This window comes from Streptococcus gwangjuense (assembly GCF_003627155.1).
Lineage (GTDB): Bacteria > Bacillota > Bacilli > Lactobacillales > Streptococcaceae > Streptococcus > Streptococcus gwangjuensis.
In genome coordinates this window covers 57,672-115,342 of the sequence record NZ_CP032621.1, presented here as the reverse complement: position 1 = coordinate 115,342, position 57,671 = coordinate 57,672, and the positions used below count along the sequence as shown (strand labels likewise).

At 40.0% G+C, this 57,671-nt stretch carries 52 protein-coding genes (2 of these 52 cut by a window edge); 5 read left to right on the top strand and 47 right to left on the bottom strand.

Annotated features, from left to right (window positions below; genetic code table 11):
* A protein-coding gene (locus tag D7D53_RS00560) for a DUF1846 domain-containing protein (RefSeq protein WP_120769785.1) crosses the window boundary here: on the top strand, positions 1-167 show its 3' end. The gene continues 1,318 nt to the left of window position 1, outside the view; the window shows 167 of its 1,485 coding nt (coding positions 1,319-1,485); its start codon lies off the left edge, out of view; it ends in the stop codon at positions 165-167.
* A gap of 135 nt (positions 168-302) precedes the next feature.
* On the opposite strand, the gene D7D53_RS00555 is transcribed toward D7D53_RS00560, so the two are convergent.
* The 5 genes from D7D53_RS00555 to D7D53_RS00535 are packed head-to-tail and all read right to left on the bottom strand — an operon-like array spanning position 303 to position 4,231.
* Positions 303-1,334, bottom strand: a complete 1,032-nt coding sequence (locus D7D53_RS00555) for a sensor histidine kinase (RefSeq protein WP_084945099.1) — start codon at positions 1,332-1,334, stop codon at positions 303-305.
* On the bottom strand, positions 1,301-1,999 hold the full coding sequence (locus D7D53_RS00550) for a response regulator transcription factor (protein WP_084945098.1): 699 nt from the start codon (positions 1,997-1,999) through the stop codon (positions 1,301-1,303). Before D7D53_RS00550 ends, D7D53_RS00555 begins: the two co-directional genes overlap by 34 nt.
* Before the next feature lie 12 nt (positions 2,000-2,011).
* A complete protein-coding gene (locus tag D7D53_RS00545; protein WP_000588278.1) occupies positions 2,012-2,734 on the bottom strand; it encodes an ABC transporter permease in 723 nt (240 codons plus the stop codon).
* On the bottom strand, positions 2,734-3,522 hold the full coding sequence (locus tag D7D53_RS00540) for an ABC transporter permease (RefSeq protein ID WP_000665377.1): 789 nt from the start codon (positions 3,520-3,522) through the stop codon (positions 2,734-2,736). The genes D7D53_RS00545 and D7D53_RS00540 overlap by 1 nt, the downstream gene beginning before the upstream one ends.
* A gap of 1 nt (position 3,523) precedes the next feature.
* Positions 3,524-4,231, bottom strand: coding sequence for an ABC transporter ATP-binding protein (locus tag D7D53_RS00535; RefSeq protein WP_120769784.1), 708 nt, complete (start codon positions 4,229-4,231; stop codon positions 3,524-3,526).
* Positions 4,232-4,514: 283 nt separating this feature from the next.
* Here D7D53_RS00535 and D7D53_RS00530 point away from each other — a divergent pair, with 283 nt between their 5' ends.
* A complete protein-coding gene (locus tag D7D53_RS00530; RefSeq protein WP_120769783.1) occupies positions 4,515-4,997 on the top strand; it encodes an S-ribosylhomocysteine lyase in 483 nt (160 codons plus the stop codon).
* A 59-nt stretch (positions 4,998-5,056) separates the two neighbouring features.
* On the opposite strand, the gene D7D53_RS00525 is transcribed toward D7D53_RS00530, so the two are convergent.
* Both D7D53_RS00525 and pflB read right to left on the bottom strand, forming a co-directional pair.
* Complete coding sequence (locus tag D7D53_RS00525) at positions 5,057-7,162, bottom strand: ATP-dependent Clp protease ATP-binding subunit (protein ID WP_120769782.1); 2,106 nt, start codon at positions 7,160-7,162, stop codon at positions 5,057-5,059.
* Between the two features lie 357 nt (positions 7,163-7,519).
* Positions 7,520-9,853: a formate C-acetyltransferase gene (gene pflB / locus D7D53_RS00520; protein WP_115904487.1), complete on the bottom strand. Its 2,334-nt coding sequence runs from the start codon at positions 9,851-9,853 to the stop codon at positions 7,520-7,522.
* 237 nt (positions 9,854-10,090) lie between these two features.
* On the opposite strand from pflB, the gene dinB reads away from it, so the two are divergent.
* The gene (gene dinB / locus D7D53_RS00515) at positions 10,091-11,152 is read left to right on the top strand and encodes a DNA polymerase IV (RefSeq protein WP_120769781.1); all 1,062 of its coding nucleotides are present in this window, start codon (positions 10,091-10,093) and stop codon (positions 11,150-11,152) included.
* A 32-nt stretch (positions 11,153-11,184) separates the two neighbouring features.
* Here the strand turns inward: dinB and D7D53_RS00510 are convergent, their stop codons facing one another.
* Complete coding sequence (locus tag D7D53_RS00510; protein WP_120769780.1) at positions 11,185-12,030, bottom strand: undecaprenyl-diphosphate phosphatase; 846 nt, start codon at positions 12,028-12,030, stop codon at positions 11,185-11,187.
* A 61-nt stretch (positions 12,031-12,091) separates the two neighbouring features.
* Positions 12,092-13,981 (bottom strand): DUF2207 domain-containing protein, encoded by a 1,890-nt coding sequence (locus tag D7D53_RS00505; RefSeq protein ID WP_120769779.1) that lies wholly within the window; start codon positions 13,979-13,981, stop codon positions 12,092-12,094.
* A 138-nt stretch (positions 13,982-14,119) separates the two neighbouring features.
* Between D7D53_RS00505 and D7D53_RS00500 the strand changes: the two genes are divergently transcribed.
* Together D7D53_RS00500 and D7D53_RS00495 are read left to right on the top strand one after the other, a co-directional pair.
* On the top strand, positions 14,120-15,685 hold the full coding sequence (locus tag D7D53_RS00500; RefSeq protein ID WP_120769778.1) for an ABC transporter substrate-binding protein/permease: 1,566 nt from the start codon (positions 14,120-14,122) through the stop codon (positions 15,683-15,685).
* Positions 15,685-16,425: an amino acid ABC transporter ATP-binding protein gene (locus tag D7D53_RS00495; protein WP_004262060.1), complete on the top strand. Its 741-nt coding sequence runs from the start codon at positions 15,685-15,687 to the stop codon at positions 16,423-16,425. Before D7D53_RS00500 ends, D7D53_RS00495 begins: the two co-directional genes overlap by 1 nt.
* A gap of 90 nt (positions 16,426-16,515) precedes the next feature.
* Here D7D53_RS00495 and D7D53_RS00490 read toward each other — a convergent pair whose 3' ends face one another.
* The 38 genes from D7D53_RS00490 to D7D53_RS00295 all read right to left on the bottom strand — a co-directional run.
* Positions 16,516-16,731, bottom strand: coding sequence for a capsule biosynthesis transcriptional regulator (locus D7D53_RS00490; protein ID WP_001130036.1), 216 nt, complete (start codon positions 16,729-16,731; stop codon positions 16,516-16,518).
* 844 nt (positions 16,732-17,575) lie between these two features.
* Positions 17,576-18,826: a threonine ammonia-lyase IlvA gene (ilvA, locus tag D7D53_RS00485; protein WP_000952976.1), complete on the bottom strand. Its 1,251-nt coding sequence runs from the start codon at positions 18,824-18,826 to the stop codon at positions 17,576-17,578.
* Between the two features lie 113 nt (positions 18,827-18,939).
* The gene (gene ilvC, locus D7D53_RS00480; protein WP_000290683.1) at positions 18,940-19,962 is read right to left on the bottom strand and encodes a ketol-acid reductoisomerase; all 1,023 of its coding nucleotides are present in this window, start codon (positions 19,960-19,962) and stop codon (positions 18,940-18,942) included.
* Positions 19,963-20,130: 168 nt separating this feature from the next.
* Positions 20,131-20,607: an acetolactate synthase small subunit gene (gene ilvN, locus D7D53_RS00475; RefSeq protein WP_001253803.1), complete on the bottom strand. Its 477-nt coding sequence runs from the start codon at positions 20,605-20,607 to the stop codon at positions 20,131-20,133.
* A complete protein-coding gene (locus D7D53_RS00470; protein ID WP_000411735.1) occupies positions 20,600-22,300 on the bottom strand; it encodes an acetolactate synthase large subunit in 1,701 nt (566 codons plus the stop codon). Before D7D53_RS00470 ends, ilvN begins: the two co-directional genes overlap by 8 nt.
* Positions 22,301-22,624: 324 nt before the next feature.
* Complete coding sequence (gene fusA, locus D7D53_RS00465) at positions 22,625-24,706, bottom strand: elongation factor G (RefSeq protein ID WP_000090350.1); 2,082 nt, start codon at positions 24,704-24,706, stop codon at positions 22,625-22,627.
* A gap of 394 nt (positions 24,707-25,100) precedes the next feature.
* A complete protein-coding gene (rpsG, locus tag D7D53_RS00460; protein WP_000087873.1) occupies positions 25,101-25,571 on the bottom strand; it encodes a 30S ribosomal protein S7 in 471 nt (156 codons plus the stop codon).
* A 19-nt stretch (positions 25,572-25,590) separates the two neighbouring features.
* On the bottom strand, positions 25,591-26,004 hold the full coding sequence (gene rpsL, locus D7D53_RS00455; protein WP_001142332.1) for a 30S ribosomal protein S12: 414 nt from the start codon (positions 26,002-26,004) through the stop codon (positions 25,591-25,593).
* Between the two features lie 314 nt (positions 26,005-26,318).
* Positions 26,319-26,918: a response regulator transcription factor gene (locus D7D53_RS00445; RefSeq protein WP_120769776.1), complete on the bottom strand. Its 600-nt coding sequence runs from the start codon at positions 26,916-26,918 to the stop codon at positions 26,319-26,321.
* A gap of 1 nt (position 26,919) precedes the next feature.
* Positions 26,920-28,017: a sensor histidine kinase gene (locus D7D53_RS00440; RefSeq protein ID WP_120769775.1), complete on the bottom strand. Its 1,098-nt coding sequence runs from the start codon at positions 28,015-28,017 to the stop codon at positions 26,920-26,922.
* Complete coding sequence (locus D7D53_RS00435; protein ID WP_120769774.1) at positions 28,017-28,754, bottom strand: ABC transporter permease; 738 nt, start codon at positions 28,752-28,754, stop codon at positions 28,017-28,019. Before D7D53_RS00435 ends, D7D53_RS00440 begins: the two co-directional genes overlap by 1 nt.
* Before the next feature lies 1 nt (position 28,755).
* On the bottom strand, positions 28,756-29,640 hold the full coding sequence (locus tag D7D53_RS00430; protein WP_120769773.1) for an ABC transporter ATP-binding protein: 885 nt from the start codon (positions 29,638-29,640) through the stop codon (positions 28,756-28,758).
* Positions 29,627-29,821, bottom strand: coding sequence for a hypothetical protein (locus tag D7D53_RS00425; RefSeq protein WP_000708869.1), 195 nt, complete (start codon positions 29,819-29,821; stop codon positions 29,627-29,629). Before D7D53_RS00425 ends, D7D53_RS00430 begins: the two co-directional genes overlap by 14 nt.
* On the bottom strand, positions 29,818-30,024 hold the full coding sequence (locus D7D53_RS00420; protein ID WP_025170907.1) for a hypothetical protein: 207 nt from the start codon (positions 30,022-30,024) through the stop codon (positions 29,818-29,820). The genes D7D53_RS00425 and D7D53_RS00420 overlap by 4 nt, the downstream gene beginning before the upstream one ends.
* A gap of 124 nt (positions 30,025-30,148) precedes the next feature.
* Positions 30,149-31,816 (bottom strand): DAK2 domain-containing protein, encoded by a 1,668-nt coding sequence (locus tag D7D53_RS00415; RefSeq protein WP_120769772.1) that lies wholly within the window; start codon positions 31,814-31,816, stop codon positions 30,149-30,151.
* A 2-nt stretch (positions 31,817-31,818) separates the two neighbouring features.
* Entirely contained in the window at positions 31,819-32,184 is a 366-nt protein-coding gene (locus D7D53_RS00410; protein ID WP_120769771.1) for an Asp23/Gls24 family envelope stress response protein, read from the bottom strand.
* A gap of 155 nt (positions 32,185-32,339) precedes the next feature.
* The gene (gene rpmB / locus D7D53_RS00405; RefSeq protein WP_001140948.1) at positions 32,340-32,528 is read right to left on the bottom strand and encodes a 50S ribosomal protein L28; all 189 of its coding nucleotides are present in this window, start codon (positions 32,526-32,528) and stop codon (positions 32,340-32,342) included.
* 439 nt (positions 32,529-32,967) lie between these two features.
* Entirely contained in the window at positions 32,968-34,260 is a 1,293-nt protein-coding gene (locus tag D7D53_RS00395) for an ISLre2 family transposase (protein ID WP_033681042.1), read from the bottom strand.
* A 49-nt stretch (positions 34,261-34,309) separates the two neighbouring features.
* Positions 34,310-35,944: a relaxase/mobilization nuclease domain-containing protein gene (locus tag D7D53_RS00390; RefSeq protein WP_033681041.1), complete on the bottom strand. Its 1,635-nt coding sequence runs from the start codon at positions 35,942-35,944 to the stop codon at positions 34,310-34,312.
* Complete coding sequence (locus D7D53_RS00385; RefSeq protein WP_174705266.1) at positions 35,938-36,330, bottom strand: plasmid mobilization protein; 393 nt, start codon at positions 36,328-36,330, stop codon at positions 35,938-35,940. The genes D7D53_RS00390 and D7D53_RS00385 overlap by 7 nt, the downstream gene beginning before the upstream one ends.
* 219 nt (positions 36,331-36,549) lie before the next feature.
* Positions 36,550-36,966, bottom strand: a complete 417-nt coding sequence (locus D7D53_RS00380) for a hypothetical protein (protein ID WP_033681039.1) — start codon at positions 36,964-36,966, stop codon at positions 36,550-36,552.
* 70 nt (positions 36,967-37,036) lie between these two features.
* Positions 37,037-41,374 (bottom strand): PBECR4 domain-containing protein, encoded by a 4,338-nt coding sequence (locus tag D7D53_RS00375; protein ID WP_033681038.1) that lies wholly within the window; start codon positions 41,372-41,374, stop codon positions 37,037-37,039.
* A complete protein-coding gene (locus D7D53_RS00370; RefSeq protein WP_000449753.1) occupies positions 41,365-41,628 on the bottom strand; it encodes a hypothetical protein in 264 nt (87 codons plus the stop codon). Before D7D53_RS00370 ends, D7D53_RS00375 begins: the two co-directional genes overlap by 10 nt.
* Before the next feature lie 20 nt (positions 41,629-41,648).
* A complete protein-coding gene (locus tag D7D53_RS00365) occupies positions 41,649-43,448 on the bottom strand; it encodes a VirD4-like conjugal transfer protein, CD1115 family (protein WP_033681037.1) in 1,800 nt (599 codons plus the stop codon).
* The gene (locus D7D53_RS00360; protein ID WP_033681036.1) at positions 43,445-43,963 is read right to left on the bottom strand and encodes a hypothetical protein; all 519 of its coding nucleotides are present in this window, start codon (positions 43,961-43,963) and stop codon (positions 43,445-43,447) included. Before D7D53_RS00360 ends, D7D53_RS00365 begins: the two co-directional genes overlap by 4 nt.
* A gap of 12 nt (positions 43,964-43,975) precedes the next feature.
* Positions 43,976-44,815, bottom strand: coding sequence for a hypothetical protein (locus D7D53_RS00355; protein ID WP_033681035.1), 840 nt, complete (start codon positions 44,813-44,815; stop codon positions 43,976-43,978).
* Positions 44,769-45,041 carry a hypothetical protein gene (locus D7D53_RS00350; RefSeq protein ID WP_033681033.1) on the bottom strand — a complete coding sequence of 91 codons (273 nt, stop codon included), beginning with the start codon at positions 45,039-45,041 and terminating at the stop codon, positions 44,769-44,771. Before D7D53_RS00350 ends, D7D53_RS00355 begins: the two co-directional genes overlap by 47 nt.
* On the bottom strand, positions 45,038-45,682 hold the full coding sequence (locus D7D53_RS00345) for a hypothetical protein (RefSeq protein WP_033681032.1): 645 nt from the start codon (positions 45,680-45,682) through the stop codon (positions 45,038-45,040). Before D7D53_RS00345 ends, D7D53_RS00350 begins: the two co-directional genes overlap by 4 nt.
* 19 nt (positions 45,683-45,701) lie before the next feature.
* Complete coding sequence (locus D7D53_RS00340; RefSeq protein WP_033681031.1) at positions 45,702-48,338, bottom strand: phage tail tip lysozyme; 2,637 nt, start codon at positions 48,336-48,338, stop codon at positions 45,702-45,704.
* Positions 48,339-48,363: 25 nt separating this feature from the next.
* Positions 48,364-50,718: a VirB4-like conjugal transfer ATPase, CD1110 family gene (locus D7D53_RS00335; RefSeq protein WP_033681029.1), complete on the bottom strand. Its 2,355-nt coding sequence runs from the start codon at positions 50,716-50,718 to the stop codon at positions 48,364-48,366.
* On the bottom strand, positions 50,678-51,025 hold the full coding sequence (locus D7D53_RS00330) for a PrgI family protein (protein WP_000197459.1): 348 nt from the start codon (positions 51,023-51,025) through the stop codon (positions 50,678-50,680). The genes D7D53_RS00335 and D7D53_RS00330 overlap by 41 nt, the downstream gene beginning before the upstream one ends.
* Entirely contained in the window at positions 51,022-51,243 is a 222-nt protein-coding gene (locus tag D7D53_RS00325; protein WP_001047223.1) for a hypothetical protein, read from the bottom strand. The genes D7D53_RS00330 and D7D53_RS00325 overlap by 4 nt, the downstream gene beginning before the upstream one ends.
* Positions 51,244-51,304: 61 nt before the next feature.
* On the bottom strand, positions 51,305-52,417 hold the full coding sequence (locus D7D53_RS00320) for a hypothetical protein (RefSeq protein WP_033681027.1): 1,113 nt from the start codon (positions 52,415-52,417) through the stop codon (positions 51,305-51,307).
* Positions 52,418-52,458: 41 nt separating this feature from the next.
* A complete protein-coding gene (locus D7D53_RS00315) occupies positions 52,459-53,208 on the bottom strand; it encodes a hypothetical protein (RefSeq protein ID WP_033681026.1) in 750 nt (249 codons plus the stop codon).
* A 27-nt stretch (positions 53,209-53,235) separates the two neighbouring features.
* Complete coding sequence (locus D7D53_RS00310; RefSeq protein ID WP_000340303.1) at positions 53,236-53,460, bottom strand: hypothetical protein; 225 nt, start codon at positions 53,458-53,460, stop codon at positions 53,236-53,238.
* Positions 53,461-53,533: 73 nt separating this feature from the next.
* Positions 53,534-54,034 carry a hypothetical protein gene (locus D7D53_RS00305; RefSeq protein WP_033681025.1) on the bottom strand — a complete coding sequence of 167 codons (501 nt, stop codon included), beginning with the start codon at positions 54,032-54,034 and terminating at the stop codon, positions 53,534-53,536.
* Between the two features lie 63 nt (positions 54,035-54,097).
* On the bottom strand, positions 54,098-57,127 hold the full coding sequence (locus D7D53_RS00300) for an SspB-related isopeptide-forming adhesin (RefSeq protein WP_120769770.1): 3,030 nt from the start codon (positions 57,125-57,127) through the stop codon (positions 54,098-54,100).
* 18 nt (positions 57,128-57,145) lie between these two features.
* Positions 57,146-57,671, bottom strand: partial view of an LPXTG cell wall anchor domain-containing protein gene (locus D7D53_RS00295; RefSeq protein ID WP_033681023.1) — the 3' portion only. The gene runs 257 nt beyond the window's last position; the window shows 526 of its 783 coding nt (coding positions 258-783); its start codon lies off the right edge, out of view; its stop codon occupies positions 57,146-57,148.

Genomic DNA, 57,671 nt, shown 5'->3' with positions numbered 1-57,671 from the left:
AAAATCCTGATGCTGCGCGTGCCATGGAAGAACTTGGGAATCTCAAAGGAAGCGAAGCTCATTCAACCATCATCTTGACCGATGAAGACAAGAACGTCCTTCGCAAACTAGGTATCAACGTAACCTTTGACCCATTCTACCAATACGATCGCTTGTATCGCAAATAAATAAACAAGGCTGGACAAAAACTCAATTCGAGATAAAAATCCAGTAAATCTTTACATAATAAAAAAATCAAACGCATAATATCAAGTCTTTTGGACACTTGGTATTATGCGTTTTTATGATTTTTCCATCCTCATTTATTTCAATGAAATTGTCAACTCGACAGAGGCTCCTCCTTGGTCTAGATTGAGCAGGGTCAGACGACCACCATGCAAGAGAGCTACCTGCTTAGAAAAGGCTAAGCCGATACCATGATGGGGATTAGCTGAATTGCGGCTTTGGTCACTCTGATAAAAGAGCCGTTCCGCTCCTAGCAGCATCTCCTCTGAAAATGCAGGTCCATTGTTCCAGATAGCAAAAACCAACTGGTCCTGCTGCACTGATACCATCAGCTTGACTTCCTTTTGATTCTGGTCTGCATGTTCAAGCGCATTCAGTAAAATATTGAGCAAAGCTCGCTTGAGATAGTCCAAATGAATGGACAATCTCAAGCTAAGATCACAATCTTCTTGGAGATAAAAACGATAGCTTTCCTGTTTACTGAACAGTGCCCAATCGTCCTGGAGATAAGCCAAAAAGTCCTCTAAGGAAAGCTGACTGAACTGATTAGAATCAATCTGAAAAGCCTTAGCGTAATCAATAAGAGAGCCACAATATTCTTCCATCTTGTAACTAGCCTGCAAAATCTCAGCAGCATAGTCTGCCTGTGGCTGTCCTAACTGCGCCAATTCCAAGAGCTCAGCATTCCCCTTAATCACAGTTAGGGGCGTTTTCAAATCGTGCGATGTCGCTGATAGCTGTAAAATCAACTCCTGATTATGCTGCTGCTCTTTTTCTAGAAGACGAGCATTTTCTTGGTGGCTACTCCGTAAATCGCTATAGACTTCGAGCATTTCCTCGATCCGAAAAAGCTGGCTTTGATTTTCTTCTAAAAGCTTCTTACTCGTTAGCATTTTTATTTCCCTGTCGATTTTTCGGAGCAATTTCAAAATATGATAAAAAGTAATCAGCAGCAAGCTCCCCGCCCAAAAGAATAAGGTGAAAAGAACGTGATCACTTCCTTGCGTAAATTCATAACCTATAAGCACAAAAATCAAAACATGGAAAAAGACGATTTTTAAACTAGTTGTCCAGACTAGGCTTTTGAAATTACGGGTTCTAATTGCCATCTATAGCCTACTCCTCTCACTGTTGTGATTGCTTGTAGCCCTTCTTGTTTACATTTTTGACGAATCTGATATACGTATTCTGAGATGGAACGAAGCTGTGTTTCTGAGCTTTCTGGATAAAGCAAAGTATGCAGGCGTTCAGCTGAAAAGGTCTGCTTGGGATTGCTAGCTAGTAAATGCAGCAACTTAAACTCTCGCTCTGAAAATTTCAAGACTTTACCAAAACAGATAATTTCATAGCGCTCTGGATAAAATTGACAAGAAGCAATCTCAGAATAGCGCTCCTCACGTCTTTCCTCCCGCCGAAGATGCGCCCTGACACGCGCCAGCAATTCGTTGGTCCCAAAAGGCTTGACAACATAGTCATCTGCTCCGCGAAAGAGCCCTTCCACCTTGTCCGCCTCCAATTCCTTGGCCGTCAAAAATATGATGGGACACGAAAGATGAGGACGAATGTAGGAGCACAGCTCAAAACCATTAACAGGCTCCATCATCACATCTAGCAAAATCAAGTCATATCCGACAAAATGCGTCAGCTCTAGCTCTTCTATTCGATCAAGCGTCGTCACATCATAAGCATCGAGCTCTAGGACATTTTTCACCAGCTTCAAAATGCTCCGGTCGTCATCAACCACCAAAATACGATACTGTCTCATGATTTCCATTATAGCATACCTCTAGCGAACATCTCGTTTCAAGGTCAAGAATATAGCAGAGCTCCAAATCAAAGCTAGCCAGAACAGCTGTATTCCCAACCCTGATAGATCTATCGAATTCTGAAGCCCTTCATACTCAAAAAGATTTAGCGTAGCCAGATCGGGCAGGTACTTTGCTTCTTTGATAAAAGTTGCCAATAAACGGCTAAGACCAATCAAGAGAGGAAATAGCACCGACACCGGCACAACCCAAGATTGAAAGAGCAAAGCGAGGCCAGCAGCTAAAAGAGCCAGAAAAAGATTGCTGAGAAGACCAAAAGAGCTGTAATAGAGGAATTTCCCCAGTAAGGGCCAGCTAAAGTCTAGGTCAAATCGAGCCAGCATAACAAAGAAACAGCTGCCTATCATGACACTGTAGAGAACCAAGAGCAGAACGGCCAGAAAAAGGAATTTCCCAGCCAACCAAGCCTTTCTATTTGATACGGTTAGAAAATTCGTTCGCATCCCAGACTTGACAAACTCCTGGGCAAAATAGAGGGAAGTAAAGATGACGATGACAGGCTGCGCCAGATAGAGAGCATGCAAAGCTTCACTCAGAGCCTTTGTCTGGCCAACTGCTGTCTGACTGTAGTCAAGATTCATCAGAAAAAAAGGAACGACTACCAGAGCCACAAATGCGGCACCAAGAACGAGATAGTAAGAACGAAACTTAATCCATTCACTTTTAAGCAGAGCTTTTATCATCAGTAGCGTCCTCCTAAATCCGTCTTCAAAAAGCGCAGAGAGGCCATGACGCCGATGACTAGCAACCATACGCTTATTATCAAGAGTCCTTGCAAGGGATTGTTGGCATATTGGGAAGTTGGCGTTGCAGCAAACAACTCTACTGCTGGCTGTGGCAAATATGCCCCCCAACTCGTGTGAGCAGCTAGGTAGTTTCCCAGATTATAGATCTGGGGTACGAGAAATAGCAGAGGAACTAGCATGGTCCGAGCCAATAAACCTAACAAAAATGAAAGGATCCCCAAGAGGGTTAGAGATAAGGTTTTCCACAAAATCAAACTCCAAGCTGCCTGATTGAGCAAAATCGGATCAAGCCCTTCCTTTCCTAAAGCCAGATGCATGACCATATAGCTCAAATAAATGGATAACAAGCTAATGATGAGTGAAAACAAACCAAAGGTCAATATTTTCCCCATAAGTAGCTTCAAGCGGTTATTACAAGCCAATAGACTGGTTCGCAAGCTATGAGACTGAAATTCCATAGCTCCCAAAATTCCAGCTAAAATGACCAAAACCATGACCGCCATAGAAGCCCCGTTGAGACCTAGATATTCCAGCGGATCAATGGCGTTTATCAGATTAGGAACCGTCTCAGGTGTAGCATCCAAGCCGATAGACAGATATTGTCGGCCCTCCAACCAGGATACGACAGGCACCAATAGTAGCATGAAGGCCACACTCACTTTGAAAGCCTTGATTGATCGGATTTTCAACCATTCTGAATGCAATAAGGACATCGTCTCTTTCATCTTAAACCTCCTCTGTTAAGTCGAAGAAGAGCTCTTCTAAACTATCTGTTCCTTGTAATACATCTTCTAGCGTTCCCTGTTCGATAATTTGCCCATGATGAATCAAGACTACATCATCTGTTACCATTTGTACCTCAGACAGGATATGAGAGGATAGAAGGACGGTTTTCCCAAAATCAGCCTGCTGGCGAATGAACCTTCTAAACCACTTAATCCCACTTGGATCTAGTCCATTAGTCGGCTCATCTAATATAAGAAACTGAGGATCACCTAGTAAAGCTACTGCCAACCCCAGGCGCTGCCCCTCTCCTAGAGACAGGCTTGATAAGAAATCCTTTTTCTTATGAGCGATCCCAGTCATATCCAATACCTCATCAATCCGAAACTTCGGAATAGCATTACTTGCAGCAATAATATGCAGATGGTCGTAAACCTTTCTATTTGGCAGACCTCCAATACCGTCAAAAGCTGCACCTACTGTTTTGAGAGGATAAATCATTGACTGATAGGTTTGTCCATCAAAAGTCGCAGTTCCTGCTGTCGCCCGATCTAAGCCCAAGAGAATCCTCAAGGTCGAGCTTTTTCCTGCACCATTATGTCCTAGAAAAGCCGTAATGCGACCACTCCTAGCTGTAAAAGAAATATCCTTTAAAATTTGCTTGTCTCCATATTTTTTAGAAACACGATTAATTTTTACAATATGTTCCATACTGAACTCCTTTATCTTTATTTTCTCCAGTATACCCAATCTAGTTCAGAATTAGTTCAGAGATTAAACAGAAATTTCAGAAAAAGTTGATCCACTTTTCAAAAGTCACCTGAGTTCCACTAGAAAAACTAAACTTTTCTTTCACAAGGTATTCTTCTCTCCATTCTTTCTTTATAATTCTGAGGTTTATGTATAGAGACTTTATTATAAAAAGTCATTTATCAAACTCCATCAACAGCACCCTTTATGTTATAATGAAAGAAGAAAACTGAAAGGATTTACCATGTCAAAAGAAGTTATTGTTGAAAGTTTTGAACTTGACCACACCATTGTTAAAGCACCCTATGTTCGCTTGATCGGGGAAGAAACAGGGCCAAAGGGAGATGTCATCTCCAATTATGATATTCGTTTAGTGCAACCCAATGAAGACTCTATCCCTACTGCTGGCCTTCACACTATCGAGCACCTCTTAGCCAAACTCATCCGTACCCGCATCGACGGCATGATTGACTGTTCACCATTTGGTTGCCGTACAGGCTTCCACATGATTATGTGGGGGCAACATACCAGTGCTGAAATCGCGGCTGTTATCAAGGATTCTCTCAAAGAAATTGCTGAAACCACTACTTGGGAAGATGTTCCTGGAACAACCATCGAATCTTGTGGCAACTACAAGGACCACAGCCTCTTTTCTGCTAAAGAATGGGCAAAACTCATCTTGGAACAAGGAATTTCAGATGATGCCTTTGAGCGTCATGTCATCTAAACACAAAAAAGGAACCGGCTTTTCAGCTGGCTCCTTCTTTTTATTCTCAAAATTTTGTCTTAGGCTTTTTCACGAATGACTAAAACGCCATCTTCCATATCTGCTTCTAGATGTTTGGCATCTAAATGATCCAAGTGGAAATCTGTCACCTTATCACGAATTTCTTGTTCAACTACGCGACGGAGAGGACGAACCCCCATGACTTCGTCATAGCCTTCTTCAGTGATATAGTCTTTAGCCGCTTGACTAACTGACAAATCAATGTCTTTCTTAGCCAAGGTTTGGTTGACTTCAGCCAACATCAAGTCCACAATCTTAGAAAGGTCTTCCTTAGTCAAGTGTGAGAACTCGATAACTGCGTTAAAGCGGTTAAGGAATTCTGGACGGAAGAATGGTTTCAAACGATCCATCAATTCTGGTTTGTCCGCATCTTCTGTCAAGTTGGCTTCATAACCAAATCCAGCATTTGATGTTGCAATAATAACAGTATTCTTGAAGTTTACTGTATTTCCTTGACCATCTGTCAAACGACCATCATCCAAGACTTGGAGGAGAAGGGTAATGACTTGAGGATCAGCCTTTTCAATCTCATCCAAGAGAATGATAGAGTATGGATTGCGACGCACACGTTCTGTCAAGGTATTGCTATTGTCATCATAACCCACATAGCCTGCTGTTGTACCAATTAGCTTAGAAACGGCTGTGCGGTCACTGTATTCAGACATATCCAAACGGATGATTGCGTCCTTAGTTCCAAACATATCAAGCGCTAATTGCTTAGCAAGTTCTGTCTTACCAACCCCAGTTGGACCTACAAAGAGGAAGCTACCGATTGGGCGATTGCCTTCATCAAAACCAGCACGGTTACGACGGATAGCACGAGCTACCGCTTCTACCGCCTTATCTTGTCCGATTACCTTATCTTGCAAGCGATGAGCCATATCTTTCAAACGTTCGATATCAGATGCTCCCATTTGTGATACTGGAATACCTGTCATTCGTTCTACAGATTCGGCTACATCATTGACAGTGGCAGTCACTTTCATATCTTCTGTGTGATTTTCGATTTTCTTTTCCAATTCTGCAATACGTGTTTTATAGTTTAGAGCTGCTTCAAAATCTTCTGCCTCAACTGCTTTTTCTTGCTTGTCTTTTTCTGCCTCAATTTCACGTTCAACAGCATGCACATCTGTTACTGGATGTTGAGCTGCCAAGTGAGCCGCTGTTACATCGACAAGATCGATAGCCTTATCTGGCAAGCTACGTTGAGGAATATACTGAACAGAATAATCCACTGCTGCTTTCAAAACTTCATCTGGCAAGATGACATTGTGGTGTTGTTGATAAAGGTCACGAATTCCTTGAAGGATTTTAAAAGTATCCTCTGCTGAAGGAGCATTTACCTTGACTTCATTGAAACGACGAGCAAGAGCTGCATTCTTCAAGATAGTATTACGGTATTCGTCTTGAGTCGTTGCCCCAATCACGGTCAACTCACCACGAGATAGAGCTGGCTTAAGAATGTCCGCAAGCCCTTTAGATCCACTGTCTCCACCAGTGCTACCTGCACCGAGAATTTGGTGAATTTCATCAAAGAAGAGGATAATATTCCCTGCTTCTTTCACTTCATTGACTAAATTTTGAACGTTTTCTTCAAAGCTACCACGGTATTGAGTACCAGCTTCAAGACCTGAGATATCAATGGAAATGATTTCCTTATTCTTAATGGCAGCTGGGACATCTCCGTTCACAATGGCTTGCGCTAGTCCTTCAACGACTGCTGTCTTACCAACACCTGCATCTCCGACTAGAACAGGATTGTTCTTGGTACGGCGTGAAAGAATTTCAGATGTTTCTTGAATTTCCTTGTTTCGTCCGATGACAGGATCCAGCTTGCCCTCACGAGCTTCTGCAGTCAAGTTTCGACCTAGTTTAGCAAGGACACCGTCTTGTTTCATACCTGACGCCTGTTGTGGCATTTGTCCATCAGTTTCTGCATTTCCTGGTAATTGACCAGTTGCACGATAATGAGCAAATTCCTCAGGTGTTACTTCACGTCCATTAATCAAGTAGCGACGATTTTCAGAGCTATATCCTCGCATACCACCCATCAATTGGTTAAATAAATCATCCATGTTGTTAAAATTATTAAAGTTGTTGTCCATATTCTTTACCTCTTTTTGTTTTTTCTTCGTTATTACTACTGATATTGACTATCTTTGACCTTTGTTTTAAAAAATTTAGACTAGCTAAATTGCTACTCTACGTACTATTTCTGGTTTTTCTTTTTTAAGCAGGAGTAGACTATCTTTACTTCTAAAGATTTCTAGATTAAACATAGACCCACCTCTTTCTATTTCACTTTAAATAAGCGTTCTAGTAAGGCTTTCATTTACCTTACGTTCATAATATACTACATTAGTCAGAAAAGGTCAAGAGATTTGACTTTAATTGACCAATAAATTTTACAAAAAGAAGAACTAGCTTTTAACTAGTCCTTCTTTGTATTATTTTATATAATCTTAGCTCAATGCATCCAAGGCATCCAAGGCATCATCCATTGAAAGAACTTCGTGGAAGACACGTTGTGTCAATTCAGTTTTTTGTTCTGGAGTGAGGTATTTAGTGTTTACACAGTATCCAGAGATACGTACGATAACGTCTTCACCTGACATGATCTTTTCGTAAACATCGTTCAAGTCCATAACGTTCAAGTTAACGTGTTGTCCACCGTTTTCAAAGTAACCATCAAGAATTGTTACCAAGTTATCAACTTGTTCGTCACGAGTCTTACCAAGAGCGCGAGGTGATACTTGTGTAGTCAATGAGATACCATCAGCTGCATAACTAAAGTCAAGGCTAGAAAGTGAGTTCAAGTTTTGCAACCATCCACCTTTAGCTTTGTTAGATGGGTTAGCACCTGGTGAGAAGAATTCAAGTTTAGACAAGTTCACAGAACCATCTTCGTTGAGGTATACACCTTTGTGGACTGGTGAGTTACCAGTTTGTTTAGAGTAAGCAACGTTAGATGTGATTGTCAAAAGTGATACTGTAGCTTCAGCGTCTTTGTAAAGTTTGTGGCTACGTAGACGAGTAGTGTATGCTTCGATCAACCATTCTGCCAATTCGTTTGAACGTGGGTCATCTTCACCCCAACGTGGGTATTCACCGATTGTTTCGTAATCGTAGATATAGCCATTTTCATCGCGGATTGGTTTAACTGTAGCGTATTTGATAGCTGACAATGTGTCAACAGTGTTGGCAAATCCACAGATACCAAATCCCATGTTGGCACGTTGTTTAGTTGGCAAGAAGGCCATTTGAACAGCTTCGTAGTTGTACTTATCAGTCATGTAGTGGATGATGTTCAAAGCATCTACGTAAGTGTCAGTCAACCAGTCAAGAGATTTTTCAAAGTTAGCTTTAACTGATTCAAATTCAAGAACTTCGTCACGGATTGGTTCGATGTCAAATACTTTGTAGTCTTTGTGAACATCGTCGTAACCACCGTTCAAACCAGTAAGAAGGGCTTTCAATACGTTTACACGCGCACCGAAGTACTGGATGTTGTGGCGTTGCTCTTCATTTTCTGGGTCAAGTGGAGATACACAGCATGAGATACAGCTCATTTCACCATATCCGTCTTTAGCCATTGTTGTTACACCTTCGTATTGGATAGAAGAGTGTTTGTGGCTCATGTGCATACAGTAGCGACGGAAGTTGTATGGCAATTTGTCAGTCCAAAGAACTGTTAAGTTTGGTTCTGGAGAGTTACCGATGTTGTCAAGAGTGTTCAAGAAACGGTAGTCCATCTTAGTAACACGGTGACGACCGTCGTTACCCATACCAGCCATAGAAGTTGTGATGAATGTTGGGTCACCTGAGTACAATTGATCATAAGCTTTTGTACGAGCAAATTTAACTGTACGAAGTTTCATAACGAAATCATCAACGAATTCTTGGATTTCTGATTCAGTAAATGTACCACGAGCAAGGTCACGTTCTGCAAAGATGTCCAATACGATTGGCACACGTCCTAGAGATGTAGCAGCACCGTTGATAACACGGCAGACAGACATAAAGGCGATGTTAACCCATTGGATTGCTTCTTTAACGTTCATCGCTGGTTTGCGAACGTCAACTCCGTAAAGGTCACCCAAGCGAACAACTTGTTGCAATGCTTGGTATTGAAGGTTGATTTCTTCACGAAGACGGATTGTTTCTTCATCGATTTCTTCGATTGCATTCCAGTCGTTTACTTTTTCTTGCATCAAGTAGTCTGCACCGTAAAGAGCAAGACGTGCGTAAACACCGATGATACGTCCGCGTGAGTATGCATCTGGAAGACCAGTTACAGTGTGAGCGTGACGAGCGCGACGGATGTTTGAAGTGTAAGCACGGAAGATACCGTCGTTAACTGTTGTTACGTATTTAGTGAAGATTTCGTGAACAGCTGGGTCTGGTTCGTATCCATTTTCTTTCAAAGTAGTTTCAGCCATACGGATACCACCTTTTGGCATGAAGTTCAATTTGAAGAGTTCATCGTTTTGGATACCAAAGATAACTTCATTTTCTTTGTCAATAAATCCTGCAGGGATATCAGCAATAGATGTTGGACGAGTGTCCATTGGGAAACGAGTTTCTTCGTAGTGAGCCTTAGTTTCTTCTACAATCTTTTTGATGTGAAGTGAACGTTCTGTTGGTCCTGCAAGGAAGCTTTCGTCTCCATCGTAAGGTGTGTAGTTAGCTTGTACGAAGCGTGATACACTTGCTTTTTCTTTCCAATCTACGCCTTTGAAGCCTTCCCAAGCTTTGTCAAAAATATCTTGTGCTTCAACAACTGTCTTAACAACCATGTTAATGTCCTCTTTTTTCTTTCTAGTAACAGTCATCTGTTACATTCATGAGACAAGTATACCACACAGTAACCGATTTCAACAAGTGAAAAAGGCCTATTTTTACACTTTCTTTTCTAAAACAGTCTATATTTTGTCCTAAACTGTATTATATTTTTGAAAAAAATAAAGCATTTTTTCTTTTTTTCAGAAAAAAGGGTATAATAAAAGAAAATAAGCAGTAAAAAGGTGCTAGGCATGTTGATTTTTCCTTTATTAAATGATTTGTCAAGAAAAATCATCCATATTGACATGGATGCCTTTTTTGCTGCGGTCGAAATCAGAGATAATCCTAAACTCAGAGGAAAACCTGTCATTATTGGAAGCGACCCTCGGCAAACAGGTGGGCGTGGTGTCGTTTCCACTTGTAGCTATGAGGCGCGAGCTTTTGGTGTCCATTCAGCCATGAGTTCTAAAGAAGCCTACGAACGTTGCCCCCAGGCCGTCTTTATCTCAGGGAATTATGAAAAATACAAGACTGTGGGCCTCCAGATTCGAGCTATCTTTAAGCGTTATACAGATTTGATTGAACCCATGAGCATTGATGAAGCCTATTTGGATGTGACAGAAAATAAACTCGGTATCAAGTCAGCGGTCAAAATCGCTCGCCTCATTCAAGAGGATATCTGGCAAGAACTCCATCTAACTGCTTCTGCAGGCGTTTCCTACAACAAATTCTTAGCTAAAATGGCTAGTGATTATCAAAAACCACACGGTTTGACAATTATTTTACCTGACCAAGCTGAGGATTTTCTCAAACAAATGGATATTTCTAAGTTTCATGGAGTAGGAAAAAAGACGGTAGAGAGACTTCATCAAATGGGTATTTTTACCGGCGCTGATCTACTTGAAGTCCCTGAAGTGACCCTAATAGACCGCTTTGGCAGACTGGGCTATGACCTGTATCGAAAGGCTCGTGGCATCCACAATTCCCCGGTCAAATCCAATCGCATCCGTAAATCAATCGGGAAGGAGAAAACCTACGGGAAGATTCTCCGTGCCGAGGAAGACATCAAAAAAGAGCTGACTCTCCTATCAGAAAGAGTCGCTCTCAATCTCAGTCAACAAGAAAAAGCTGGAAAAATTGTCATTATGAAAATCCGCTACGAAGACTTTTCAACTCTTACCAAACGAAAAAGTCTGGCTCAAAAAACACAGGATGCTAGTCAAATAAGCCAAATAGCCCTGCAACTCTATGAAGAATTAAGCGAGAAAGAAAGAGGTGTCCGCCTGCTGGGGATTACCGTGACTGGATTTTAAAACCTTGAAGAGTTGACCCTTCAAGGTTTTTCTTATACAAATAAACGGACAAAGCTATAAAGTAGCAAGACACTACCAAGCACGATACGGTATTTACCGAAAAGGGTAAAGTCGTGTTTTTTCACATAACTTGTCAAGAAACGAATAGCGACCATGCTGACTGCAAAGGCTACTCCCATCGCAACCAAGAGCAAGAACAATTGCCCAAAGCTCAAGAGTTGTCCTGCTTTCACAAATTTGAAAATCTTTAAGGCACTGGCTCCAAACATAACAGGAATCCCTAAATAGAAGGTAAATTCTGTCACAACAGAACGACTCGTTCCATTCAACAAACCACCGACAATCGTTGCCCCAGAACGACTGGTTCCCGGTAAAAGGGCAAGAACTTGGAAGAGGCCGATATAGAAGGCTGTCGTATAAGGAAGCTTATCCAACTCTGTTACAGTTGGTTCGATAGCACGAGCTTTATTGCGCTTTTCCAAATAGATAAAGGCAATCCCATAGATAATCAGCATGAGAGCAACTGAAACCATATTATGGAAGTGAGTATCAAACCAATCATCAAACTTAAATACAGCAAGCAAAGGTAAAGTAGCTACAAGAACTTTAGACCACAGTTGCCAAGTTCGACGAACTTCCTGCTTGTCTTTACCCGGTTTAAAGGGATTGAGCTTATTAAAGTAAATCACCATAACCGCCAAAATCGCACCAAGCTGAATCACGACATTAAACATGGACATAAAGACTTCATTTTGATTTTGGTATTGGATAAATTCCTCTGCTAAAATCAAGTGACCTGTACTTGAAATCGGCAGCCATTCCGTAATTCCTTCAACAATACCGAAGAAGATAGATTTTAAAATTTCAATAAGATACATAGATTACTCCTTTTTTCTATCTTCCATTATAGCATATTTTTTTAGTCTGTGACAGTTCTCTTTAAAAGGCACCGATACTGCCACCACCTCCACCTCCGGAGAAGCCACCGCCAGAACTTCCATTTCCAGAAGATACGGAATAGGTACTTGCTGTGTTTGCGATGCTGGCATAATGGCTCATTTGCGCGCTTGAATGATAAAACATACCGTGCCAGCCATAATCTACATAGAGATTGATATCTGGATTTCCCACTTGGATGTGATGCACCTTCATCAAATGGCTGACCTTGTCCGCATAGCCAAATAAGGTCGCATAGACCAAAAGGCGATTCCAGACCACAATACTTTCCAATTCAGCCTGATCCAATCTTGCAATCTCACGCAACATATTTTCAAAACTGGTCCAGAGATAGTAGACTTCTGCCCCTGCTTCATTCAGTACACCATCACGATTATCTAGTCGAAGCTTCCAATAATAGAAAACAGCCAAAACCAAACCTAGAAAACCAAGTATTGGCAAGGGGATGTAAAGATAGCCATAAACATCCAAACTGTACAAGAATAAGCCAAATCCGATAAATAGGGGCAGGATAGTCAAAGCACCCATACCCACTTGCAAGGCCTTTTCCCCACCAGTTAAAGGACGGTAGTAATCTGGAAGCCCCCATAAGGTAACTCTATTTCTCACTCCTTCTTGCATCTGGTTCAATACTTCTTCAAAAGAAGATTTGAGCTGACGCCCCTTTGCTTGAATCCGTTTTTCATCAGAGACTTTTGCTCTACGATAAAGGCTATCAGATACCTTGTAATCCGCAAACAAATTGGAAAGAATTTCTTCTGTTTTGCCTGAAAAAGCCAGATCTAGACAGTCTTTCTCAAAGCCTGACAAACCATCTTCTTTTACTAACCTCAAACCAACTGCATCTCCTTCTGAAATGATAGAGACATTTCCACGGTCTATCACATCTAGCAAGGTAGCTTGAATAAGTTGATCAAAGGTGAATTTTCCAGCTCCCTTGACCAAGGGACTCACTTCCTCCAAGGAGGTAGAGTAGACAGCCTCTGATAAAACCATAGGCTCTAATTCCATTGGTGGTTCATAGATACGATGATTTTTGGCATATTTGACCGAAGGAGTGGTCTTTCTTCTATAAATAAAATAAAAGCAAATACTCAATAACAAGGAGATAGAAAGTATCGAAGGGAAGACCCAAGTAACGAGTTGTTTACTTTGCTCTTTTTCTTTAAAAATCGAGTCTTCTATCTTATTAAACTCTTCTAAACGATTGCCTTTCAATCCCTGATCCCTAGCGCTAGCAAAATCAGTTCGAGGCCAGTAGGCGTGCAATTCAACTCCACGCTTAGCCGGAAGATTGTCTAAACGGATAGTATAATCAAGGTTACTCTTTTCAATCGTTCCCTCTCTAAAAAGTTTACCTGTATGGAAAAAGAGTTTTTCAACCCCCTTATCTCCCCTTACATGAAATTCAAACTTGCCAATAGCTCCTGAACTATCTGTTAAAGGTTGCCAATTTAATTCAGCGATGTCATCATATAGAAAAAGCAAATTTTTTAAATTCCAGATGAGGTCAACTTCCACTATGTCACCTTCCTGACCGGGATTATAGACTTTCACAGTATAACCATTCGCTTCTTCTGTCACTTCGCTAGTAACGTCTACTAATTCAGCACCGTTTTTTGCGGCCTGAACCTTTGGATGAGGATCAATGTCAAATCCACTAGGCATCTTGCCCGCACGTCCAAGTCCCACGATTTGGCCCTTAAAGTCTTCCTCAAACTGATAAACTATCTTCTGTCTAAATTCTGCTGTATTATCTGCATGAATATACAAATCCCCTTGATAAGAGTTTATCTTGAAATCAATGGCAAAAACAGAGAATGGCAGAAGGCAAAACAAGCCTAACACTAGTAAGAAAAAAGTTTTTTTCATCAACTAAGCCCCCTTTTTATCTTTGTTATCATTATATCATTTTTTCATAAGTAAGGGCTTACCTATATTGAAAAATAGAGTTTTTTTCGATAAAATAGGAGACAGTTATTTTTTAATAGATTAGAAATAGGAGAAATCATGAGAAAAATATACTTATCTATTTTCACAAGTCTCTTGCTGATGCTGGGACTTGTCAATGTTGCTCAAGCCGATGAATATTTACGCATCGGGATGGAAGCAGCATATGCTCCCTTTAACTGGACCCAGGATGATGATAGCAACGGAGCTGTCAAAATCGATGGAACCAACCAGTACGCCAATGGATACGATGTCCAAATTGCCAAGAAAATCGCTAAGAACTTAGGTAAAGAACCTTTGGTTGTTAAAACAAAGTGGGAAGGTCTAGTCCCTGCCCTTACTTCCGGTAAGATTGACATGATTATCGCAGGTATGAGTCCAACTGCCGAGCGCAAACAAGAAATTGCCTTTTCAAGCAGTTACTACACTAGCGAACCAGTTTTGCTTGTCAAAAAAGATTCTGCCTACGCAAGTGCTAAATCTTTGGATGACTTTAATGGTGCGAAAATCACTTCTCAACAAGGTGTTTACCTTTACGACTTGATTGCACAAATCCCAGGTGCTAAAAAAGAAACAGCCATGGGAGACTTCGCTCAAATGCGCCAAGCTCTTGAAGCTGGTGTCATCGACGCCTATGTCTCTGAACGCCCAGAAGCTCTGACTGCTGAAGCTGCTAACTCTAAGTTCAAGATGATCCAAGTAGAACCAGGTTTCAAAACTGGGGAAGAAGATACAGCTATCGCCATTGGACTTCGTAAAGATGACAATCGTATTAGCCAAATCAATGCCAGCATTGAAACCATTTCAAAAGACGACCAAGTTGCCTTGATGGATCGTATGATTAAGGAACAACCTGCCGAAGCTACAACAACTGAAGAGACTAGCAGTAGTTTCTTTAGCCAAGTCGCTAAAATTCTTTCTGAAAACTGGCAACAACTCTTGCGTGGTGCTGGTATCACTCTTTTAATCTCTATCGTGGGAACCATCACAGGTCTCATTATTGGACTTGCCATTGGTGTTTTCCGTACTGCTCCCCTCTCTGAAAACAAAGTCATTTACGGCCTACAAAAACTAGTCGGCTGGATCCTCAATGTCTACATTGAAATTTTCCGTGGTACACCAATGATCGTTCAATCGATGGTTATCTACTACGGAACTGCCCAAGCTTTCGGTATCAACCTTGACCGTACACTGGCTGCAATCTTCATCGTTTCGATTAACACTGGTGCCTACATGACCGAAATCGTCCGTGGTGGTATCCTAGCAGTTGACAAGGGACAATTTGAAGCTGCTACTGCTCTTGGTATGACTCATAACCAAACCATGCGTAAGATTGTCCTACCTCAGGTAGTCCGCAACATCCTACCCGCAACTGGTAATGAATTTGTCATCAATATCAAAGATACATCTGTATTGAACGTTATCTCTGTTGTCGAACTTTATTTCTCAGGAAATACCGTGGCAACTCAAACCTATCAATACTTCCAGACATTTACAATCATCGCCGTGATTTACTTTGTCCTCACCTTCACCGTAACACGTATCCTACGCTTTATCGAACGCCGCATGGACATGGATACCTATACTACAGGTGCTAACCAAATGCAAACGGAGGATTTGAAATAATGACACAAGCAATCCTTGAAATTAAACACCTAAAAAAATCCTATGGACAAAACGAAGTGCTAAAAGACATTTCTCTAACTGTCCACAAGGGTGAAGTTATCTCTATCATCGGAAGCTCTGGAAGCGGGAAATCGACCTTCCTACGCTCTATTAACCTACTTGAAACACCAACTGATGGACAAATCCTTTATCATGGACAAAACGTCCTCGAAAAAGGCTATGACCTCACGCAATACCGTGAAAAGTTAGGTATGGTTTTCCAATCCTTTAACCTATTTGAAAATCTCAACGTCCTTGAAAACACAATCGTCGCTCAGACAACTGTCCTTAAACGTGAACGCACAGAAGCTGAAAAGATTGCCAAAGAAAACTTGGAAAAAGTCGGCATGGGAGAACGCTACTGGCAAGCCAAACCAAAACAACTCTCAGGTGGTCAAAAACAACGTGTGGCTATTGCACGCGCCCTCTCTATGAATCCTGACGCTATTCTCTTTGATGAACCAACATCAGCTCTCGATCCAGAAATGGTTGGAGAAGTCCTCAAAATCATGCAAGATCTAGCTCAGGAAGGCTTGACTATGATTGTAGTGACTCACGAAATGGAATTTGCCCGTGATGTCTCTCACCGTGTTATCTTTATGGATAAAGGTGTAATTGCTGAAGAAGGCAAACCAGAAGACCTCTTCACCAATCCTAAAGAAGAACGTACAAAAGAATTTCTTCAACGTTATCTCAAATAAAAAGAAAAGGCTGCATCAATCGTGCAGTCTTTTTGTTGACCTCAAAATGAAAAGGCAGACCCTTTTCAAGAATCCGCCATTATCCAAAGATTAATCTTCAAATTTTTCATGATTTTTTTCATAGAAATCAATTAAACCTAGAGCTGTTTCAAATGAAATATTTTTTACTTTTGCACGACCCTGCGCTAGAGCAATGATAGACATTTCACGCGCATTCGTTTCTTTAGAGATACGGTAGCCTGTGATTTTCTTATCACGAACCCAGCCAACAACTGATTCTACTTTTTCAAAGTTTGACTTAGCCATGTCCTTCTCCTATTTTCTTCTTTACGATATTTAATTGTATACGTTTTTATGACTTTTGTCAATAAAAAAACATATATTCAATAAAATTAATGATTTATTTTTCTGTTACTATCTTATTAAAGCCGATAATATATAGGTTTTCACTTACTATAAACCATTAGCAAACACCTTTAAAATAATTGTATTATTAACTCTTTTGTTTGTAAAAATATTCATGCTTTACAAATACCAATTCTTGATAGATTAGACAGGTTTTATCTTCAACTTTATTCTATTTACCTAACTTTAAAATGATATTTCTAATAGCAGAAGACTTTCTCTCCACACTATTACTAACTATTATTCCTCTTCTCCTTCTTTGATATTCTTCCTGCCTTTATAAGCACTTTTCACTTGCTCAACTGGTACTATTTATTTACTTTATCAATATTCCTTTTTATTCCTTCAAACCTATAAAAAGATGAGTAGTTAGGACACAATAGTATCCTATCTTCCAACATTTTCCACTGTTTTTATCTTCTTAGTATCTTATCACTCTTCTCAGTCAACTCAGTATAATGTTTCTTATTAGTATTGATTATTTTTTCTAATTCCTATTATATTTAGCCAAATTTCATATTAGCTATATATAAAATAGTGGATTCTAAAAATACTCCTTATATATAACAAGTAATTTTACTCCCTTACTATAAACTGAATCAAAAAATAATAGGTACTATAATGACTTGTGATAGAAATAGCGTAATCGATTTCCTAAGTCCATAGGAATCGCCCCCTTTCTTCACCCTCATTATAGCACCTATACATCAGTTGTGCAAATAATATGATATTTTTTTATTAGTTCTCAGACAAGCATATTATAGAGCGTTTCATTACCATTTAAGTTAATATAAGATGGATCAAAACCTTCCATTCGACGAATCAAGCCTGCATAATCATGCTTATCTGCCAAGGCAATCCCAATCAATACTGGACCTGTCCCCTTGCTAGCTCGTTTGATATACTCAAAACGTGTGATATCATCATTTGGCCCCAAGATATCATTTACAAACTCACGCAAGGCCCCTGGGCGCTGTGGAAAATTAACCACAAAGTAATGCTTGATCCCATCATAAATCAAGGCACGCTCTTCCATTTCTGGCATACGGTTGATATCATTATTCCCTCCAGAAATGATACAACAAATGGTTTTCCCCTTGATATATTCAGCTAACACCTCTAGAGAGGCGATACTAGCCGCTCCAGCAGGTTCTGCGACAATCCCTTGCTTAGAGTAAAGGTCAATCAAGGTTTCAGAAATCAATCCCTCATCGACACCTACCAAGGTTTGAACATGTTGACGAGTCGCCTCATAGGTCAACTGTCCTACCTTTTGTACAGCAATCCCATCCGCAAATTTGTCAATTTCTTTGAGTTTGACAGGCCCACCAGCTTCAAAGGCAGCTTTCATGGAACGTGCCCCATTAGCCTCTACTCCGATGACTTCAATTTCTGGACTTGTTTCCTTGATATAGGTAGAAACCCCAGCAATGAGACCACCACCTCCAACAGGAACCAAGACAGCATCAAAATCAATCGATTCTTTTCGAGCTTCTTCTAAAATCTCATAAGCAACTGTCCCTTGACCAGCTTGAACATGGGCATCATCAAAAGGATCAATAAAGGTACGATTTTCAGAGACTGTAAATTCTTGAGCTGCTTTGGCTGAAGCATCAAAGGTATCCCCAACTAGTTTAATGGTTACAAAATCCCCACCAAAAAAGCGAACTTGACCAATCTTTTGTTGCGGAGTAGTAATGGGCATAAAAATAGTAGCAGGAATTTTCATCTCATTACAAGTATAGGCAACTCCCTGCGCATGATTCCCCGCAGAAGCGCAGACTACCCCACGCTCACGTTCTTCCTTGCTGAGCTGGGAAATGGCATAATAGGCACCACGAATTTTAAAAGAGCGAACACGTTGAGCATTTTCCTTTTTCAAATAAATCTTAGCACCATACTTCTCCGATAAATAATGGTCATAATCAAGCGGTGTATTAACGACCACACCATTCAAGACCTTATGAGCCTTGATGATATCTTTTGAACTTAACATCTTTTTCTCCTAGACTATTTCATACTATCACAATTCATCCTCTTAAAAGAGAAAGGAATTGATTATAAAAGCGAGTTAGTCCCCCAACTCGCCTTCACCTTAATTTCTATCAATTAGTTATAGATTTTGAATGCATCATCGTCATTTTTACCAACAAATGGCATTGCTTTACGCAATTCTGCACCAACTTTTTCAATTTCAAGGTTAGCTGCTTGTTCACGGTAAGCAGTCAATTTTGGACGTCCAGCTTTATAGTCATTTACAAAGTCATTTGCAAATTTACCATTTTGGATGTCTGCCAAGACAGCTTTCATATTTTCTTTAACTTGCTCAGTAATCACACGTGGACCTGATACATAGTCACCGTACTCAGCAGTATTTGAAATAGATTGACGCATTTTCTTGAATCCACCTTCGTAGATCAAGTCAACGATCAATTTCATTTCGTGAAGAACTTCAAAGTAAGCCAATTCTGGAGCGTAACCTGCTTCTGTCAAGACTTCGAAACCTGCTTCGATAAGGGCAGTCAAACCACCACAAAGTACAGCTTGTTCACCAAACAAATCTTCTTCAGTTTCTTCTTTGTAAGTTGTTTCAAGAAGACCTACACGGGCTGCTCCAACACCTTTACACCAGTCCATAGCAATGTTTTTCGCATTTCCTGTTGCATCTTGGTATACTGCATAAAGAGCTGGAACACCAAATCCTTCTTCATAAGTACGACGCACCAAGTGTCCTGGTCCTTTAGGAGCACACATAAAGACATCTACATCCGCAGGAACTTTGATAAACTCAAAGTGGATATTGAAACCATGAGCAAATCCAACTGCATTTCCAGCTTCCAAGTTTGGAGCGATTTCTGCTTCGTACAATTCTTGTTGGATTTCGTCTGGTGCCAAAATCATGATAACGTCAGCCAATTTAGTAGCTTCTGCTACTGTGTAAGTGTCAAATCCATCTTCTTTTGCTTTGTCAAAAGATTTACCTGGACGTACACCGATGATGACATCGCGACCTGAATCACGCAAGTTTTGAGCATGCGCATGTCCTTGCGAACCATAACCAATAACGGCGATTTTTTTACCGTCAAGTGCTGCTACTTTAACATCTTTTTCATATTCCATTTGAACTGCCATAGTTTTTCTCTCTTTTCTATTATTTATTGCCTTTTAGGCTGGTTTAACAAATTTAAAATATTTTTATACTCAATGAAAATCAAAGAGCAAATTAGGAAGCTAGCCGCAGGCTGTACTTGAGTACGGCAAGGCAAAGCTGACGTGATTTGAAGAGATTTTCGAAGAGTATTAATCGCGGGTAAATCCAGTTGCACCAGTTCGAGCAATATTGCGAATACCGTATGGTCGAATGACTCGCAATAGAGCTTCACTCTTTTCAGCATTTCCTGTCATTTGAATGGTAATCGAGCTTGGCGCTACGTCTACCACTGTTGCACGGAAAGGTTGAATAATGGCTAGAATCTCAGCTCGCTTCTCAGCTGGTGCTGACATCTTAACCAAAATCACCTCGCGCTCCAAATGAGGCTTGTCTGTAATATCTCGAATGCGAATCACATCAATCTGACGATTAAGTTGCTTAATGATTTGTTCCACTTCATCATGAGAAGCCACATCAATAATAATGGTGATACGCGATACATTCGGATCTTCTGTTGCTCCAACAGAAATGCTTTCGATATTAACCTGACGGCGAGACAGGACACCGGTAAAGCGATTGAGGACTCCTGAACGATTTTGTAGTTTTGCTGTTAACATTCTACGCATGGAACTTCACCCCCAACATCTCATGATTACTCTTACCAGCTGGCACCATTGGCAACACCTGCTCCTTACGAGAAATATCTACCTCGATTAGCATAGGAACATCCTCAGTGATGACTTCAAGGTCTTGAGCCAAGGTCTCAGGATTGTCAAACTTATAGTTTTTAATGCCGTAAGCCTGTGCCATCAGTTGGAAATCAGGAAGGGTATCAAAGACAGACTCAGATGTTCTACCTTCATAGAAGGATTCTTGCCACTGGCGGACCATTCCAAGTGAGTGGTTGTTCAGCATAACTACCTTGATTGGTACCTTGTAAATGTTCAAAATAGCCAATTCCTGGTTAGTCATTTGGAAACCACCATCCCCAACAAACAAGACTACTTCCTTATCTGGGTTAGCAATTTTAGCACCGATTGCTGCTGGAATTCCAAATCCCATCGTTCCCAAACCACCTGAAGTCACTAACTGACGTTCATTTTGGTAGGGATAATACTGAGCTGTCCACATTTGGTGTTGACCAACGTCTGTTACCACAATGGCATCACCATTCGTCAACTCACCGATGCGTTCAATAACAGCTTGCGGCTGAACCACACGCTCTTTCTTATCATAAGAACGAACGCGGTTCTTGTCTTTAGTGACTTTTTCAATCCATTTTTCAGTATTGTTATGAACTGTCGGCTCCGCCAGCAACATTTGCAAGGCTTTCTTAGCATCTCCAACTACAGGAATATCTGCACTGATAATCTTGCCAATCTCGGCTGGGTCAATATCAATGTGGGCAACCTTAGCATTCTTAGCGAAGGTCTTAGGATTCCCCGTCAAGCGGTCATCGAAACGACAACCAATACTAATCATAAAGTCCGCTTCCGTCATGGCAATATTAGCTGCGAATGACCCGTGCATGCCTCCCATTCCAAGGAAGAGTGGATGACTCGTTGCAATCGTTCCTTGTCCCAAAAGACTGGTTACCACTGGAATTTGATAGCGCTCTGCAAATTCATTTAATTCCGCAGCAGCTTCAGCATAACTAATTCCACCACCAGCTAGCAAGACTGGCTTTTTAGCCTTGGATAATTGCTTCAAGATTTTCTTGATTTGCATATCATTTGGCTCAAGAGTTGGCTGATAGCTTGGCAGGTTCACTTCTGGTGAATAGATGAAGTCGGTTTCTAAAGCAGATACATCTTTAGGTAGGTCAATTACAACTGGCCCTGGTCGACCTGTAGTTGCGATATGAACAGCTTCCGTAATGATACGCGGAATATCAGCTGTCTCACGAACTTGGTAATTGTACTTAGTGATTGGCATGGTAATTCCCACAATGTCTGCCTCTTGAAAAGCATCCTTCCCAATCCCTGCTCGCGCAACCTGACCTGTAAAGACCAAAAGGGGAACACTATCGCTCATGGCATCCGCAATCCCTGTAATGGCATTTGTTGCTCCTGGTCCGCTAGTGACGACGGCAACACCCAACTTTCCAGTTGATTTGGCATAACCTTCAGCTTCATGCAGACAACCTTGCTCATGGCGTCCTAGAATGTGGCGAATGCCTTTAAAATTATATATCGCATCATAAAAAGGCAAGACTGCACCACCAGGATAACCAAAGATGGTATCAATTCCTAAATCACGAAGTGTTTCCAAAACTAAGTCCGACCCCGTCTTAGGAGATTCTAAACTGATTTTCTCCATTGTTCCCCTTTCTCTTCTCTTAAAAATAACTTGTTACTATCATACCATTTTTTCAAAATTTTTCAAGAGAAAAGAAGAAATTTTCTGAATTTTCTATTTTAACGTTTATTTATGAATATTATTATTGTTTTTATAAGTTTTAAAAGGTAATTTATATTCTTTTTCAAGTTATTTCCATTTATATTATGAATGTCCTTCGCAAATTATTTCAACTCATTTTTAGATAAAGTTTTTTGAGTGCACATTTACAGAATTTATAAAATTTATCGTAACAATCCAAAAAAAGGAAGCCACTAAGTGACTTCCTTCTAGAATGATGACTGATTAGTCTTCACCTTTGTTTTTCTTAATGATTTCTTCTTGTACTGACTTAGGTACATCTTCGTAGTGGTCAAATACCATCATGAATGTACCACGTCCTTGAGATGCAGAACGAAGAACTGTTGCGTAACCGAACATTTCAGCAAGTGGAACGTAAGCACGAACGATTTGGCTGTTACCGTGTGCTTCCATACCATCTACACGTCCACGACGAGCAGTTACGTGACCCATAACATCACCAAGGTTTTCTTCTGGAACAGTGATTGTTACAAGCATCATTGGCTCAAGGATAGCTGGTTGTGCTGATTTAGCAGCTTCTTTAAGAGCAAGTGAAGCCGCGATCTTGAAGGCAGTTTCAGATGAGTCGACATCGTGGTATGAACCATCGTAAAGCTTAGCTTTAACGTCAACCATTGGGTAACCTGCAAGAACACCGTTAGCCATAGATTCTACCAAACCTTTTTCAACCGCTGGGATAAATTCACGAGGAACCACACCACCGACGATTGCGTTTTCGAATTCGAATCCTTTACCTTCTTCGTTTGGAGTAAATTCAATCCATACATCACCGAATTGACCTTTACCACCAGATTGACGTTTGAAGAATCCACGTGCTTGAGTAGAAGCTCGGAATGTTTCACGGTAAGATACTTGAGGAGCACCTACGTTCGCTTCAACTTTGAACTCACGACGCATACGGTCAACAAGGACGTCAAGGTGAAGCTCACCCATACCAGAGATAACTGTTTCACCAGTTTCAACGTTTGTTTCAACGCGGAATGTTGGATCTTCTTCAGCCAATTTTTGAAGGGCGATACCCATCTTGTCTTGGTCAGCTTTAGATTTTGGCTCAACCATCAATTGGATAACTGGTTCTGGAACGTTGATTGACTCAAGGATGATTTTAGCTTTTTCATCTGTCAATGAGTCACCAGTTGTAGTATCTTTCAAACCAACGGCAGCAGCGATATCACCTGAGTAAACAGTGTCAATTTCTTGACGGCTGTTAGCGTGCATTTGAAGGATACGTCCGATACGTTCACGTTTACCTTTAGAAGTGTTCAATACATAAGAACCTGATTGAAGAACACCTGAGTAAACACGGAAGAATGTCAAACGACCTACGAATGGGTCAGTCATGATCTTGAAGGCAAGAGCTGCAAATGGCTCTTCGTCAGATGCTGGACGAGTTTCTTCTTCATCTGTATCTGGGTTAACACCTTTGATTGCTGGGATGTCAAGTGGGCTTGGAAGGTAGTCAATAACCGCATCAAGCATCAATTGAACACCTTTGTTCTTGAAGGCAGAACCACACAATACTGGGAAGAATTCAACGTTGATAGTCGCTTTACGGATACCAGCTTTCAATTCTTCGTTAGTGATTTCTTCACCTTCGAGGTATTTCATCATCAATTCTTCGTCAGTTTCAGCAACTGCTTCGATCAATTTTTCACGGTATTCTTGAGCTTGGTCAAGGTATTCAGCTGGGATGTCTTCTTCAAGGATATCTGTACCAAGGTCGTTAGTATAGATTTCAGCTTTCATCTTGATCAAGTCGATGATACCACGGAAGTCATCTTCAGAACCGATTGGCAATTGGATTGGGTGTGCATTTGCTTGAAGACGATCGTGAAGTGTGCTTACAGAGTAAAGGAAGTCAGCACCGATTTTGTCCATTTTATTGGCAAATACGATACGTGGAACTCCGTACTCAGTTGCTTGACGCCAAACTGTTTCAGTTTGAGGCTCAACACCTGATTGTGAGTCAAGAACAGTAACCGCACCATCCAATACACGAAGAGAACGTTGTACTTCGATTGTGAAGTCCACGTGTCCTGGTGTGTCGATGATGTTTACGCGGTGGTTGTTCCATTGAGCTGTTGTCGCAGCAGATGTGATAGTGATACCACGCTCTTGCTCTTGCTCCATCCAGTCCATTTGTGACGCACCTTCGTGAGTTTCACCGATTTTGTGGATTTTACCAGTGTAGTAAAGAATACGCTCAGTAGTTGTTGTTTTACCAGCATCGACGTGAGCCATGATACCGATATTACGAGTTTTTTCAAGTGAAAATTCGCGTGCCATGAGGTTTGTTTCTCCTATTTATTTTTGATTTCTATTCTATTATAACACGATTTTAATAAAAACGGATAGGCAGGACCTACCCGTTCTCAATGTTTTCATGCTATTGTTGGTTTCAACTTGTAGATTTACAAGTTGAATTGAACTCGGGCTAAAGTTAGTTAGCCGATTTGAGCTGGAACGGGATGCTGTGTGAAAAAGATAAACTTCCTTGTATTCATCGAATACTGCGTCAGTTTCCTATTTTCACCTTGCATCCTTACCGTTCCTAGCATCATGATTTAGTTGAGCTCAAGCTAAAAGTCTGGAGAAAAAGATGAATCTCATTGGTTGCACTCGCAACCTGCTTTGATTCCCTATTTTCTCTGGGACTTTCTTAACGCTTTCGCATCCTATCTTACCAACGGAAGTGTGCGAATGCACGGTTAGCTTCAGCCATACGGTGAGTGTCTTCACGTTTCTTAACAGCTGCACCAGTGTTGTTAGCAGCATCCAAGATTTCTTTTGCAAGACGGTCTTGCATTGTGTGTTCACCACGAAGACGAGCGATTGTTACCAACCAACGAAGTCCAAGTGTTGTACGACGTTCTGGACGAACTTCAACTGGGACTTGGTAGTTAGAACCACCAACACGACGTGCACGTACTTCAAGTACAGGCATGATGTTTTCCATAGCTGTTTCAAATACTTCAAGTGCATCGTTACCAGTAGCTTCTTTGATTTGCTCAAAGGCACCGTAAACGATTGAAGCAGCTGTACCACGTTTACCGTCAAGCATAACGCGGTTGATAAGACGAGTAACTAGTTGTGAATTGTAAAGCGGATCTGGCAATACGTCACGTTTTGGAGCTCTGTTTTTACGACTCATTTCTCTTTATCCCCTTTCCTTATGCTTTTGGACGTTTAGTACCGTATTTAGAACGGCCTTGTTTACGATCGTTAACACCTGCAGTATCAAGTGCACCACGGACGATATGGTAACGTACCCCTGGAAGGTCTTTTACACGTCCACCACGAAGAAGAACCACGCTGTGTTCTTGCAAGTTGTGTCCGATACCTGGGATGTAGGCAGTAACTTCGATAAGGTTGCTCAAACGTACACGAGCGAATTTACGAAGGGCTGAGTTAGGTTTTTTAGGTGTCATTGTTCCAACACGAGTTGCAACACCACGTTTTTGTGGTGAAGAAACGTTTGTTTGAACTTTTTTATGACTGTTGTAACCAACGTTCAAAGCTGGTGATTTAGATTTTTCTACTTTTGATTTACGCGGTTTGCGAACCAATTGGTTAATTGTAGGCATCTACATTCTCCTGTGTTTTTTTATTTTTGGTGATGATACACTTGGTGACAGCCATCATCTGTGTGTACTTTTGCAACATTTGTCAGCACGTCCCTGTACACTCTTGAGAGACCAAAAGTAAAAAGTACCGTCTATTATTGTAACAAAATTTTCCATTGGTTGTCAAGATATTTTTCTTTTTTATTGTTAATTTTAGCTCTTTTGTAGTGCTCCCCAAAAAAAGAAAAAGGAGGAATTCCACCCTCCTAAAGTTAGTATTGTTCCAGTCAATCCCATCAATTTTAGCACATAATGGTTTTCGAGATATGATAGTATCACAACCAACCAGATTCTTTCGCGATATTAGCTGCCTCTGTTCGATTGCCTGCATGTAATTTAGAAAGAATATTGGTGACATAGTTTCGGACTGTTCCGTTGGATAGATAAAGTTTGTCTGCGATTTCCTGGTTAGAGAAGCCCTGAGCAATTCCCTTTAAAACTGCGATTTCTTGTTCTGTCAACGGATTGGGATGTGTCATCACCACTTCCATCAACTCTGGAGAATACTCCTTGCGTCCCTCTAGCACCGTATGCAGGGTTTGCATGAGCTCGGCGATGCTCCGCTCCTTCAAGACATAAGCATCGACTCCTGCTTTAACCGCTCGTTCAAAATAGCCTGGGCGTTTAAAGGTCGTAACGATAACAACCTTGGTTTCAGGCACTTCTTGTTTGATCCACTCGAGCGCTTCTAGTCCCGTCTTTACTGGCATTTCGACGTCAAGGATGGCAATGTCTACTGCTTCTTTCTCCAATGCCTCGATAGCTTCAGCTCCATTTTTCGCCTGCAAGACGATCTCCACATCCTGTTGAAGCATGAGCAACTGGCACATGGCATCTCGCAACATACTTTGATCTTCTGCAACAAGTAGTTTCATCTTAATTTCTCTCCTTATAAGGTAGTCGAACCTGAACTTCTGTCGGTTGTTTCCAACTAATTACCTTTACTTCTCCCGAAAATGGAAGAACACGATCTCGAACTGTATGGAGGTCATCCCCCTTTATAGAAGTAAAGCCACAGCCATCATCTCTCACTGTTAGAATGAGTTCTTTCTCTGTCCGTTCTAATTTCAAGTAGACTTTAGACGCTTTAGCATGTTTGATGATATTGGTCACTAATTCAAGCAAAATCATGGAAGCCGTTGACTCCAATTCCTGAGTTAAGCTAGCTGTATCTAGTTGATTAGCTATTTCCACCTCAATCCCAGCAATTTCCAGCATCTTCTTTACAGTCTCAAGTTCTGAAGCTAGGGTCCGTGATTTCAGATTTTCCACGATGGTTCGCACTTCATTCATGGAATCCTTACTGATCTGGTGAATTTCTTTTAATTCCTTTTCCACCTGTGGATAAGCCTCCATCTGAAATAACTGCAAGGCTAAATCTGTCTTGACACTCAACATAGCAAAGGTATGTCCCAAGCTATCATGCAAATCTTGACCGATACGACTGCGTTCATTTTCAGCAAGCAATAGATTTATCTGGGCATTTTGCTTAGCCTGAGCTTCTTTCAAATCCTCCACAATACGAATCCGAACCAAGCCAAAAGTCATTAAATCGACAAAAGCAAGAATTACAAGTAGATAAAATAGAAACTCAACTTCGCTTCTCTGAAAAATCAACAGTTGGCCCACAACTAGGACTTGAGCAAGGAGAAATGTCCAGACATGTAAAGACTTTAAACTACGTACGCCAAAATGATAAATTAAGAGATTGGAAAGGAAAAAGAAAAACCAGATATAATTCACAGCAACAAAGGCTGTATTCCCAGCTACATAGACCAGCATGATCCCCCAGAAAAGCCAAGATAGGCGCTGGTTCTTAGTTATTAAAACACCCAAATACGTCACTACAAATAGAATATCAACCAATAAATGCCAAGCAGAAAGCTCCCCAATCACTACAGGTAGGATGGGAAAAAGCATAAAAATCAAACTGGCCCAAAACATATAGTGTATGCTTTTCAGTCTTTCAAGCATTAAGCATTCTCCTTATGACCTTGAAGGTAAATAGTCAAACCAAATAAAACTGCTGAAAAAACAAGTAGATAAACTGTGGCTGATAAATTGATGTCACCCTCATTTAAGAAGGTCTTGATTAATTCCATCAACTGATAGCTTGGTAGACGCTTCCCGATTGCTTGCATCCAGTCTGGAAATAAAGAGACGGGAATCCAGAGTCCGCCTAAAACAGCCAATCCTAGATAAAGAAGATTGCCCACGATAGACATCAGCTGACTAGTTGGTAAGAGAGTCAAGGTCAAGCCAAGCGCTACAAAAGCAATACTTCCCAAAATCAGCAAAATCGCAGCCCCAACCCAGCTTCCTAGAGGCATCTCTACACCTCTTACAAAATGCCCAACTGAGAAAACCACCAAGATTGAAACCAGATAATCAACCATCATACTTGTTATCTTTGATAGATAATATTCTACCATATTTACTGGAGTATGGCGTAATGTTTTCTGCCAGTTGTTCATCTTGTCGGTATGTAAAACAACTGGGAATGAGAAGATAGCTGTTGACATCATGGAAAAGGCAGTCATGGAGATAAGATAATCACGCATAAAATTCGCGGGCCCACCTGGTGTGTCCTGGTACATGCCAGAAAAGAATAGATAGAAGGCTGTCGGCATACCTACTGATAATAAATAATAGACTAATTGTCGTTTGGTCAATAGAAATTCTATCTTGTTTAGTGCGATCCCTCGTTTCATCTTAGTTATCTCCCTTCTGCGTTTCTTCAAAGATTGTATCCAACAAACTACGATTATTAACTTCGATTTCTTGTATTCTACATCCTGCTTGCACTAACAGTTGCCAAAAAGCATCCGCTTCACGTGTGACTACTTGTAAGGCATCTTGTTTTTGTACCCAGTTTTCAACCAAGTTTGACGGCTCAACGACTTCCTTGTAAGCCAAAGGAAGAATAAAATGCTTTTCAATCTCCTCACTACGCATGGCTAGAGGCGTCGTGTCACGAATCAACTCTCCCTTATTCAAGACCAAGATTCGGTCCGCTGTATGCTCTACCTCTTCGATATAATGGGAGGAATAGAGAATGGTAACTCCCTTAGCTTTTAGTTCCTGAACAATTTCCCAAAAGCGTTGACGGGTTGAAGTATCCATGGCCGCAGTCGGCTCATCTAAAAAGACTAGCTTTGGTCGCCCAATTAAGGTCAAGACAAAAGAGAAAAGACGCTTTTGTCCACCTGACAATTTTTCTGCAAATTGCTCTTTCTGTTGCTGGTAAAATTGCAATAGTTGATCGATTTCCTGGTTACTCAAGGGATTTGGATAGATACGTTGAAAGAAAGCAATCAACTCTTTGACCTTTAATTTCTGAACGATGACATTTTCTTGAGGCAGGTAGGATCTTGTGTAGTCTAACTGAGAACTCGTCACTGGCAAGCCTTGGATGGATACTTGCCCACTGGTGAGCAATTTATCTCCAAGCAAACAGTCCAAGAGTGTCGTCTTACCAGCTCCATTTGGCCCAATCAAGGCAATGCATTCACCTTCAGCTACCTCAAAGGAAATATCCTTCAAAATAGCCTTGCCCTTGATGATTTTATTTAAGCTTTCTACCTTAATCATGTTCATGATATTCTCCTTTCAGCCACTCCTTTCCCATCGGAAAGGCGATAAAAATCATAAATCCTAATCCCCAGGCACCACGGATGAATTGGTGAAGGAAGGCTTGATCAAACCAACCTGTAAACATTTCTACCAACCATACCACTAGTGATAGTCCAATAAAAAGATAGAGAAACGCTTTTTTCATTTTTCAAACTCCTTTTTCACATCCGAGACCAATTTCAAGCCTTCTCGGATCAACCAAGACATCATGCCAAATCCTGCAAATAGTTCCCAAGGAAAATGATAGAAGTCTTCGTCCAATCCTGAGAACATGAGATAAGTCATGACTCCTGCTGCTACTAAACTCATTGCGACAATTACTTTATGTTTCATTTTTTCTTCCTCCATTTGATACATCTAGTATAATTCTTTGAAGGTATAGTCACTAGAAGCTTCTGTCATGAGGAAATATGACAAATGTCATAAAAAAAGAAAGTTGTAAAATCAACTTTCTTTTTAATCTATTAAATTTTTATTCCACACTAAATAGGTATGGGTAAACTGGTTGTTGGCCTTGGTGAATCTCTACTTCAACATCTTCGAATTCTTCTGCGATTTCTTGGGCAATTTCATTGGCAAGTTCTTCGCTTCCGTCTTCACCAACATAGAAGGTGACGATTTCACTATCTTCATCCAACATATGTTTCAATGTTTCAGTCAAGGTTTGGTGCATGTCAGGGTTTGACACGAGAATTTTCCCATCAACCATACCAAGATTATCGTTTTCATGGATTTCTAAACCATCGATTGTTGTATCACGCACAGCTGTTGTGACGCTTCCGCTAACGACATCGCTAAGAGCAGCAGTCATACGCTCTTGGTTTTCTTCGATGGACTTGCTTGGATCAAAGGCAAGAAGACTTGTCAAACCTTGTGGCAAAGTACGAGCTTCCACCACTACTGCTGGTTGTTCCAAAACTTCTGCTGCAGATTGAGCTGCCATGAAAATATTTTTGTTGTTTGGCAGGAAGATAATGTTACGGGCATTGACCTGTTCAACAGCCTTGATAAAGTCTTCTGTTGAAGGGTTCATAGTTTGACCGCCTTCGATAACATAATCAACACCTTGAGAACGGAAGATATCTGCTAGACCTTTACCAGCCACTACAGCAATCAAAGCATACTCTTTTTCTTCAGCAGGCTTGCTAACTTGGGCAGCTTCTTTCTCAACCTGCGCTTCGTGTTGGTTACGCATATTGTCAACTTTTACCTTGACCAAGCTACCATATTTGAGACCTTCTTGCATAACAAGTCCTGGATCTTCTGTATGGACATGGACTTTGACAATTTCATCATCATTGACAACAAGGAGAGAATCTCCAAGTTCATTCAAGTAGTTACGAAATTCATTGTAATCAAAATCTTTAGCATAGGTTGGACCTTGCTTAAGAGCTACCATGATTTCAGTACAGTAACCAAAGGTAATGTCCTCAGTCGCTACGTGACCAGCTACAGACTTGTGGTGCTCTGCATTGATCATTTCACTCATGTTGGCCGGAGTCGCTACAAAGTCCTCAGATGCAATATATTCGCCAGTAAGGGCTGAAAGGAAACCTTCGTAGATGAAGACCAATCCTTGACCACCTGAGTCCACAACGCCAACTTCTTTCAATACTGGAAGCATATCTGGCGTTTTAGCTAGGGCTGTTTTAGCACCTTCTAAAGCTGCGCGCATGACTTCAACAGCATCATCTGTTTGCTCAGCCTTTTTCTTGGCACCGATAGCTGCCCCACGAGAAACTGTCAAAATCGTTCCTTCAACTGGTTTCATCACTGCTTTATAGGCAACTTCTACACCTGATTGGAAGGCAAGGGCCAAGTCTTGACCTGTTAACTCGTCTTTATCCTTGATAGCTTGTGAAAATCCACGGAAAAGCTGAGACGTAATAACGCCTGAGTTTCCACGCGCACCCATCAAAAGACCTTTGGCAAGAATGCTCGCTACCTCGCCAACTGTAGAAGCTGGCTTGTCTGCAACTTCTTTAGCACCATTTTCAATGGTCATTCCCATATTTGTCCCAGTATCTCCATCTGGAACTGGAAAGACGTTTAATGAATTGACATATTCAGCTTGCTTATTCAAGCGAGTTGATGCAGCCTGCACCATTTCTTGAAATAAGCTAGTAGTAATTTTTGACACGGTTATTCTCCTACAACTTTGATATTTTGAATGTAGACATTTACAGTCTGAGCAGTAATTCCAAGCTGGTTTTCCAAGCTAAAACGAACACGCTCTTGAATGTTTTTTGACACTTCGCTAATCTTTGTTCCGTAGCTCAACACGGTATATACATCAACTGCAATACTGCCATCTTCGGCCGCTTTTACGACGACACCTTTAGAATAATTTTCCTTACCTAGAAGGGCTTGGAAATTATCTTTGAGGGCTTTTTTACTAGCCATACCGACCACACCAAAAATCTCAGTTGTTGCACCGCCTACGACAGTTGCAATCACTTCATCTGTTAGTTCGATTTGACCATCTTTTGTATTAATTTTTACAGTCATCCTTTTTACCTCAACTAGTTGATACTCTATTTTATCATATTTCAGCCCAAGTGTAAAAGCAGAATACTGTATCGGCGGATATTTACTCTATTTTTCAAATGATTTTATATCTACAGTAAAAGAAAAAAGACCCTAAGGTCTCCTTACTTTTATTATTAAACGCGTTCAACTTTACCTGATTTCAAAGCACGAGCTGAAGCCCAAACTTTTTTAGGTTTACCATCGATAAGAACAGTAACTTTTTGAAGGTTTGGTTTTACGGCACGTTTTGTTTGGTTCATCGCGTGTGAACGGTTGTTTCCTGATACAGTCTTACGACCTGTAAAGTAACATACTTTAGCCATTGTGTTTTCCTCCTATTAGATCTAATATAGCGGATGTGCTAGCACCACATACCGTACTATGTTATCACACTTTCTTCATTTTTGCAAGGGAATTGAAAGATTTGTTTGTGTCTAAATTTTTGGGAATAATCAAATATCCTTATAACTCAATAAGAAAGCGAGATTTTTCAGACAAAAAAACTGGAAAAAGTTCCTCACTTTACCCCAGCCCTTGACTATATTGCACTATTTATGCTACAATATTGTTTGACTGATTAAGCAAAGTGTGTGTTTGTCTTAATCGGTGGTGTAGAAGTTGCTGCTTCTACACCTTTTTCGTTTTTATTTACTCTATTATTGTAACACACATTAGGCAAAAAAGCAACTATTTTGTATAAAAACATGACAAAAACACCTCTAAAAAAATCTTTTTTTAGAGGCTTTTGTCTGCCTTTTTGTATTATTTATGCCCTCTTTTTCTGATAACAGCTTTGTGCGGCCTATGGTTAATACGAAATCCTGCACCTAGTCCCGTATCCCTAAATTCTTCATACTCTTGTCTCCAAGATCCAAAAAATAGATTGTATAGCTGATCAATTCGTTCAAGGAGTATCATTCTGGACATAGTACAAGCCCCTTCGATGGACCAATACATCCCTCGATGTTTCATACGGTAAGTAACCTTTCGGTGCTGACTCTCCATTACTCCGATACCACGTGAGGATAACCCTCTAAGTTTAGGTGGTCTAGTGTCACAGAAATTTCTTAATAATTTCTTACGAAAATTGTAAAAATTATCAAGAGCTTCTTGACTTTCTGTGAGAGATTCAACTGTATCTAGTACGGTCTGAAGCAGGTTCTTCTGATGATTTTTGATGGCCCTAAAAGCAAGATCAAGTAGTGTAGATGGGTACGGCTTCAGGAATCTTTTAAGTTCTTCATTGACATGATAAGCATCCCAGAAATGCTCATGACGTTTAATCCGTAGGACCTTCTTAATTTCTTGAAATATTCTGCGAGAATATCCTTTACCATTGTCCGAGTTAGTGATAAGAAGAGTTCGATCAGTGATTTCAAAATGATTGCAGAGATAGTCTATCAATTCTTCCTTTGCTTGTTCATGGCTTGTATGGATAATCTCATGTTTATTCTCTAGTACATACCGATTATTACCAACCTTCTTCGCTCCAGTATGAATCAGGAAATGGGCTAAGTCTGTATTGTGTCGTTCATCATTGCTTGATGTTGTCTTGACGAGCACACCATCTCCCTCCAGGTAGATTTTATCTACCTGTATTTTTTTCGGTTGCTCATCACCTCTAAACAGCCGATAACGTTCCCTCTCTGAAAAGAGTCTACCTGCCATTTTTACAGACTTCAACACAGCATCCTTTGTTATCTCTAGGCGATAAGCCATCTTAACTGTTCGACAAACTTCACGGTAGGATAAAACGGAAGCGTGTTTTGCCATGTGAAAAATCAACTCAGGAGAATAACGCATATACTTTTCTAAGCCTAGCCACTCATCAACAGGATAACAAGTTTTCTTTCCCTTTCGCCAGCGATTCCTAGAAAAGGTCATCTCTCCAAATGTAAAAACAACTGTCCTCTCTGTACTATCTATCCGTTTATATCCCCTCCGTCTCATGGTGGGAGCTATCTGCTCGTCATAATCTCTTACTCGCTTCAGGAATTGCTGCTTACGTTTGCGATCTAGTTCTGCGACAAATTCTTTTTCATCAAATCTAAACATACTCTCTATTGTACTGAAATCATGACTAGATTGAAAATATCAGAAACTTTTACAAGGTTTTTTCATCTTCAAAACGTCGGTCAACTTTCTCTTCACGACTACGCACGTGCTCCTTAACATCTCTATAATCTGTGTAATGTTTTAATGTATCATCAAAGAACTCTTGTAAGGCTCCTTTTTCAATTTGGAATTGTTTGATCAGTTGACTGACATCTTCCAGTCCCATATCTTTTGGAACTCCTAAATCATCCAATAGTTGTACCGCTACAAGACTATTTTCTGGAGATTTCTGGATGGCTAAAAGTGCTCCTTCAATTTTATGATAACGTCCAAGTCGCTCATCTAGTTGTCTTAATTCCTCCAGGGTAATCTCAATCTTTTCATTAAAACGATTTTCCAAATGTTGAAATTGTGCTCCATCTGTCACGCCGTGCTCGACTAAGAAATTATATTCCTTAATCAGCTCACGTATAGAGGAAATTTGAGCATTTTTAGTTACGACTGTCTCACCATTTTGTTTGGCCAATTGTCTTGCGACAGTCAAACCCATCATGTACCGATTTTTTTGTGATTGATCAGGATTGAGAAAATAAAAATAGTCTTTCTCTTTGATATAGATGGTATAATTTCCATCCTCATTTTTATCAACTTTATGAGAAGGTATTAAAATTGTACCACTATTTAAAGCTCCCATATCCATCTGCACGTAAATGCCTTGCTTGCTTTCTTGCTCGACCTGCCAGGATTCCACTTCCAATTTCAATTCAAAATCATTTGCCGTTTTTTCTTTTGATTCTTGGTATTGTTCTTTCAATTCCTCCACATCAAAAACTAACTGATTCTTAGAAATTCTCTCTTTTATTTTTTCAAGAGAATAGAGTCCTTTCTTCGATAATGTATCATCTCGGACATTTCTTTGTTGGGGCTGATCGAGCAATTTATACTTCACAAATTTTCCAGAGAAATCAATCTGAAGATTAAGCGCAGCTGACTTTTGTTTGAAATCTTCTAACGACAAAGAGTGCTTCAGAAGAAAATCCAGACGCTCCTTAATTTCAAACCGATAATTATTTTGTCTCCGCCAAGCAGAATACTTTGTATAAGAATTTTTCATAGTAGGCTCAATAATTTTAGCGCCGTATCGTGCCGCATGTTTGTCCGAAATGCCTCTCAAATTTTTCAAGGTTTTCTTTTCCCAACGAAATTTCTTGAGCGTTGAGGTATTGGTGGTATTAAGTATGATATGGTTATGAAGATGATCTTTATCCGTGTGGGTTGCGATCACAAACTCATAATTTCCACCTGTCAATTCTAACATCGTTTGACGGCCAATTTCATGAACCTGCTCAGGAGTCAAGTTATCATCTGGAGAAAAAGACTGGATAATGTGATGGGCCAATACTTGTTTTCCTGAAGATAATTCTTTCAAGTCATCATCTCCTTTTTTAAAGGCTGCAGCCAATTTTGTCATAACCATTTCCTCATCTGCTACGCTAAAATCAGAGATCCCATTGCCAGATACTAGCTTCATTTGAAGTTCACCATTATGATAGACAAGAGGAAAATCAAGATCACTTTCTGCGGTTTCTGACACAAGTGTTTTCGCTTCATTCAGAATATAGCGTACAGCTATTTTTAAATTGGAAGGAGTTTTAATTTGTTTGGGTGCTTTGATTACTACCATTCGTCATACGTCCTTATAGTTTTTACTTTTCGCTCCTGTAAACTTTTCTTCTCTGCGCTAGAAAGTTTGGCAGCTACCATCTCTTTCAACTCAGATAGATAGTCAATAACTTGTGCTACTTCCTCTGTCGTAACCCCTTGATTTTCGTTAGCATGCTTGGCAATTTGGTTGATGTTCGTGCCCACTCGATTGATAGCAACTCGAAGGTCTTTCAATTCAGAAAAATCAATTTGAACCACCTTCCCTTGTACCAGTTGATTCTTCGCATAGTATTGAAAAGATGGAACTCCCATTTGGGCCATCGCCGTTTTAATTTGACGATCTTCCTCTGGTGTTAGTCGTATCAATTTTTGTATATAGCGTTTTCTATTTTCTCGTTTCTGCATTATTTTTTTTATCCTCTTTCTCTCAAAGGCTCTGGCATTTTCTGACCAGGCATCATCCCCTGACTTCCTTGTGGCAAGCGTAGCAAATGGATATCCATTTGCGAAATTTAAAAAAAATCAGAGAAGGAGAACCCTGCAGTTTTCCTTCTTGATTTTCTCAGTTTTGGGGAAATCCCCAAGCCCCTTTCTTATATCTTTTGGAGTACAACTTCTAACAATTTATCGTAACCAACTGAAGATGTTTTTGAAAATAGATGATTGCTTATCACTATTTTCTACACTTTTTTCTTTCTGACCTTGCAACTTTTCAGCTAGGACAGAAAGTTGTTGAGTAGTTAGAGGCTGGAAAATAGACTGCCCAATTTGTATTTCTGTCAGTAAGATTTTTTCAGTGAGTACAGCTTGAAATTCTTCATCTGTAATCATCTTGAGTAGCTCAATATTTTCTTCTTCCCACTCCAAAAGAGCAGGATCTCCTTCAGGTAGTTGAGACTGTTCTTCCTCTAGTTGCTCCAGAACTTTTTGGCGAGTCAAGTCTTTAGCGTTTGGCAATACTCCTTGAACTCTGTCTCCATCCATGATTGGAATAAAGTCTGAAAGGATGATAATCAGTTGTTCTTCTTGTTCATTAGTCATGAGTGTTGTCCTCCTTGATGATGATTTGTTTTTAATTTGACCTTGGGTTTATTTGGGGTGTCCCGTTCGGTCATTTCGAGAAACCCTTCTCTTTTTTTGATTGTGCATCTGCTTTCAACTCCTGCTTGTGATCTTCGACAGCCTGCTTGCTCTGATCTTTAAACTTCTCCAGTTTTTGTTCAAAACTACGCTTCGTTTGTTTCTCCTGACTCAATCTTAATTGTTCCAATGCTTGATCCATCCGAACCATTAAACTTTTAGCTTCTTGTTGGACAATATCTAACTGTGCTTCTAAATCAGCAAGTGTCTCCTTATCAGCAGACCACCCAGATAGATAGTTAAAGGAGTACTCTGACGTATCAATACCATAGTATGAAGAAACAACATAAGCAACACTTTCAGCCTGGAGTTCAGCAGTGCTTCTAGTTAGATTTTCTTTTTGAGGATTATCTGCATGATGCAACTCTGCATGAGCCATCTCATGTAAGAAAGTTTTAATAATTTGAGCCTTGTTCATCTCATTACTACGTAAAACAATTTGATTTTCTGGGACAGAATAATATCCATGTTTATTATTTTCCATCTCCTCAAATCGAACCGATACATCATTTTCTTTTGCAATAGCCATCAGGGCACGGTAAAGATTTGCATAGTCCAAATCAGTCAGCTGTTCTTTCACTTCTGCAGCTTTTGGCATCTCCTTTCCTTCTGTCTGACTAACATCAAAAACTGGTACCAAACCAAAGAATGTAACTGTTTCTGGTTTCCCATTTTTATCCAATATTGGTTGGTTATTCTCATCATTTTTGATCTTCGTCATAGGTTTAAAAATACGTAAAGCCTTCTCACCTTTTTTCACATAGCGACCAAAGTTTTCTTTCCACTGCTTGAAAGAAGCTACTTGCCTTGCTTCAGGATTTTGTGCAAGAATTAAGCGTAAGTTGCGATTAGAATAATTATTTAGTTGGCTCATTTTCGTTAGATAGTCTTTGTACTTATCTGAATCCAGAAACTCCTTAATCCCTTCTTTAAAATGACGACTTAATCCTGCCATATCTTTATTTTGAATAAAATCTGCGACTGCAAGACTGCCAGCTGCTAACACAACTTCGTCCGCTTGTAGACTCTCCTCGCCCTCTGGTTTAGAACCTGGTTTCGATCTAAAATCATACGGATTCGTTCCCTGAAGCAACTCCTCCTCATCAGAAACACCATCAGCATCCGCATCATGTTCCAACTCCTGCTTGTTGTAGCCTTGTTCTTCTAGTTTGATTTCTTCCTCTTGTGATTTCTCAAATTCTTCTCGGACTGTGGAGATCGTTTGTTCAACTTTTTCTGATAAACCTTTGATTTCTTTTTGCCATTTTTCAATAAGGGCCAATTGTTCCATAGGTGAGTCTTTGACTCCCAACTTCTCAAACCAAGCAGATAGATTTTCGACCTCAACACTATCCATTCCATCAAAAGAGATAAATCCAAGGCGACCATCATGACTACTATCTGTAAATCCAATTGGACTATTTTCCAAATCTCCAAATGGGAGTTGGGATAGAAGTTGATCTGCGTAAAGAGTATCTTCTAAAGCGTAACTGAACTGAGAAATATCTAACTCACTCGCCAATCTCTCCAGATGATACGGAGTGAATATGGCCCCATCTATCTTCATCAATTCTGGGTACTCTCTCATTTCTCGTGTTCCAAGTCTTCCTTTGTGAGCGATTGGGTTAATCTCATTCCCAATATCGTAACGGATGCCATCCTGGATCAGTTCACCATCGGGAGCGTAGATACTAAACTGGATCTTAGTTGGAGAGATGTAACCTTCTGGGCGACCATCAGTCACTTGTTTTAGTCCTTCCTGATGTAACGGATAGAAGCTCTGATTGGCCTTGTAAAGCTCTCTAGCAAAATCTTGATAAGATATCAGATCTGTTTCTTTAAAGGGCAATTTAGGCCCATCTGGGCGCTCCTCAGCCCATTGAAGGCGTACATGGTAGTTTTCTTTATAGATATGATCTTGTTTCCATTCTTTATAAAAATCTGAATTTGTGTCTAGAAGATGATCTTCTCCAGCTGCAGCAACAATCTGGTCAAATTTATCATTGTACCGTTTCGCATAGTCAAGATACTGATTCCAGGCTTGATGAAATTCTTCTGGAGTTTTTGAGATGTCACCTGGCACACCTAAATTATAGACAGTATCTAGGACTTGAGTAAACATAGCTGAATCAAGTAGTAAGCCATTCAGTGTGTTTTCAGGAGTTATTTGTTCAATTCCCTTAGTTGTATCAAGCTTGATTTCTTCAAACAAGCCATCTTTCAAAATGGTTTGCAACTCATTTCCTCTATCCTTGACATAATCCTCATTGATAGACAACTGTTCAATATTACCATCACGTTCACGAAAGACAGCAAGTATAACTTTTTCCTTAGTTTTCTCTACATCAACTTTTAGATCTCTCTTGATTTTCATGAGAGATGCAGGGACACGTTCTTCTCCTATATCTTTGAAAAGAAGCAAGAAATCCTCGTCTTTACTCTTGATAGCTTCTGAAAAGTTAAGTCGTTGCGCAATTCTCACTTCGTCTAAGTTATCCAAAACAAACGATTTAGGATCAAGAATATCCTCTAGCATAGGAATAACTTGTAATTTTTCTTTTAGACTATTACTAACCAGTATTTGATTATAGTCTCCCCTTCCCTCAGCAAAATCGACTACAAAATCTCCAGCATTCCTACCTGGAACAACTGGCCTGATTCCTGTTAAGTGTAAAAAGTTTTCTCGTTTAAAATTAACATCTAGCAAACTCACCTCTCCATTATTGGAATAGAAATAATAGATTTTACTATTCGCTAATTCCTCTAAATACCATTGAGATGATTTCTGAATAGAACCAGCGTACTGATTCATTCTTTTCAAATCATCAGCTGTAATTGGATGGTATTTCGATTGTCTTCGTTGCACTTCCTCAAAAGTTGTGCTAAAATGTAAGTAACGATAGGGTGATGTCGGGTGACTGGCAACAGTTTGCTCAAAGGTTGCTGATAATTCAGCTTCAGGTTCGGCACTGCCTACAGCATCATGCTGTGAATAGCCCTCTCCACCACTGGCCCTATCATTCATTTGCTCCTGGGAACTCTCAGGAGCTTTTTCTGTGCTCTGAATTTGTTTTTTGGGCTCCCTACCATCTCCAAGAGGATTGGAAGGTTTTTCATAGGTCACTGTTTTGTCCGAATCAATAACCATTTGTTTTCTAGGCTCTACTGAAAAACCTATATTATTCCAGTTTTCCTTCAACCACGCTGCATCTTCAGGAGAAAGGTGGCTGGTATCAGGAAAAGAACTTGATGAGTGAATTTCCTCAGTCTTCTCCATTTGTTTTTCCTGCCTCAGAATCTCATTCCAGTCTGTCTTCTCCTGACCTTCACGTTGTGGTGGTCTTGCATCGATAACTGGGATTTTCTTCTCCCGTAGTTTGGTGATAAAGTCTGTACCTGCTTTATCACGATCAACTGCCAACGTGATGAGATCATCGTATTTGTGATCTTGGAAAAGTGTGGAGGTTTCCGCTGCAACAGATAGGAATCTCGAGGTACGTGTTAGTTCGCTAGACTTGGTATAATCCCTTTCATCCATCGCAATCTCCCCTCGATCCTGTAACATTTCAAGAACATAGTGGGATAATACTCCCTCTTTCAATCCTTCCATCGCAACTAGTCGAACATCGTTTAATTCGCCCTTATGAAGCTCATAATAGCTCATAAGGTCAATTGGTGCCTCTGTCACAATTAAACGCTCAGGAGAGCCTATAGAAACGTTTAAGCCACTGATAGCCTCTGATTGATACATGATTTGTTTCAAGTAGCCCTTACCTGGATGACGTTCTTGATCAGGAACAAGTCCCTGAAGGCTCGCACCTACCAGTTGCTGATTTCTATCCAAGTATTTAAAAACTAATACGTCTTCTATAACGCCCTCTTTGTCCTTACGTTTAGCTTGAGCAATTACTCCCTTCTCAAGGAAGAAGTCGATTGTATCATCAGAGAGACCTCTAATCTCCTTAAGATAGGCTCTCGCCTCCACAAATGGTTGTTCGTAAGGCGCTAGTGTATAGTTGAAGGGTTTTCGCGCTTCCTCTACTGGTTTTGCTTCAGGAAAGGAACCTGTCTCCAAGAATACCATAGCATCTTTATAGCTGACATTTTGCATTTGTTGCACGAGATTGATAGTATCGCCAAATAGGTTTTGAGAATACCAATGCCAGGTATTTTTCACAGTATCAATCTTAAACGAGTCATGCTCGGCCCAGTAATACTCTCGGTGTGACTTTCTCTTCATTTCCATTCCGAGACTACGAGCTACTTCTAAAATATCCAGCGATTTTGCCTGTGCTTTTGTTAAAACCATCCTGTTTCCTCCTCGACCAATTCCTTGAATAAAAGATAACCCTCAGGAGTTGCATCTAGTTCACTAACAACTAATGGATCTTCCTGATTCGTTGTCACAAAAAGATGAGGAGCTAATTGATAAAAACTCTCCTCATCTGCCTGTATAAGTAGCTGCCAAATAGCATAACGTTCTGTGGCTAAATTTTCTAGCTTTAATGCTAGAACCTGCGAGATACTCTCCAGGTATCCTAATTGTGTTTTAGGTGTTTCCATCCTACTATCCTTTCTGTATGTTAGGCCACGAATAACTCTTTTAGCTGCGGAGTCAAATCGTTGGCATATAAAAGCAAGCCGTCGATGTCTGTTCCTTTTCGAGTGTATTCGTACCAGTTTTCTTTGTCTTCAGGGGAACTTGCAATCTCATCTTTTCTAGGATGATCATAGACACTTGCTTTTTTATCTCTGAAGACATTTTGTTTAGAAATAAAGACCAATCCTTCTTCTACCCCAATTCTTGCGACTTCATCTGGAGTTAGAAGGGGACGGCCTTGAATTTGTTTATTTTCACTTGATGATCCATTACGATAACTATGCGATTTTGAGGTGGATCGAGTGCGTATAGTCTGCTTACCTGACCTTGTAGAATAGTATTCCATCGTATCCTTGTCATTTGTCCCTAAAAATAGGTGAGTAGCACAGTTATTAAAGATGGTCTTCCAATCACTTTTATAAAGTGATTCTAGCTGATTGACAGCTTGGATGATAATCTTAATAGACATCTCACGACTACGAATAGAAGAGAGGACCTGGGCGAAGTTTGGAATACGGCCAATTTGTGCAAACTCATCGAAGATAAATTGAATGTGGCGAAGATTTTTTCTACTGTAGCCAGGTACTTTCCCTTGCAAGATATCATCAGCCTTATGTGTAAGAACCTCAAAACCAATCGCAAACAAGATTGAGGAAAGAAAATTAAAGGCGTTATTGGTTTCAGGAATAGCAATAAAAACAGCTGTCTTTTTCGTATTCCAGGTATCCATTTCCATGGTATCCTCACTAATCAAGTTTCGGACATCTTCGTGGTCGAAGATAGAATAACGAGAAGACAAAATCGCTACCACACTGTTTCTTGTCTCGCCTCTGAAATTTTGGAATAATTTCCACTGTTTATAAGCATAGTTGTTAGGTTGATGTTCGTTCAGTTCTTCAAACATCTGCTCGACAGGGCTTGGTACATCTGGATCCTCTCGATACATATTTCTTAATAGATCCGCAACGTGGCCTAGGTTTGGCATATATAACTGGACTCCAGTTTCAGGATCCTTAGAGTCAAAATAGAGATAACCAATCAATGCACGTTGCAGCATCAACTCTGCTTGAACCCAGAAGTCTTCTCCAGTATGCTCACTCTTCTTTGTTCCCTCAGTAATTGCTTCAGAAATACGATCAATATCTAGCTCAGACTTCATGTAATGAAAAGGATTAAACCGATCTGAATTCTTGAGCCGAATCAAATCAAAGATTTTAACGGCATAGCCAGTTTTCTCAAGCATCTTCCCAACTTCGTGTACCAGGTTTCCTTTAGGATCCGTCACAACAAAGTTTGAGTTCATCTGCATTAAATTTGGCAATACAAAAGTAAAGGTTTTACCATCTCCTGGAAGACCAATGACAATCACATTTTTATTGAGCTGAACATTGTAGGCTAAGCGAAAGTTAAATAAGCCCATTTTAACTTGTTTTGAAAAAATCATATTCTTCTCAAAATCAACGTCTTCAAACCGTCTCATTTCCTTCAAAGTCGCAAAACGAGCACTACCTTGCTCTTCTCCCTGACGATATAAATTCTTATCCATAGAAGCATAGACAAGCAGTGGGAGGCCGAATCCGATCAACCCTGCATATAAGGCTCCTGAATCAAAGAAAACACCAAAAGAGAAGCGTTCCCAGTGTTCTATCAACCAACGAAGCCGCAACATTCCCATGAAAGGCACTGCTGCAGTCGAAAGTTGGTAGTAATGGTAAAAGGACTGGAAAATAACAAATGAAAATAGCCCCACCACCAGGTAGGGCCATATAGGTTTTCTAATCATCGTGTCTTCTCCTTCCCAATCTCCTTCGTAACTACTGGCATCGTTCCTTTATAGACCTTATTTGTCTTATAGTAATTGATTTTATCTTCAGGAGTCATTTCATGTGGTTTCTTCAGCACCTTTTTCGCAAACTCTTCCAATTTTTCTGGGCTTTTCGTGATATCTGCCAACATCTCTTTGAGAGCCTTTTCTACCAAGGTGCGATTTTTTGTTTCAAAGAAGAGATAGTTTGTACCATCTTTTTGATGATAAGTAAAACCTACCTTATACTCCTCCAGGTAATGCTTCAACTTAGCCAAGTGAACTTCACTATTTAATAACTTCTCGACATCTTTTTTTGATTTTGTGGCCATAAAGTCATTGAATAGCGTCTCCCCTTCAAAAGTTCGATTTGCCGCCTTATGTTGTTTCTTGTCATAATGGGCTTTTGCGAGGGCATACAGAGCTTGTATCGTCATCTCCAGAGTAACTTTTCCTTTTAAAGCCAGAGAATGACTGACTTTTTCTTGATCCATGTAAGACCTCCTTTATTTTGGATAATTGGATAGTTCTGGCTTAGCAATAACCTGGAATCCGTAAGGTGCTGAAGGTTCTTCCTTCACAGTAACTACCAAGCGTTTCTGACTTCTATTCTCACCGTCTTTCACGGCCACTACATAGGTTAGCTGATAAGTTGTTTCATCAACAATCAAGCTAGATTCCAAAATCACAGACTGCAGTTGACCTGCTTGTCTATCTATCGTTAATTGAGGAGCTACGAAATCAGTCATTTTCCCTTTATCAGAGTAAAGGGCTGGCAAAAAGTAACGTGAAAAGGCATCTAGTTCTCCTGTTTTTGACTGAATAGTTTTTAGATTTGAAAGTTCCTTGGACAAGGCCGAGAGTTGCTTTTCTTGATGGTAAACTAGCGTAAGGGATAAGCCAGCAAGTGTCAGACTTCCTACTAGACCAAACAACACCAGAACTCTTCCTAAATACACCCAAAAAGAGCGTTTAGAAGAGGTTCGAGGTTTGGGAGTTTCATGTTTCAAGGAAGTGGCTTTAGCTTTCTCTTCAGGAGTCTTCTCTACATGTTTTGTTTCAGGCTGGCGCTTAAAGAAAGAGTTTTTTGCTTCTTTTGCTGGGGCCTCCTGGTGATTCAACGTACCAGGCTTCAGGAAGAGGCTATCCACAATTCCCTCAAACGGCAAATAGACATCTTCTTGGTAGATCACTACATTCTTTTTATCCAGTTCCTCTACCAATAAAACGGCCTCTGCCCCCTCATGCTTAACCTTGGCATTTTCTCGCTCCAGGGCTTGATACACAAGGTCTCGATTCTTATACGTTGTGGTCGTGTTTTGTGTCAGATTGGTTAAACGGTACATGTTTTTCAGCTCCTTTCAATTTTCCTTCAGCAAGAGCTGTTTCAATATCAGCCCAGGTTAAATTATGTTCGGCCAAGTAGTTTGACCGTTCCTCATGTTTGGCCAGAATGATTTGAGTTTCTAGCTGCTGCAGTTTCTCTTCTTCCTTCTTGGCCTTGGCCATATAGTCAGCTAAGCGGTCTTCCGCTTTCTGTTTTTGTTTTTCCAAAGTTTCTAATTTTGTCATTGTTCCTTTTTCCCTTCTGTACTTTGTGTTTGGTTAGTGATTGGTTTGTTTAACGATGGAATACTCGCCTTTTCGCTGGTGTTCAAGCTGTCCACAATCAAAATGGGGTCAATATGATTTACCAGGTATTTCCCATCTTGCTTGCTGAAGCGAATCCGTATGGTTCTTGAAGATCCTACGTTTGTTTGGGCGTTAGTATAATCATACTTCTTCTGTAACTGTGTCTGAGTGTATCTCACTTGAGCTAGGGCAACATGGTTTTCTTGATCGATGTAGATGGTAGAAGACTTCATCTGTGTATCCACTACATAGCCCTTATAGGTTTGTACCGTTGGTTCTTCTTCAGAGTTCACTTCCTGATTGTAAGCAGCTTCTGTCATATAGGGCAAATAGCGATTTCTATTTTCTCCCAGATCCTGCTTATTGAAGTAAGCCGTCAAGAATTCCTTTACATATTCTTGCGTTAGTTCGCTTCCCTCTGCTTTGGTTTCTTGTTGCGTAGTTTCAGCTTCCTGTTTAGCTTTCTTTTGTGATGAGGTTGCTGCTCCAATCCAGAATACGAATCCTAGAACTAGCACAACTCCTATAAGGATTCCTCCTACTTTCAGGAGTTTCAATTTCTCCATATCTATCATTTTCATGATTTACCTTCTTTCTTTTTTAATTCGGTGTCGCAAATGTATAGTAGTCAGCTGGATAGAGAACACGAAAATGGACCTTATCCTGTACACCTTGGACATTACATTCCGAAACTAGGAATGAACCGTCTAGGTTCACAGCTTCCACAATCGCAACATGACCGTATCCACCTGGTGTCCCACCAAATCCACCTAGAATTGATACAACAGCCCCTCTCGTTGGTGACGTACTGTACTTCCATCCTTTTGCGACTAGGCTTGTTACCCAATCCTGACCATTTCCAAGGTAACCATAGGACCCTGATAAGTCTGTAATCGTTCCTAGTTCAACTAAACGATTATACGCATACCAAGTACATTGACCAACTGGGTAGCCGCTTCCTTGTTGTGTAGTCATAGAAGCTTGTGTAGGAGGGTGCTCCACTTTTGACTGATACTCGGCAGGGAAATTCCAGGAAGATGCTAACGCTCCACCTCCTCGAACTTGTTGAGTAAGAAAAGCGTGGATCTGCTTAGCATTATTCTGGCGCTCTAAGACCTTATCTCCAGAGTTTCCTTCCCAATTAACCAGGAAACGCTCTGTAAGCGTCTCTACATCCTCTGTACTAGTTAGAATTGAAGTTAGTCCTGTGATATAGTAAGGAGTATCCCCCTCCAACATAAAATCCAGTTGCAGTTCCAAATCATACCACTTCTTATTCTTAGATTTTGCATAGTTTAATAATAGAGTATGTCTCGTGGAGCCATCCGCTGTATCTGTCCACTGTCCCAATCCTAAACCTCGTCGAAGAATATTTGGGTATCTTCCGTTATAAATCGCTGGTCCTCCTATAGCTAACCATGACTCATCATCCCATGAAGAAGAATCAGCCCCTACTGGTGGGCTAAGATAGTCTCCTTCAGCACGTTTAGGATTGATATTACTTTCAGTTGCAAAGTTCCCAAGCATGGCTGCCAAACCATTATCTGTCAGCCCTGGTACCTTTTGCTTCAAGTAATCTTTTATCGCTCGTGATTTTTGCCCCAAATCGCCATTAAGTGTGGTAATGACTGAGGTTGTCTGATTGTACGTGACAGATTGAAAGTAAAAGCCTGGATTAACTGATGTCCACTTTTCTTTCTTATCCTTTGTCGCTTTTTCCTCCAATTTTTGATACTGAATGATCTGGTAACCATTTGCCGTTACCTTCCCAACCTCATCTCCAGCTTTGACCTGATCACCGTCAGAAACACGGATATTTCCTACCTCTTCATAAGTAAAGATGGCTTTATCTGTTTTGATGGATACAGTCATATCATCTGTCACACTGACTTGACCGTCAATAGGAGCTCTTAGAGCTTGTCCTGTTGAAGCTTTTAGTTGTGTTTTTTCATAAATTTCACTCTTAGAGGTATAACCAAATCTCTTCAGGATAACTAGAGGAGCTTGATAAGAAGGATCGTCTTCCTGGTAAAATGGATTAGCTAGTTCTTGATAAGAGGGGTATCGACCAACTTCTTTAGTCAACTCCTCTAGCTCTTTATACTCTTCTAACTCGCTATCACTCAACTTAGTCCACTTGAGATCTGACGAGGGGCCATATAAGTCAGCCATCTTCTTCAAATTGTGAGGGTCATCATTCAAATGATTCCAAAGATCATTCAAGGCATCAGAATAGTGATTAAAACCTAATGTCCCAGCCCATTCACCACCTGTTCCATCTTTCCAGGAACTCTCTGGCTTCCAATCACTACCGTAGCGAAAGTTCATGAAAAAGAGCATATCATCGATGTTCGTCCAATAGTCAACCTTATCATTTGACTTCTCTCTATCACGTTTACTGATTTGAAGCCAGGATTTGTTCAAGTCAAATTCATTTTGTTGGACTGGACCACTCCCTCCAAAAACAGACATAAATATCCCAAATACTGCAAAGATGATAAACATTAAGAAATAGGACTTGACAGCTAAAGGATTTGTTAAAATCGAACGTAGTATTTTTGACGAAAACTTTAAGACTTTTCCTGTACGTTTTGATGCCTTCCCAAACTTTGAACGTCCCAGTCGCTTTTTGGCATGTTTCATTTTTTTGCTGAGTTTTCCTTCCCAGGAGAACTCTTTTGGTGTTCGAGTATACCCTCGCCCTCTGATGAAATTATAGCTTTTATTGAGCTGTCCATAGCTGTGCTTGATTGAATACTTGGATAATTTTCCTACAGCATTTAACGCTCTTTTAGAGGTGTTTACCTGGTACTTAAATTGACGAATATTTTGCCTAGCCTGAACCCAGTCTCCAAGAATCTCATTATCTCTGACTGTCTTCTCAACGTCGTGTCTCGCTTTCATTCGGGCACTTTGTTTTGCACGTTTCTTCAGGCGGTTAGGAATATAACTATCATCTGCCTTTTTAGCTCGTTTATAGAGCGTTGTGGCAATTTGTTTTTCCAACTTTGCTCGATCACGTTGTTGCTTAAAGAAAAGACCTCTAGCTGTTGCTTGAGGTCCTTTGTGTAATTTATAATCTTTGTTCGCTAAGCGATAATTCTTCTTAGCTTCTTTAAATGCAACTCTTGAGTCTAAACGTGCTTCTTTAGGAGCTTTTTTATTATTGAGGTATGATCCTTCTTTGATTCTCCTCTTGCGCTCCTGTTTTAATTGTTTAGGATCACTTTCAAACAAAAGATATCACCTCTCTTTCTATTTTTTAACTATCTGTCGCAACCAATTGATAGAGTTTAGTATCTTTAGGAATAGGGTTTTCAAATGGAACAATTGTATCTCCAGCCACAATCAAACCCGTACCTTTTGCTTTTGGTCGCAAGACAAATCGCTCCAACGAAGGCGTAAGAGGGATTACCTGCTCCAGGGCTTCTAAGTCTGTCCGCTTCAGCTTCAGGAGGGCTAGAAACTCACAGTTTGCGACTAGCTTTCTACCTTCCTCTGTAGATAAAACAGTCTCTGGATTCTGTGTAATCCCTGTTGGAATAGCCCCGTACTTACGAATACGTGAGTATAGTTCTGTAAAGAAGGTTGCTTGCAGTTTATTTTTGAAGTATAGCTGCAACTCATCAAAGTACAACCATGTAATGGATCTACCTTGGTTATTGACTACCTGATTCCAGATGAAGTCCTGAATCACCAGGAGAGCAAATGGCTTCAATTTACCACTCAACTGCTTGAGATTGAAGATAATAAAGCGACTATTCATATTGACATTTGTAGGATGAGCAAAGATATCATTTGAACCGATAGTATAAGGTTCTGCCTTCAGCGCCAGATCCTTAGCTACGGCTTCAGGTTGACGTTCTAAAACTGCTTGCCAATCCTTAAATGTTGGTTTTTCAAATTCCTCATAGGTCTTTCTCGTTACACGGTCAATCATCGCAAATTCATCGTCTGATACCTCAGAGAATATATTCTCAAACAAGGTTGATAAGAGGTTTGATTTTTGGCCAATCGGGTCACTATCTTCTGCCTGTAATTTGTCCTTATCAGGTAGATCCAACAAATTAAAGTGATGTTGCGATCCAGGAGCGATTGTGATAATTTCTGCACCCAATTCTCGACCAATACCAGTGTACTCATCTTCAGGATCGACGATAATAATATTATCTTCAGGATAACGTAGAGTCGTAGGAATAATCTCTCCTCCTTTAGCAAGAACAGATTTTCCTGATCCTGAAGTCCCAAAGATACAACCTGAACCTGTATTCAAGTCTTTCTTACGGTCAACTGTGATAGCGTTCTTTGATAGCTGATTCTGGCCATAATAAATTGCACGTGGACTGTTAGATCGAAGATCTACGTTGGTAAATGGGACTTGTGTGGCCAAGTTACTGGTAGTCATATCTCTCATAAAACGGCGTTTTACGTTGATAAATGGAATTCCAATCGGTAGAATGGTATTCAAGGATTCTTCCTGGTACAAGTAACACTTATCCAGTTCTACCGTATTCTTACGGACAGATCGTTGAACCTGCTCTGTGTAGATATTCAACTCTTCCAGAGTGTCAGCTATGAAGAAAATCGTCATCACACCTGAAAACATTTTTTGGTCATTGTCCTGGAGTTCTTCAGTCCATTTCTCTGTTTCGCGAGATGTCTCCACAGCTTTCCCACCAACCGCCAGGTCACTTCCATAACCTTCTTTTGCGGCAGCCTTCTGACTTTTGATCATTTCCCTACGTACACTTGACTTAACTGTCTTGATTTTCTTCAGTGCATCTGCAGTATCATAGGGCTTCGCATGCAGACTGATAGCCAGTTCAATTCCTGTATCCAGGATATTCTTAATCAGTTTGTCATTCAAGAAGGTAGGATATTGTCTAACATACATCACCCTTGCGAAACAATCATCAATTTTCATATGATCTTTTTCAAACTTCAGATAGTTTGGAGCTACAAAGTCCCTGGTGGATAATCCAGAAATAGCGATGTCTTCATAGTTAAAATCAATAAAACCTTCTCGCCTCAAGAGTTTTCGGAAGATAAGAAGACGATCCAATCCCTCTAACTCCTTAAAGGAGATTCCTAAGCCACTGTATTGACTTTCAATAACGCTGGCTGTATCATCAAGGATTCTTCTAGCTTGATGATCCTGGTCTGTTTGGGTAGTAATCGTCAGATATTTTTCTACCTTGAAGGTGTTTTGTTCCTGAGAAAAACGATCATTGATCATCGCATTGTATTCTTTACGATAATCATCATATCCGTCTCCAACCAAATCATAGCGAATAGAAGATAAGCTATTGCTTTCTACCCTACGATTCAGGATCAATAGCTGCATATCATTGTCAATGTCCAGCGAATTAAAAATATCAGCGCTTGTTTCAATAATATCAATTCGCTCATCATCTGTTGCAGTAATATAGCTTGTATCACCTAGGCGATAGGTCTTTGAAAATTGATCATTTGTAATTTTCATGAGGCCATCAGGCATCAACCATTGATAATTAAGACTATTCTGTGTAGATGCCGTCATGGTACGTCTTAGACGTTTGGCCCGTTCCCGTTCCTCCTTAGAGAGTTTCGGGGTTTTCTTTCGGCCGAATAAATTCATTTCTTGTGTATTCCTTTCTGTCATAATCTGTCTGATAAGAGCGTTCCTGCTTGGTTAACATGAAACGAACATTATCTTTAATTTTCTCATCGAAATAACACCCGAAAATAACAAAAGGCGCTAATAACAAAATATCAACGCCATAAAGAATAGTATCAGGTGCCTTCAGCCAATAGAGGATGGTTGTGACAACTACTGTCAATGCGATACCAAATAGTAGCACTAACTGTCTCAGTGTCATATACCCTAAAACTGGCCTTTCGTAGCTATCTAAAGCCTTTAAAAATTCACTGCCTAAACGTGTCATTCTGTTCCTTTCTTTCCATTATCTGGGCCGTAAAAGGTATCTACAATTCCTGCAGAGCGTAAAGCAGATTCCAATGCCGATCTCGCTAGCTCAGAAGCTGCAATACCTCTTACCTTCAATTCCCATAACTCTTCCTCTTTTTCCTTAATTAAATTATCCATCCAAGCATTGTCTTGCACAAGCTCATCTCGCCGTTGCTTGAGTTCTTCTAAATTCATACTTTATCCTTTCCATCAAAAAAACAGCTCTTCTTTAGAACTGTTTCATTACCTACTATTTTTATTTATTGAGAAGTCTTTGCCAGAACGATCGTTTTTGTAAATACTCTATCTTCTCTTCTGCTACATTTTTCAGTCTACGTAAACGTTGTGATTCATTGGTTAGACGTTGATTTTTAGAGATAATTTCTCCTTTTTCCTGCTTCAATCTTTGTTTATCTGATTCTAGTTTTTGATTATCCTTTTCTAACTTCTTGTAATACTCCTCCTCTTCGTGATAGTTTCTCAAGATTGTTTCGGCTTGCTTAATTTCTTTTCTCAGCTGGTTGACTTTCTCAGTTTTTTGATTGAAGTTCTCTTCCAACTTCTCAATTTTTGCCTGCAATTCCTGACACTGTTCTTCATACGTTTTCAATGTGTGGTACTTCCTTTCATTGTCATCTAAAAAGACAAATGCTTCTATGTGGTATTTATCAAAATTCCCATACAGTTTATAGTTTGTTTCCTGATAAACTTTCCTCACTCTATCAGCAACACTTTTAACCTGTTCAGATGAAGTAAATTCTTCAGGTACATAAATCTTAGTAGACTTAGGGAAATGAGCCTTGGCTTCAAACAAGGGAATACCTTCTTTAGCTAATTTTATCCGTTTAACAGGTTCTGGTCTTCTCGTTTTATAAAATTCGATACCTAGTTGACCATTTAAACGGTAGTATTCAGAATAAGGATAAGTCTCATCGATATCAATCAAGAGCTTTAGAATAACAAAGTCTTCATCTTCAAATACAATCCGTTGCATCGGAGAAATAGCTTTAGGAAAAATATAAGCCGTATGATTGTCATATTCAATCTGAAATTTCTCAATAGTCTTGAAAGCCTCGATAAAAGCATTCAGCTCAGAGGAATACTCAAAGCTACTTTCTAACCCCTTTAACGGGCTCTCTTCACCTGGATAGTAACTAAAGTATGGTTGACCTACATAGCGACCATCTTTTTTCTGGCTACTTCTTGGATTAACCTTGAGACCCGTTTCCAAATCAAAAAGAGTCGCCTGTTCTTTCGGCGTCGTAATAATTTGTGCTCGCCCCTTTAGAGCGAGTGCTTGAAAAGCATTCACAATCTCTTCTTCTCTGGATTCTTTCCGCCATACTGCATAAAACTTCGAAACAGCCATACCATCTCTCCTTCAGCATTCTCTCCTTATTATACCATAATCTAGTTCACCTGCATGATATTCTTGGCCATGCGCTGGCTGCCAAATAGCATCATGATATAAATAATTCCTTTAGCTATGGAAACTAAGGCACTTGTCCAGGCTCCAGTTTTATCAACTGTCAAAAGATCGTTAGTTACAATAGCTGGATAAAGCATGATCACAACCACTAAAATCAATCCCTGAAGGACAGCAGCAGCATAGAGCTTAAAGAAGCCAAGGCAGATCGGACGTAAGCTATCTACCATATAACAAGCGACAATAATTTTAGCGATTCCCTTATACGTATAAAGCGTAAAGGAACGCAACAAGATCAACAACTTAGTCGAGATTTGCCCGATAAAGTCAACGACATTATAAACAAACTGTAGCATTGACTTAGCCATCCAGTTTAAATTTGTCCAACTAAACTCAGCATCATTTTTTATCTCTTTAATTCCCAAACTAGCAATAGATTTGATAATGACATTAAACAACCAAGTTAAGGCATCAAAAATCGCATCCACATAGAGGATTAAAAAGAGTGCGATGGCATACTTGAGGATTTCTTCAATCCAAAGCTGAAAAGATAACTCCCCACCATTGCTTTTAAGATGCTGGTGCCAGTTCATGAGGTTGATCCCCATAAAAAGGAGAAGAAGCAAAATGGCTACCTTCTCCATCGAACCCGAAACAGTCTCCATCAGCTGATAAGCTGTCGCATTATAGTCTTTTAGACTCATGGTTAGTTGATCAAGTGTGGATTGGTTCATACAACCACCTCCTTTTTCTTCCTCATACTAGCCAAGAGATTGAAGACCTGTTGCCAAGGCTGTAAAAAGGGCTTTCAGAACGGCACCAAGAAGAGCACCTAAAATCAAACTTTGAATTCCTTTATCTTTCTTATCATCCAATTCACGTTTGATTCCGACGGCTAAATCCCAGGCTCCCCAAGCGGCCCATCCAATACCGATAATCCCACCGATATTTCCAATTTTGTTAATAAAATCTACAACTGCATCCATTATTTTTTTCTCACTTTCTTTTATAAAAAAGGTACTAAGAAAGATTCCTAGTACCTACTTTGTTTATTTAATACTATATTTCATCCTCTGGACGAAAGGTTAGAGAGAGGGCTGTAATTACAGCTAAGACAACGATAATAGTCGTTTCCCACCAGTAATAGATTGGAACACCGTGAGGGAAAACAAAATCTGTCATCAGATTATTAAACCATTCTGGAGCAGGAATGTTCTGCTTAGTTAGGAAAACATATCCCTGTAATCCAAAACCTATTACGAAGAAAGATACAATCTTAAACACAAACCAACCAATTGCTGTTGCAATCAAGCTCTTAATCAGATTAAAGATAAAGAGAAGAAACATGAGTGGAGTCGCAACCATCAAAACGGCAGCTCTCGCAATCACACTCGGTAGGTTCTTTATTCCTAACCAGGTGGCTTTCCCTAGCCAACGCAGGCCTTTTTTCCACTTCTTCTCTTCTTCAGGTTTGGTTACTTCTGATTTTGTTTTAGTTGGGGTATAGTATCTGTATCCACTTCTAGTCACATGTGCATCCATTTTCGTGTCCTTTCTCATCTCTCTTCCCCCTCTTTTTTATGGCTTCATTATACCATAGATGAGGGGGAATTTCTAGATGTTCTATTTTTTATACTTACGAAGACCTGCAAGACTCAATAATCCCAAAATCATTCCCACAACTGGAAGCATGCTTGCTGCTGTTCCTGTATTTGGAAGTGATGCTTGTGGCTTGTGTGGTTCTTTAGGCTCTGGTTTTGGAGGTTCTGGCGTTGTGGTTGTCACTTTAGCCGTCATCTCTTGTAAATTGACTGTATTGATAAAGGTATTTTCAACCTTCCCAGCTGCAATACGTTCGACTTCAATATAAAAATCAGCGTCAAACGTACCTTTCACTCCTAGAGAGTTCAAGAAATCTTTGTCAATAGTGTAAGCCCACTTACCTTCTTTCTCATTCCATGTTACTTTAACAATCTTCTTGATAAAGTTAGAGTTTGTACTTTGGTCAAACTCAAATTGGAAGGCATACGCAGAGCCTTTAGCAATCTTGTCTCCTGCCTTAACCACTTTTCCGTTAGACAAGACTACATCATAAGGCAATGTAAGCTCTTTTTCGGCAACATATTCTGTACCTCGAATGATACCCTTCCAGTTGCCAGTATAGCGATCATGCTTCACATCTAGCTTATCAATACCATCATACTGATAAAGTGTATCATGTTTAGCAGGAACAGTTACACCATCAAGGAAATAGCGTAAATATTCACCAATTTTAATTTCTTGACCATCACGAATCTTCTTATCATCTTTCTGATCCACAGCGTGTTTTTCAGGTTTCAAGTCAGGAACTTGCAAAGTTACCAAATTAGAGACAAAGGCATTTCCAAAGTCAATTTGATGGAAATCATTTTTCACAATTTTGCCTTTTTCTACAAGCAAACGTGCAGGAAGCTCAATCGTGATATTCTTAACTGGTTTCACATAGTTTTTATAGAATGAAGCAGAATCTTTCGCTACCCAAAGGTAAAATTCGCCTTTAGGATTCAAACCAGCTTCTTTCAAAATGCTTTGAATTTCTTTTGTGCGTTGTTTTTCAGAAAGAACATGGTACATATTAAAGAGCGCTTTAACATCTTTACCAGTAGAATCCTTCATAGTGATTTTGCTGTCATCTACCTTGTAAGCACCATCTTGAACATCATCTGCCATAGCCCATGTCTTACCATAAGTTTTAGAATCAGCAGTAAACGTTGAATAAGGCTTATAATCAGTAGTCAAACGGAATTTTACATTCTTATCGAATGTATTAGCCCCATCAATATTATGTCCGAATGTATCAACAATAGCCTTTTTAGGTTTTGGAGTTAATGGTTTCACACGCAAGCGTGAATAGTTCACTTTGACAGTAGGAACTAAAGGCATTTCAGGAATTTTTTTCTTCTCTGGTGGAGTTGGAGCAGGTGGAGTTGGAAGTGTTGGACGAGGTACAAACTCTTTTGGTTTTTCCAATTTAGGTTTAGGAATTTCTTTGGTATCCTTTTGTTTCAATTCAGGTTTACGTGGAGGATCCAAAGGGATAGTAATTGGCACAGTTGAACTTGCTTTACCAAACAATCCAACAGCCCAACCATCTTGATAGAAAATATCCTTATCGGCAAGGTTTTTGCCACCATTTTGTCTGATTACTTCTGCTCGTTTTGACTCAATTTCTTCCTCACTTGCCACACCTGCACCGATATGATAAGCAAAATTAAAGCTAGAACCATATCCAACAGAAAGAAGTGAACCAAGTGGAATATCTGACTCGTCTCCAACGTTTTCGTAATATTTACCACTAGCAGACTTATGTTCGCCCTTAAAATATTCTTTGCCACCACGAGTAATTTTCTTAACATCTGAACCGTTAGGGTTAAGGACAATGCCTTCTGAACCGTCTTGGTAAGTGAAGCGTAACTCCTGTCCCCAGTCAATGTCGTTGAAAGTTGAAGCAATCGCTGTCACAGCAGGTTTATTTGTCTTTTCATAGAATAAATCAACTTTAGTATCAAATTGAATCAAGTTCCCATATACAAAGTTAATAGAGCCACTTCCATTATCTTTACGAACATAAATTCTAGTATCACTTAACGGTTTTCCATCTTTTACAAAATAAGCTTCAGCACTATTAAAAGTAAACTTAGCAGAGATTTTCTTACCATCTTTACTTTCAGCAACATTGTGAAGCGTGAATGAATCGCCTGCCTTTGGATTTACAATTTCAGCAAAATATTCAGGATTTTTCCCAAGCAATCCTGCACGACTACCACTAATAGTAGTGTCAGAGTGCAAACCAATATAATCTTTTACAGCAGTTAGACCGTCAATACCTTCAAATGAAGCTGTTAGGTTGCTGTAATACCCAACGCTACCACGCTTGCTGTTGTCGTAATCACCATAAACCTTGATATGAGGTTTTTCAGCTTTTACCCCCTTCTTAGCAAGTTCTGCTTTTTTCTTGTTGTACTCAGCAAGATCGCTTTCATATTTTGCTTGTTTTTTGTCATAATCAGCTTTTAAATCAGCGTTGTCCTTTTCAACCTTTTCATTGTAGGCTTTTTGATCTGCTACGTTTTTATTGTAGGTAGCTTCTTTTTTAGCATTGTCTGCAAGAATAGCTTTATTTTCGGCTTCAATACGATTGACTTCTGCTTTATGATCCGTTACAGCTTTGTCATACGCTTCTTGTTTAGCCTTGTTTTCTTTTTCAATTACTTCACGTTCTTTAGTAGTTTTATCTACCTTAGAAGAATAATCATCAGTCACAGTTTTGACATCTTTTTCCTGTTTAGCATAATCAGCTTCAATTTCTTTTTGCTTTTCTGCTACTGTTTCAGAGGTTGCAACACCTTTGTCCTGAACAGCTCCAACTTCAACCTTTACACCTGCGTTTTTAGCTTCTGCTACAGCTTTGTCAAGCTTGTCATGAGAAATAGGAACTTCTACTTCTGTTTTCTTTTCTACAGCAACAGGCTTAGCAGTTGAAACTTCATCAGCCGATACAGTACCATTAAACGCCATACCTAACATAGCAAGCGCCAAGATTACTCCACAAGCTCCTGCAACTTTTGTTTTACGGATTGAACCATAAGCCTTATATTCATTTGATTTTAACATTTTTCTTTTCTCCTTTAATTAAAATAATTTCTTCTTGTAGAAGTAGCCAACCGCTGTCAACAACATTCCACCGATTGCAGCTAGAAAACTTTGTTCTGTTCCTGTGTTTGGAAGTGTTTTAAGTTTGCCTTCTTTATCAGTAACAGAGATAGTCTTATCTTCGTTGACAGTACCACCGACCTCTTCAGGAGCAACCACTGAACCATCTGAAAGAACGACGTTTCCGTCTTGGGTGCTAACAATTGACGCACCTGTATTTGTTTCAACAGGAGCTTTTGTCACATCATGAACTACTTGACCTGTTGCGGTTGAAGTCGTCCCAATTTGTGATTTTCCTTGTTCATTGGCCTCATCTGTTGTTTTTGGCTTTTCAGCTTTTGGCAATTCAGGTTGGACTTCTGGGGTGCCTTTGTTGGTTACTACCGCTTCAGAGAGCTCTGGTTGAATTGCAGGTTCACCTTTGTCACTTACTACCGCTTCAGAGAGCTCTGGTTGAATTGCAGGTTCACCTTTGTCACTTACTACTGCTTCAGAGAGCTCTGGT

Coding starts and splice junctions, on each gene's coding strand:
- D7D53_RS00350 (WP_033681033.1), bottom strand. CDS start 45,041: ATGACAAAATTAGAAACTTTGGAAAAACAAAAACAGAAAGCGGAAGAC.
- ilvN (WP_001253803.1), bottom strand. CDS start 20,607: ATGCGTAGAATGTTAACAGCAAAACTACAAAATCGTTCAGGAGTCCTC.
- D7D53_RS00535 (WP_120769784.1), bottom strand. CDS start 4,231: ATGGAACATATTGTAAAAATTAATCGTGTTTCTAAAAAATATGGAGAC.
- D7D53_RS00435 (WP_120769774.1), bottom strand. CDS start 28,754: ATGAAACGAGGGATCGCACTAAACAAGATAGAATTTCTATTGACCAAA.
- D7D53_RS00355 (WP_033681035.1), bottom strand. CDS start 44,815: ATGTACCGTTTAACCAATCTGACACAAAACACGACCACAACGTATAAG.
- D7D53_RS00310 (WP_000340303.1), bottom strand. CDS start 53,460: ATGGATGCAGTTGTAGATTTTATTAACAAAATTGGAAATATCGGTGGG.
- D7D53_RS00425 (WP_000708869.1), bottom strand. CDS start 29,821: ATGAAAAAAGCGTTTCTCTATCTTTTTATTGGACTATCACTAGTGGTA.
- D7D53_RS00505 (WP_120769779.1), bottom strand. CDS start 13,981: ATGAAAAAAACTTTTTTCTTACTAGTGTTAGGCTTGTTTTGCCTTCTG.
- D7D53_RS00500 (WP_120769778.1), top strand. CDS start 14,120: ATGAGAAAAATATACTTATCTATTTTCACAAGTCTCTTGCTGATGCTG.
- rpmB (WP_001140948.1), bottom strand. CDS start 32,528: ATGGCTAAAGTATGTTACTTTACAGGTCGTAAGACTGTATCAGGAAAC.
- D7D53_RS00325 (WP_001047223.1), bottom strand. CDS start 51,243: ATGAATTTAGAAGAACTCAAGCAACGGCGAGATGAGCTTGTGCAAGAC.
- D7D53_RS00345 (WP_033681032.1), bottom strand. CDS start 45,682: ATGAAAATGATAGATATGGAGAAATTGAAACTCCTGAAAGTAGGAGGA.
- D7D53_RS00380 (WP_033681039.1), bottom strand. CDS start 36,966: ATGACTAATGAACAAGAAGAACAACTGATTATCATCCTTTCAGACTTT.
- ilvA (WP_000952976.1), bottom strand. CDS start 18,826: ATGTTAAGTTCAAAAGATATCATCAAGGCTCATAAGGTCTTGAATGGT.
- pflB (WP_115904487.1), bottom strand. CDS start 9,853: ATGGTTGTTAAGACAGTTGTTGAAGCACAAGATATTTTTGACAAAGCT.
- D7D53_RS00305 (WP_033681025.1), bottom strand. CDS start 54,034: ATGAGAAAGGACACGAAAATGGATGCACATGTGACTAGAAGTGGATAC.
- D7D53_RS00390 (WP_033681041.1), bottom strand. CDS start 35,944: ATGGTAGTAATCAAAGCACCCAAACAAATTAAAACTCCTTCCAATTTA.
- D7D53_RS00385 (WP_174705266.1), bottom strand. CDS start 36,330: ATGCAGAAACGAGAAAATAGAAAACGCTATATACAAAAATTGATACGA.
- D7D53_RS00410 (WP_120769771.1), bottom strand. CDS start 32,184: ATGACTGTAAAAATTAATACAAAAGATGGTCAAATCGAACTAACAGAT.
- D7D53_RS00395 (WP_033681042.1), bottom strand. CDS start 34,260: ATGTTTAGATTTGATGAAAAAGAATTTGTCGCAGAACTAGATCGCAAA.
- D7D53_RS00440 (WP_120769775.1), bottom strand. CDS start 28,017: ATGCTTGAAAGACTGAAAAGCATACACTATATGTTTTGGGCCAGTTTG.
- D7D53_RS00300 (WP_120769770.1), bottom strand. CDS start 57,127: ATGTTAAAATCAAATGAATATAAGGCTTATGGTTCAATCCGTAAAACA.
- ilvC (WP_000290683.1), bottom strand. CDS start 19,962: ATGGCAGTTCAAATGGAATATGAAAAAGATGTTAAAGTAGCAGCACTT.
- D7D53_RS00470 (WP_000411735.1), bottom strand. CDS start 22,300: ATGGAGAAAATCAGTTTAGAATCTCCTAAGACGGGGTCGGACTTAGTT.
- D7D53_RS00315 (WP_033681026.1), bottom strand. CDS start 53,208: ATGAACCAATCCACACTTGATCAACTAACCATGAGTCTAAAAGACTAT.
- dinB (WP_120769781.1), top strand. CDS start 10,091: ATGTTGATTTTTCCTTTATTAAATGATTTGTCAAGAAAAATCATCCAT.
- D7D53_RS00530 (WP_120769783.1), top strand. CDS start 4,515: ATGTCAAAAGAAGTTATTGTTGAAAGTTTTGAACTTGACCACACCATT.
- D7D53_RS00320 (WP_033681027.1), bottom strand. CDS start 52,417: ATGGCTGTTTCGAAGTTTTATGCAGTATGGCGGAAAGAATCCAGAGAA.
- D7D53_RS00545 (WP_000588278.1), bottom strand. CDS start 2,734: ATGATAAAAGCTCTGCTTAAAAGTGAATGGATTAAGTTTCGTTCTTAC.
- D7D53_RS00525 (WP_120769782.1), bottom strand. CDS start 7,162: ATGGACAACAACTTTAATAATTTTAACAACATGGATGATTTATTTAAC.
- D7D53_RS00555 (WP_084945099.1), bottom strand. CDS start 1,334: ATGGCAATTAGAACCCGTAATTTCAAAAGCCTAGTCTGGACAACTAGT.
- fusA (WP_000090350.1), bottom strand. CDS start 24,706: ATGGCACGCGAATTTTCACTTGAAAAAACTCGTAATATCGGTATCATG.
- D7D53_RS00550 (WP_084945098.1), bottom strand. CDS start 1,999: ATGGAAATCATGAGACAGTATCGTATTTTGGTGGTTGATGACGACCGG.
- D7D53_RS00375 (WP_033681038.1), bottom strand. CDS start 41,374: ATGGTTTTAACAAAAGCACAGGCAAAATCGCTGGATATTTTAGAAGTA.
- D7D53_RS00370 (WP_000449753.1), bottom strand. CDS start 41,628: ATGGAAACACCTAAAACACAATTAGGATACCTGGAGAGTATCTCGCAG.
- D7D53_RS00335 (WP_033681029.1), bottom strand. CDS start 50,718: ATGAATTTATTCGGCCGAAAGAAAACCCCGAAACTCTCTAAGGAGGAA.
- D7D53_RS00330 (WP_000197459.1), bottom strand. CDS start 51,025: ATGACACGTTTAGGCAGTGAATTTTTAAAGGCTTTAGATAGCTACGAA.
- rpsL (WP_001142332.1), bottom strand. CDS start 26,004: ATGCCTACAATTAACCAATTGGTTCGCAAACCGCGTAAATCAAAAGTA.
- D7D53_RS00495 (WP_004262060.1), top strand. CDS start 15,685: ATGACACAAGCAATCCTTGAAATTAAACACCTAAAAAAATCCTATGGA.
- rpsG (WP_000087873.1), bottom strand. CDS start 25,571: ATGAGTCGTAAAAACAGAGCTCCAAAACGTGACGTATTGCCAGATCCG.
- D7D53_RS00445 (WP_120769776.1), bottom strand. CDS start 26,918: ATGAAACTACTTGTTGCAGAAGATCAAAGTATGTTGCGAGATGCCATG.
- D7D53_RS00430 (WP_120769773.1), bottom strand. CDS start 29,640: ATGAACATGATTAAGGTAGAAAGCTTAAATAAAATCATCAAGGGCAAG.
- D7D53_RS00490 (WP_001130036.1), bottom strand. CDS start 16,731: ATGGCTAAGTCAAACTTTGAAAAAGTAGAATCAGTTGTTGGCTGGGTT.
- D7D53_RS00365 (WP_033681037.1), bottom strand. CDS start 43,448: ATGATTAGAAAACCTATATGGCCCTACCTGGTGGTGGGGCTATTTTCA.
- D7D53_RS00540 (WP_000665377.1), bottom strand. CDS start 3,522: ATGAAAGAGACGATGTCCTTATTGCATTCAGAATGGTTGAAAATCCGA.
- D7D53_RS00510 (WP_120769780.1), bottom strand. CDS start 12,030: ATGTATCTTATTGAAATTTTAAAATCTATCTTCTTCGGTATTGTTGAA.
- D7D53_RS00360 (WP_033681036.1), bottom strand. CDS start 43,963: ATGGATCAAGAAAAAGTCAGTCATTCTCTGGCTTTAAAAGGAAAAGTT.
- D7D53_RS00420 (WP_025170907.1), bottom strand. CDS start 30,024: ATGGAGGAAGAAAAAATGAAACATAAAGTAATTGTCGCAATGAGTTTA.